General features: G+C 62.4%; 34 protein-coding genes and 2 pseudogenes. 16 read left to right on the top strand and 20 right to left on the bottom strand.

The annotated features are described in order from the left end of the window. Positions 1–595: 595 nt before the first annotated feature. Positions 596–1,546 carry a transglycosylase SLT domain-containing protein gene (locus IVA82_RS44125; protein WP_247385824.1) on the bottom strand — a complete coding sequence of 317 codons (951 nt, stop codon included), beginning with the start codon at positions 1,544–1,546 and terminating at the stop codon, positions 596–598. A 1,173-nt stretch (positions 1,547–2,719) separates the two neighbouring features. On the opposite strand from IVA82_RS44125, the gene IVA82_RS44120 reads away from it, so the two are divergent. From IVA82_RS44120 to IVA82_RS44105, 4 genes and pseudogenes are all read left to right on the top strand, one after another. After that, positions 2,720–2,893 carry a hypothetical protein gene (locus IVA82_RS44120; protein WP_247385823.1) on the top strand — a complete coding sequence of 58 codons (174 nt, stop codon included), beginning with the start codon at positions 2,720–2,722 and terminating at the stop codon, positions 2,891–2,893. An 890-nt stretch (positions 2,894–3,783) separates the two neighbouring features. After that, complete coding sequence (locus IVA82_RS44115) at positions 3,784–5,460, top strand: PAS domain-containing methyl-accepting chemotaxis protein (RefSeq protein WP_247385822.1); 1,677 nt, start codon at positions 3,784–3,786, stop codon at positions 5,458–5,460. Positions 5,461–5,653: 193 nt separating this feature from the next. Then, positions 5,654–6,019, top strand: a pseudogene (locus IVA82_RS44110) (transposase); the annotation flags it as partial. Positions 6,020–6,218: 199 nt separating this feature from the next. Continuing rightward, positions 6,219–6,563 (top strand): hypothetical protein, encoded by a 345-nt coding sequence (locus tag IVA82_RS44105; RefSeq protein WP_247385820.1) that lies wholly within the window; start codon positions 6,219–6,221, stop codon positions 6,561–6,563. A gap of 83 nt (positions 6,564–6,646) precedes the next feature. On the opposite strand, the gene IVA82_RS44100 is transcribed toward IVA82_RS44105, so the two are convergent. Next, positions 6,647–6,925 carry a hypothetical protein gene (locus IVA82_RS44100; RefSeq protein ID WP_247385818.1) on the bottom strand — a complete coding sequence of 93 codons (279 nt, stop codon included), beginning with the start codon at positions 6,923–6,925 and terminating at the stop codon, positions 6,647–6,649. A 275-nt stretch (positions 6,926–7,200) separates the two neighbouring features. On the opposite strand from IVA82_RS44100, the gene IVA82_RS44095 reads away from it, so the two are divergent. After that, entirely contained in the window at positions 7,201–7,605 is a 405-nt protein-coding gene (locus IVA82_RS44095; RefSeq protein WP_247385812.1) for a hypothetical protein, read from the top strand. Between the two features lie 159 nt (positions 7,606–7,764). On the opposite strand, the gene IVA82_RS44090 is transcribed toward IVA82_RS44095, so the two are convergent. Together IVA82_RS44090 and IVA82_RS44085 are read right to left on the bottom strand one after the other, a co-directional pair. Further along, positions 7,765–7,956, bottom strand: coding sequence for a hypothetical protein (locus IVA82_RS44090; protein WP_247385811.1), 192 nt, complete (start codon positions 7,954–7,956; stop codon positions 7,765–7,767). Between the two features lie 360 nt (positions 7,957–8,316). Then, positions 8,317–9,228 (bottom strand): hypothetical protein, encoded by a 912-nt coding sequence (locus tag IVA82_RS44085; protein ID WP_247385809.1) that lies wholly within the window; start codon positions 9,226–9,228, stop codon positions 8,317–8,319. 505 nt (positions 9,229–9,733) lie between these two features. On the opposite strand from IVA82_RS44085, the gene IVA82_RS44080 reads away from it, so the two are divergent. Next, positions 9,734–9,877, top strand: a complete 144-nt coding sequence (locus IVA82_RS44080) for a hypothetical protein (protein ID WP_247385808.1) — start codon at positions 9,734–9,736, stop codon at positions 9,875–9,877. 503 nt (positions 9,878–10,380) lie between these two features. Here IVA82_RS44080 and IVA82_RS44075 read toward each other — a convergent pair. Beyond that, entirely contained in the window at positions 10,381–12,870 is a 2,490-nt protein-coding gene (locus IVA82_RS44075; RefSeq protein WP_247385806.1) for an EAL domain-containing protein, read from the bottom strand. A 378-nt stretch (positions 12,871–13,248) separates the two neighbouring features. Here IVA82_RS44075 and IVA82_RS44070 point away from each other — a divergent pair, with 378 nt between their 5' ends. After that, positions 13,249–14,052: a substrate-binding domain-containing protein gene (locus IVA82_RS44070; protein WP_247385805.1), complete on the top strand. Its 804-nt coding sequence runs from the start codon at positions 13,249–13,251 to the stop codon at positions 14,050–14,052. A 47-nt stretch (positions 14,053–14,099) separates the two neighbouring features. Here IVA82_RS44070 and IVA82_RS44065 read toward each other — a convergent pair whose 3' ends face one another. The 7 genes from IVA82_RS44065 to IVA82_RS44035 form a co-directional block, all read right to left on the bottom strand. Then, positions 14,100–15,110, bottom strand: coding sequence for a 2Fe-2S iron-sulfur cluster-binding protein (locus IVA82_RS44065; protein ID WP_247385803.1), 1,011 nt, complete (start codon positions 15,108–15,110; stop codon positions 14,100–14,102). 147 nt (positions 15,111–15,257) lie between these two features. Beyond that, a complete protein-coding gene (locus tag IVA82_RS44060; protein WP_247385801.1) occupies positions 15,258–17,000 on the bottom strand; it encodes an ethylbenzene dehydrogenase-related protein in 1,743 nt (580 codons plus the stop codon). A 430-nt stretch (positions 17,001–17,430) separates the two neighbouring features. Further along, the gene (locus IVA82_RS44055; RefSeq protein ID WP_247385799.1) at positions 17,431–17,733 is read right to left on the bottom strand and encodes a hypothetical protein; all 303 of its coding nucleotides are present in this window, start codon (positions 17,731–17,733) and stop codon (positions 17,431–17,433) included. A 7-nt stretch (positions 17,734–17,740) separates the two neighbouring features. Further along, the gene (locus IVA82_RS44050; RefSeq protein ID WP_247385791.1) at positions 17,741–18,142 is read right to left on the bottom strand and encodes a hypothetical protein; all 402 of its coding nucleotides are present in this window, start codon (positions 18,140–18,142) and stop codon (positions 17,741–17,743) included. 222 nt (positions 18,143–18,364) lie between these two features. Then, positions 18,365–19,321: an alpha/beta fold hydrolase gene (locus IVA82_RS44045; RefSeq protein ID WP_247493923.1), complete on the bottom strand. Its 957-nt coding sequence runs from the start codon at positions 19,319–19,321 to the stop codon at positions 18,365–18,367. A gap of 266 nt (positions 19,322–19,587) precedes the next feature. Further along, positions 19,588–20,007, bottom strand: coding sequence for a CBS domain-containing protein (locus IVA82_RS44040; RefSeq protein WP_247385788.1), 420 nt, complete (start codon positions 20,005–20,007; stop codon positions 19,588–19,590). A gap of 30 nt (positions 20,008–20,037) precedes the next feature. Further along, positions 20,038–20,508, bottom strand: a complete 471-nt coding sequence (locus tag IVA82_RS44035; protein ID WP_247385787.1) for a YbaK/EbsC family protein — start codon at positions 20,506–20,508, stop codon at positions 20,038–20,040. A 367-nt stretch (positions 20,509–20,875) separates the two neighbouring features. Between IVA82_RS44035 and IVA82_RS44030 the strand changes: the two genes are divergently transcribed. Then, positions 20,876–23,662, top strand: a complete 2,787-nt coding sequence (locus IVA82_RS44030; RefSeq protein ID WP_247385827.1) for a UPF0182 family protein — start codon at positions 20,876–20,878, stop codon at positions 23,660–23,662. Between the two features lie 124 nt (positions 23,663–23,786). Here the strand turns inward: IVA82_RS44030 and IVA82_RS44025 are convergent, their stop codons facing one another. Then, on the bottom strand, positions 23,787–26,081 hold the full coding sequence (locus IVA82_RS44025) for an MHYT domain-containing protein (protein WP_247385826.1): 2,295 nt from the start codon (positions 26,079–26,081) through the stop codon (positions 23,787–23,789). A 205-nt stretch (positions 26,082–26,286) separates the two neighbouring features. Then, positions 26,287–26,850 (bottom strand): TetR/AcrR family transcriptional regulator, encoded by a 564-nt coding sequence (locus tag IVA82_RS44020; RefSeq protein WP_247385785.1) that lies wholly within the window; start codon positions 26,848–26,850, stop codon positions 26,287–26,289. 163 nt (positions 26,851–27,013) lie between these two features. On the opposite strand from IVA82_RS44020, the pseudogene IVA82_RS44015 reads away from it, so the two are divergent. Further along, positions 27,014–27,544: pseudogene (locus IVA82_RS44015) on the top strand (glutathione S-transferase); the annotation flags it as partial. Positions 27,545–27,692: 148 nt separating this feature from the next. Here the strand turns inward: IVA82_RS44015 and IVA82_RS44010 are convergent. Genes IVA82_RS44010 through IVA82_RS44000 form a run of 3 tightly spaced genes read right to left on the bottom strand, consistent with a single transcriptional unit; the run spans position 27,693 to position 28,760 of the window. Beyond that, entirely contained in the window at positions 27,693–28,325 is a 633-nt protein-coding gene (locus tag IVA82_RS44010) for a substrate binding domain-containing protein (protein WP_256469830.1), read from the bottom strand. Between the two features lie 15 nt (positions 28,326–28,340). Beyond that, positions 28,341–28,622, bottom strand: a complete 282-nt coding sequence (locus IVA82_RS44005) for a LysR family transcriptional regulator (RefSeq protein ID WP_247385781.1) — start codon at positions 28,620–28,622, stop codon at positions 28,341–28,343. Then, positions 28,623–28,760: a hypothetical protein gene (locus IVA82_RS44000; RefSeq protein ID WP_247385774.1), complete on the bottom strand. Its 138-nt coding sequence runs from the start codon at positions 28,758–28,760 to the stop codon at positions 28,623–28,625. It lies immediately after the preceding gene. A gap of 205 nt (positions 28,761–28,965) precedes the next feature. Between IVA82_RS44000 and IVA82_RS43995 the strand changes: the two genes are divergently transcribed. Further along, complete coding sequence (locus IVA82_RS43995; RefSeq protein ID WP_346658739.1) at positions 28,966–29,619, top strand: NADPH-dependent F420 reductase; 654 nt, start codon at positions 28,966–28,968, stop codon at positions 29,617–29,619. A gap of 530 nt (positions 29,620–30,149) precedes the next feature. On the opposite strand, the gene IVA82_RS43990 is transcribed toward IVA82_RS43995, so the two are convergent. Continuing rightward, a complete protein-coding gene (locus tag IVA82_RS43990) occupies positions 30,150–32,174 on the bottom strand; it encodes a YgiQ family radical SAM protein (protein ID WP_247385772.1) in 2,025 nt (674 codons plus the stop codon). A gap of 329 nt (positions 32,175–32,503) precedes the next feature. Between IVA82_RS43990 and IVA82_RS43985 the strand changes: the two genes are divergently transcribed. Beyond that, positions 32,504–32,668, top strand: a complete 165-nt coding sequence (locus tag IVA82_RS43985) for a hypothetical protein (protein WP_247385771.1) — start codon at positions 32,504–32,506, stop codon at positions 32,666–32,668. Positions 32,669–32,675: 7 nt separating this feature from the next. Here IVA82_RS43985 and IVA82_RS43980 read toward each other — a convergent pair whose 3' ends face one another. Together IVA82_RS43980 and IVA82_RS43975 are read right to left on the bottom strand one after the other, a co-directional pair. After that, a complete protein-coding gene (locus IVA82_RS43980) occupies positions 32,676–33,356 on the bottom strand; it encodes a GntR family transcriptional regulator (RefSeq protein WP_247385769.1) in 681 nt (226 codons plus the stop codon). Positions 33,357–33,370: 14 nt separating this feature from the next. Next, on the bottom strand, positions 33,371–34,783 hold the full coding sequence (locus tag IVA82_RS43975; protein WP_247385767.1) for an FAD-binding oxidoreductase: 1,413 nt from the start codon (positions 34,781–34,783) through the stop codon (positions 33,371–33,373). Between the two features lie 182 nt (positions 34,784–34,965). Between IVA82_RS43975 and IVA82_RS43970 the strand changes: the two genes are divergently transcribed. From IVA82_RS43970 to IVA82_RS43950, 5 genes are all read left to right on the top strand, one after another. Next, complete coding sequence (locus IVA82_RS43970) at positions 34,966–35,850, top strand: dihydrodipicolinate synthase family protein (protein ID WP_247385765.1); 885 nt, start codon at positions 34,966–34,968, stop codon at positions 35,848–35,850. 211 nt (positions 35,851–36,061) lie between these two features. Beyond that, entirely contained in the window at positions 36,062–38,389 is a 2,328-nt protein-coding gene (locus IVA82_RS43965) for a TonB-dependent siderophore receptor (protein ID WP_247385763.1), read from the top strand. A 63-nt stretch (positions 38,390–38,452) separates the two neighbouring features. Then, positions 38,453–39,637, top strand: coding sequence for a PepSY-associated TM helix domain-containing protein (locus IVA82_RS43960; protein WP_247385762.1), 1,185 nt, complete (start codon positions 38,453–38,455; stop codon positions 39,635–39,637). A gap of 73 nt (positions 39,638–39,710) precedes the next feature. Then, positions 39,711–40,943 carry a rhodanese-like domain-containing protein gene (locus IVA82_RS43955; protein ID WP_247385760.1) on the top strand — a complete coding sequence of 411 codons (1,233 nt, stop codon included), beginning with the start codon at positions 39,711–39,713 and terminating at the stop codon, positions 40,941–40,943. Between the two features lie 325 nt (positions 40,944–41,268). Beyond that, entirely contained in the window at positions 41,269–41,448 is a 180-nt protein-coding gene (locus IVA82_RS43950) for a hypothetical protein (protein WP_247385248.1), read from the top strand. Positions 41,449–41,499 lie beyond the last annotated feature (51 nt).

The raw sequence follows: 41,499 nt of genomic DNA, 5'->3' as shown, positions 1-41,499 counted from the left end.
CAAACAGGATCGACACCTCATGAGCCAGACGCCCTGTAAGCGATGCGACTATCTGCTTCCGATATGCTGGTCCCGCGCCGGCGGCGATCTCGCTCAACCCAATGGCATCCGTCAGCGTGCGGATCGCCCCTCGATCCGATCCAAGCGACCGCCGAAGCTCCTCCCGCACTCGCCCGATCTCGCGTGCGCGCAGATATCCAGCTGGCATCAGGCTAACATCACCCACGTCATCGACATCGGCACCAACATTAAATCCCCATAGCGCTCGCCGCACTATCGGTGCCCAACTTCCCGCGACTTCGTGCCTTGGCGCTTTTTGGACGCCGGTCAGTTGAGCGTGCCGAGCCTCCTTGTTGCCGGCGTCCAAAAACCAACACATCATCCGACGTGATTGCCTGTGAATAATCTAGGAGTCCGGGCCGCGGAGCGGCACTGGTCGAGGTGTTGGGTCAATCCGGCCGCCGGAGCCGAACAACCATCCAGTCTCTAAGCGGAACGCAAACCTACCCGGCGCCGGAAACTAGATTGCCGACACAGCTTCTCGACGAAACGAATGTGGGCTAAGAGGTGCGCGTGTGGACAGTCGCAAGCTGTTCTATCTCAAGCGTTCGGCCGCCGCAGTTAGCACAGGATAGCGGGCATAGAGCGTGTCGACGCGGTCCCGCCACATCGTCACGAACGCACCCGAGGTGAGACTATCGACCGACTTCCATTCGCGTTTGACCGCAGGGAGCGTGTTGCCCCAGATAGCGCGCTTGCACCATCGCTCGCCCTTCGCCGAGCCCTCCTGGGTTGCGCACATCGACTTCCAGGCAATCCGCTGTGGACGGCTGATGTGTTGGGCGGCTCCTTCCCAGCCCTGCTGGTGGATCAGGTAGAGGTCGGAAAAGGTCGGCTTCTTCTGCGTCATTATTTCGAATAGCGCAGCCTCGCTGAGAAACTTGTAGGCGGCACCCATAGCGTTGTCGCGAGGATTGAGGATGTCGCCCGATCCGTATTTGCTGAACTCAAACTTGCTCAGCTGGAACAGGCCGACATAGGAGCCGGTGCGTTGCCTGGGATTGAAATCGGATTCGATTTTGGCGACCGCCTTCATGAAATTGACATCGACACCGAACGCTTCGGCTGCACGTTCGATCTCCTGGACGGGCGTTCCGAGCGGAACGTCGCTCAACGCCGACAACGCGATCTTCGCGGGTTTCTCCGGCGGCGGAATTTCCGAGTAGACGTAGTATTTGAGATACGACGGTTTGCCTTCGCCCGGATTGGGCGAAGCAACGGGCGGACGGTCCTGCTGTAGCGTTGCCGAGTTCTCGGGCGACGCTGCCTCAAGGCTGGCAACCTGCAACATTGGCCCTTGCGAAGTGGTCACATCGGACGGCGGCACCGAATCCGGCGCCGCGGCGCTGAATCCCGCCGCAACGATCGCATTAGCCGATAATCCTGTATCGAATTTCGTCTCGATGGCCGGGGCCGGAAACGCGGCGCCGGCATTTGTCAGGACCGTCGTCACATTCAGCGGGATGCCGCTGAATGCATCAGCCACTCTTGCATTCGGCGTTGCGATGTTTGGGCGCGGTACCGCGATCTGACCAGTCGCGGCAAGCGAAGTCGCTGTCAGCGCGCCGGCAATACAGCTTGCTTGCCAAATCTTCAATGTCGCCAGCCGCGCGGCCGCGGTCCCCCCATTCATGTCCCCGACTTGGCACGCGGATTAAGGAGGCGAGGGGATGACAATGGGGCGCACCTGTGGCGCAGGTGCGGCCAGTCTCGGCCGCGTCGCCAAGATCGCCTAAATTGGAAGTTGCGGTCGTGATGCCCTTCCTGCCGAGGAACAGGACGGGCGCCATATCGCGTAACTATCGCTAAACAAGGCATCTTCATGCGTTAGCGCATCGAGACCGGCGCCCGCGCGCACGCCGCTCCCAAGCATCTCGAGGCCGCGACGTCGCAAGACCCGAGGACGGTTCGCTGGGATGGACAATCGCAATCCGCTTTATGACCGCTAGCCTCGGTCTCAGCGGAGCCGGTCTAGCCAAGCTCAGGTCTGCCGTGACCGTTGTCTCCGCTCGGGCCGGAGCGTTGCAGCTTACCACAGCGCCTGCCGCATTCTTGCACAACAGTAAACTAGTGCGCCAATGTCTCAGTTGGGTCAATCGCGTCGGCTCGCCCCTTGGATCGTCACTTCCGGTCTGCAGCCGAGTGCGGACATGTCGCCGCAACGCACTACCGACGTGATGTGCCTTACAGGCGGAACCCGCGGCTGATCTCGCGCACAAGCCTGAGCGCCGCGTCACTATGTCGGCCGTAGAAGAACGCCTGATCGAACTGGGACAGAATGCTCAATCCAGATAGCGCTATAGCTGCCTCTAATCGTGGTTGTGGACCGGGGTCGAACGATGCAGCGCAAGTTCAAACGGCCCCAACCGCAGGTTGGGAGAAACAGCCGGGGCCGGCATTCCCATTCCATGTGCCGCAATCGGCGGTAATCGGCACGCTCGCAGCTAGCCACATGAAAGCTAACGAACTGTTTCGAAAGACCCGAATTCCGGATCGAAGCGCTTCGATGTCGAACACGCGTGCTTCGTAGCGCAACATAGCCAACGTCGCCCGTAATTGTACGGAGCCCGAACTGAAGCCATTGCCGTTGCGTGTCGGCCATCTTTAGCATCTACTTCAGATTGATTTGATTACGATCCAGTTTTCAGTCGAGGTCCCCATGAGCGTCAAAGCCATGATGGCGACGATCCTCCAGAACCAAGTGACGTTGCGCGGCGTGCATTCACTGACGCCATCTGATTACGAGCAGATTGTCGAGCGGTTGATCGAGCAACTCAGAGAACTGGAGCTTAGCTTGGCCGCGCGAGAACTCGCTGGGAAGCAGGAGCCGTAGCGCCCCGCAAATCATGACGGCCAGCCAAATTCGCAGGCAAATGCTTGTCTGCGCGGCATGGCCTTTAATTCTGCCCACGGTGCCGACTGGCTCCACGAAGTGAAGTACGATGACTATCGCCTCATGTCAGCTTCGGCCAGGTGTTCAAGCCTTCCCGTTTCATCAGGGTTCGCAGCTCGAGCGCGGTCCCGGCCACGGCGGCGACGCGCGATATTCCAAAACGAGAAGATGGGATTCAAGACGTCCGGCCGACTCGTTGGACGACATCGGTTCGGACCCGACGCAATTTCCCGTATTGCGGCAGAATGTCCGATACATGAGCCGGGTCCCGCCCCTCGATAAGGATTGAGAATCCGTCTTCGATCGACTGGCTAGCGCCCTGGCCGAGATGCGGAAGCATCCGTGAGCGGCGTCGTCCAACAAAGCAAGCCGCCCCTTGTGTCCAGGATGCAAGGGGCATGCAATCATACAAGCCCAGCAAAAGCAGGTCTCCACCCCCGTAGTGCTACGCATAAAGGGTCATGTGGCCGCAAAACATCTCTGCAGCAATTCATGCGAACAAGCGTGCCTGTTTCAAACCGTTGAATGAGAAACGCAATTTCATGGCGAGGCATCTCCGCAGCCGCGAGCCTGCAAACCTTCGTGCAACGAAAAGTTGCTCTCGCGCCTGATGATTTCTTGCATTTCCATTAAAACTTTATTCGAACTTGTGCCGTACAGAATGATCTTGCGTACGCGCTTCCGCTGACGTCACCGCGAATTTTGACGGATGTGCATTCGATCGCTCGGACTCGGGATTGTCGTTTGGAATAAGGCGGCTTTGCCGCACAATTACATTCCATTGGTCGCGAACCGTATGTCCCCTTCTTTGTCGAAACGGAGATTCATTGATGTTTGGGCTCAAATCGCGCGGTGATGCGGAAGCGCGGCTCGCCGCCATTGGTCATTCGCAGGCCGTGATCGAATTCGGGATGGACGGCACGATCCTGACCGCCAACCAGAATTTGCTGAACGCCCTCGGCTATTCCCTCGATGAGATCAAGGGAAAGAAGCACGCCATGTTCATGCCGGCCGATCAGCGTGACAGCGCCGATTACAAGGCGTTCTGGGCGGCGCTGAACCGCGGCGAATTCCAGGCCGACGAATTCAAGCGGATCGCAAAAGGCGGTCGCGAGGTCTGGATCGAGGCGTCCTATAATCCGGTGCTCGACGGTAATGGCAAGTCCGTCAAGGTCGTGAAGATTGCGACCGACATCACCGCGAAGAAAATTCACGGCATGGCGGAGGCATCCAAGATCGCCGCAATCGGCCGGGTGCAGGCCGTCATCGAGTTCAAGCTCGACGGCACCATCGTGACGGCGAACGAGAACTTCTGCAAAGCGCTGGGTTATTCGCTCGCCGAGATTCAGGGCAAGCATCATAGCATCTTCGTCGAGCCCTCGGCGCGCGACAGCGCCTCCTATCGCGAATTTTGGGCCGCGCTCAATCGCGGCGAGTACCAGGCCGGCGAATTCAAGCGGATCGGAAAGGGTGGTCGCGAGGTGTGGATCCTCGCCTCCTACAATCCGTTGCTCGACGAAACGGGCAAGGCTTTCGGCGTGGCGAAGTTCGCAACCGACGTCACCACGGAGAAGCTGAAGAATGTCGATCTTGCCGGCCAGATCGCGGCGATCGACAAGGCGCAGGCGGTGATCGAGTTCAACATGGGCGGCACGATCATCTCCGCGAACGCAAACTTCCTCGGCGCGGTCGGCTATTCGCTGGCCGAGATCAAGGGCAAGCATCACAGCATGTTCGTCGAGCCATCAGAACGCGACGGCGCCGCCTATCGCGAGTTCTGGGCGGCGCTCAACCGCGGCCAGTACCAGGCGTCCGAGTACAAGCGTATCGGCAAGGGCGGCAAGGAGATCTATATCCAGGCCTCCTACAACCCGATTTTCGACCTCAACGGCAAGCCGTTCAAGGTCGTGAAATACGCCACCGACACCACCAAGCAAGTGCTGGCTCGCATGGGCAATGAGCGTGTTCGCGGCATGATGGAATCGGTCGCCGCCGGCTCCGAGGAATTGAACGCTTCAGTGCGCGAGATTTCGGAAGCCATGACCAAATCCCGCGAGACCGCGATGAGCGCGGTGGATCAGGTCGCCTCCGCCGACGCCCAGGCCCAGCGCCTCACAGAGGCCGCGCAGTCGATGAGCGGCATCGTCGAGATGATCAACAACATCACCGGCCAGATTAACCTGCTGGCGCTGAACGCCACGATCGAATCCGCCCGCGCCGGCGAAGCCGGTCGCGGCTTTGCGGTGGTCGCTTCCGAAGTGAAGAGCCTCGCCAACCAGGCCAAGCAGGCGACCGACAAGATCGGCCAGGAGATCGGGAATCTCAACGGCATCTCCGGCGACGTCGTCGGCGCGCTCGGCTCGATCAAGCAGGCGATCAACAATGTCAGCGAATATGTGACCTCGACCGCCGCCGCCATCGAGGAGCAGAGCACGGTGACCAACGAGATGTCGACCAGCATGCAACGCGCCGCGGCAGAAGCGGCCGCGATCGCGGCGAGGGCGTAGCAACACGCCACCGCTTCCCGGTTCGATGCCTCGATACCGGAGCAGCTCGGAGTTGATCGGCTGCAGAGGCCGTCGACACCGGCGCAGGCGTGGTGCCCTTTTTAAAACGCCTAACTCTTTGAAATTACAGGCGCGGCGAAAGGTGGCAACCAAGTGGTGCGGGTCTGGCGCAAGTGGTTGTCTGTGGTTCGAGAAACAGTTGTCGATGATCTCCAGCGGCTCGACGCTCGCCGAGGACATCCGCTACGCGCTCAATCATTGGCAGGGGCTGACCCGCTTCCTCGAAGACGGGCGTCTCGAGCTTGACACGAACCCGGTCGAGAACGCCATCCGGCCAGTCTGCCTGACCAGAAAAAATGCGCTCTTCGCCGGTCATGAAGTCGGCGTGGAAAACTGGGCCCTGCTCGCGTCGATCGTCGCCACCTGCAAGCTCAACGACATCAACCCGGCCGCCTACATCGCCGAAACACTCGACACGATCATCGACGGCCATCCCCATAGCCGCATCGAAGACCTCATGCCGCGGCGATTCCGCAAAACGTCAACCCAGCCTCAATAGGGTTGCGGCTAAGCGCTTACCATTCGTCCAAGCCGTATCCAGTTGCAACTGCTCGACAGAAGCGATGGCTTCGTCCAGGTTGCCGATCTAGCTCTTACAGAGGATTGTCATTTCGGCGATCCCTTGCCCCGCGCGGCGGCTGAACTCTGCGCTGTTTCTGCCGCTGCTGCGCGAAACCGAATGCATCGGCGTTCTGGCGTTGGCCGGTAAACAAGCCAATATCTTCGGTGAGAGCGATATTGCGCTGGCCGAATCCTTCCGCGACCAAGCTCTGATCGCCATCGAAAGCACGCGGCTGTTCGATGAGGTACAGGCTAAGACCCGCGATCTGCAGGAAGCGCTCACTTCCCAGACCGGGAGTGCAAACATCCTGAAGGTGATTGCCTCGTCACCAACGGACGTGGTCCCGGTGCCTGCGCCAAGAAATCGACCGCCGATTAGAAAAGTCGGCGTAGGTTTGCAAGAAGCGGTCCTGAGCGCGCAGTCTGACGATGTGTCCTGCATAGAGCGGAAATCCAGGTCACCGGACCGACTTCGAAGATGAGCTAATTCCAGATTCTGACTGATTGATTCGACGACAGGTAGCGCATTGAGTTCCGTCGCGACATAATCTCGGCCTCGTAGTCTTTAGATCGCCGCTAGAACTTGTACGCAGGGGCCGGATGGTTGGCCAGGAGGTGATCGAATGAAGGTGCATGCTTTGTCCTCATCATCGCCCTGCTTTGCCTCCTCTTTCCCTTGCCAGCGCGAACTGCCAAGCTTTACCGCATCGGGTTCTTGAGTCCGGGAGGGTTCGATTCGGGCACCAATCCCGGGAGACTGTCCGAAGAGATTGCGCGGCATCTCGCGCAGAGCGGCTTTACCGGTGCCAATCTCGAGTTTATCAAACGTGGCGCCGAAGGCCATCTCGAACGCCTGCCAGCGCTCGTTGCAGAGATGGTGCTAGCAAAAGTCGATGTCCTCGTCACTTTTAGCTATCCCACGGCCGCGGCGGCGAAGAGCGGCACGAGTACTACTCCTATCGTAATCTTCAACGCCGGCGACCCTGTGAAGACTCATCTCGTCGATAGTCTCAATCGGCCGGGCGGTAACATAACGGGTATTTCCGACGTAGCCGCAGACCTCGCACCGAAACGTCTTGGACTACTGAAGGAGGCAGCCCCAAACTCGAGCGCGTAGCGATGCTGTGGAACGCTCACGATTTGGGAATAACGACGCGCTACGAGGCCTCAGCCGGGGCGGCGGAAACATTAGGTGTAACCGTTCTCCCCTTTGGGGTAGGTGAGCCCAATGACTTCGGAGATGCTTTCGAGGCGATGGAGTGCGACAAGCCCGACGGTCTTTTGATGTTCGCCGACGCTCTCACTTTTCTCAACCGAAAACGTGTCTTCGAGTTCGCTGCGGAGCACCAGTTGCCGGCGATCTATGAGTCGAGTGCCTTCGCGCGCGATGGTGGCCTGATGTCTTATGGGCCAGATGAGAGCGAATGCACTCAGCGGACGTCGATACCGTGTAGCCGACGGCGGCAGCGGGTTGCTCCTGAACTCAATGAAGCAATGAAGCTATGGTCCGAGAATTCTCCGTAGTGCCGGCGTGAGCTCGTCGTTCATCTGCGGGGAGCGGCACCAAGAGAGCGCTTCCAGTTTTTTTGCCCTTCACAAGATTCATAAGGTTCAGGACAGCGGCTTGGGCTGCCAAAACGCGGATTTCCGAGGTGAAGGATGCATGAAGGCCTGCAGGAAGGTTCATTCGGCGGTCTCCTTCACGTCGGTCGCCGTCTCGCCCGGTTCTGCTGCGCTTGTCTCGAAACGATCTTCCGTATGGCGTCGAAATCCGCCCTCGGCGCTGCTCCCATGCTTGCAGACCAGCGTGCCGGGTGCCTTTGTCCACCCCAGCGACGTCATGGCGTCACTGATGCGCCTACCGAGATCTCTCATGCTGTGGGCGCTCACTCCGATCAGCCCCAACTTTGCGCGCACATCGCGGTTGGCTTTCGCTGAATTCCTTCTGTCTGAAGGTATCAAGCTTACAGGTGATCTTCAGCTTGCGGATGGCGGTGAGCGTGTTCGCGTAGCCTCGAACTGGCGTGCCCTGTCTGTTGCAGCCATCTGGCCAGTCGGAAGGAGCAGGCTGCTGACCGGCTGGTGAGGTTGGTCGACAGTACGGAGTACATCCAGAGGGTCTGGTCGTAGTCGACGCCGCCGGTGTGGCGGGCGTTGTGCATGAACCCGCACTTGTCGAACGCCGGTCCTGGGTCGAGCGGGAGTTGGCTATGTCGTACGATGCCCCCGGCGAGATCATGAACCCCGGTCAGCGATGCGAAGGTCCGATCTGGTCTTATCAAAGCTGCTCTCTCGGCCCGGTACGATGGCCGGAGCCAACGGCGGTGAGGGTACGTTCGTCACCGGCTTGATCTGTGATACGCTCTGCAGGACCGAAAGGTGCGTCGCGAAGTCGTACATCTGTCGGAGGTGTAGTATTTCTACGGTGCGGGGCGGGGAGTATTTATGGTTCAGCGTACCCGGTACACGAAGAAGGCGAGCACTGTCGGTCGTAAGGCCGGTGTCGCACTTCACACCCTCCTGGATAAGGAGGGCTTTCAGCCCTTCCGCGTAGCCGCGCCAGTCCTGCGGGGAGAGCGGCTCGTCGCTGATCCAATAAGTGTGGAAGCCGCCCCCGCTGTGCACCACGGCACTGGGCGGGGGCAGTCCGACCTTGACGCTGAAAGCGGAGAGAGCGGCCCAAGCCTCTTTGTTCGAGGTGTAGTGCTTGCCCGTCGTATCGTCGGGCTTGACGTCGCAGTCGATCCAGATCGCTTTAAGCCAAGTGGCGTTACGGGCCTTGCGCACGGCCTTGGCTTTGCCGTTGGTCTTGTTCTGTGTGGCTTCACTCTGCTGCGAGGTGCAGTACCACACGTCGAAGAACTGGGCGGTGCTCTCAACCCAGGAAGCTTGGCGAAGAAAGCTGTCGGCCGCCTTGTGAGGCCAGCCGATCACCCAGTCCTTCCCGTCGTTCTTGGAAGGGTCGGCGTTCTTGAGGTGGCAATGGAGGTTGATCCAGCCGGGATTGTTCACTCCCGGCCAGACCACCACTAGCTCCATGAACTGCCTGTTGTTGGTGGCGGCAGGTCTCTCGTCCGTCGATGACGCACCGTGCCGGGCGCTCGTTACCGTGGCGGTAACCGCGGCGACAGCACTCGCCGCGTTCATTTCAAAGGGGCGTGATGCAGCGGTGGACTTGGTGGCGGCGTCGGGGCTGGTTGTTACCGTGGCGGTAACGTTGGTGGCGGACTGCCTTGGTCTTCCCGCTCGGGCCTAGGAACAACAAACGGAGGGCTGGTCATGGCTCGCCCCGATGCTCATTCACACAGTGATCCCCTGTCCGACTTGCTGCGCGAGATACCAGCCAACGCTCGACGGCAGATTTCCGATAACCGATGCGGCGCGCGCTCAGCTGAACGAATTCCGGGCCGCTCCCGTCAGACCGTTGGCGTTGCAAGGTAGGACGGGACGTGTGTAGCCAAATGTCGCGTCGGCGTACGGCCTCCACACGCTCATGATGGAGGCTTGCTGAATGCTTGCGCAGATTTCGTTCTGTCTCTCTGTAGGACCGAGGTCGAAGCCGGGCCTTTGCCTGGGACAAATAGATTTCGATCAATTCCAGGATGGTACCAGCGTTCCGCTTGGCCTTGCGTTCGACAGAAGGATTCGCACCATGAGTGACGCTGGCGGCCTTGCGTCGCGCTTCCTCGCGGGCATCGTCGAGCCCAACCACAGAGAGATCACCAAGCACCATCCGTCGCGTTCGGCCGTGCTCGTCCCTGTACTGGAAAATCCAGGACCGTCGTCCCGAACTTAGGGCTCGTATGCCGAGGCCACGGCAATCTGTGTCCCAGAAGAACTTTTCGTTTTGCCCTCGCGGGCAGCACATTTTGCGGACAGTCGCCTTTGTGAAGACGTTTCGATCTACTTCGCGGGCCTTCTTTTTTGTCGCTGGTAAGCGGATCACTTCCGCGCTTGGAAGCAATGCGGAAGCAGACCTCAAATGAGAAGCAGACGACTCGTGGCGGCTCATGAATGCTCTTGGTGTAAACTAACTGAAGGTGCCCGTAAGAAAGGTGGTGTAGCGCAAGCGGTTAGCAAGCCTTCTGACGTCTTTTGATCGCAACTGAGTTAACGTGATAGGTCGGGCAAAACTGCTCGGTGCTGACTACGAATCTGAGGGTCGGACGTTCGAATCGTTCCGGGCGCGCCATTTACCCGCCATTCAGTACAAAACCGCGAACTACTGCAGAGCTCCCGTATGGACGGGTGCCTATTTGATCTCGATTGGAATCTAAGGTTGATGTCGTCGCCGACGCCTCAGCGGATCGCAGTCTGCCGCTCCGCTCCGTCTCGCCTGGACACCACTTCGACAGCCGAAGCCAAAAGGGTCGGCTGGAGCAGGACGGCGAACTCTTCGAGCGATAGTGGCGGAGAAAAAATATAACCTTGCGCCATGGTCGCGCCGTTTTCGGCCGCGAACCGGAGGTCTTCGGCCGTTTCGACGCCTTCTACAACCGTTTCGAACCCCAATTCGTCCGCAAGTCCGAGCGCCAGGCGAAGGATCGTCTGCTTTTCGCGGTCTTCCGCAACACCCGCCACGAGCGTGCGATCGAGCTTCACGGCATCGAAGGGGAGCCTCGCCATCGTCGAAAGATTCGAATAGCCGGCTCCGAAATCGTCCATCGCAAAGCGTATGCCCAATTGCCTGAGCAGGCTTATTCTCTCGCGCACGACATCTGGATTGCGCATCGCGACCGACTCTGTGACCTCGATCTCGAGGTGTGCCGGCGGGAAGTCGGCCTCGCGAACGGTCGTGACGACATCCTTGATGAACAGCGGGTCCTCGATTTCCGTCGCCGCAACATTTACGGCGAGCACGAGGTTCGAGCCGGCTCGGATCAGGCCCCCGATTTCGGCGAGCGCGCGCCTGAGCACGAAGCGGTCGAGCTCCATAATGAGGCCGATCTCTTCCGCGATCTTGATGAAGCGCTGAGGAGGAATGTCGCCCTCCTTCGGGTGATGCCAGCGCGCCAGCGCCTCCACCCCTAGGATGCGGCCATCCACGCAGGACACCTTGGGCTGGTAATGGACAACGAGCTCTTCATTGCGGATCGCCAAGGCAAGATCGGTTTCGAGCGCATGGCGGGCTCGCGCGACCTCTGCGAGATCCGGAGTGAAGAATGCGTAGGTATTGCGTCCCGAGCTCTTCGCGGCGTACATCGCAAGGTCGGCGCGGATCAGGAGATCGTCATAGGTTGTGCCGTGGGTGGGACAGATCGCGATGCCGATGCTGACGCCGATGGTCGCATGGTTGCTCTGCAGCTTGAAGGAAACCTGCAGCGTCTCGATCATCTCGCGGGCACGGAGGCTCGCGGCCTCGACCGTCTTCACCCCAGCGATGATGGCGACGAACTCGTCGCCTCCGACCCGGGCGAGCAGACATTTGCCGAGAGCGCCCGTGGACGTCAGCAAATTGCTCAAGCGCTCGGCAACCATCCTGAGCAGTTCGTCGCCAGCTTTGTGGCCGAAAGTGTCGTTGATGGATTTGAAGCCATCGAGGTCGAGGAAGAACAGCGCTCCGCCCTCTTCTGCGTCGATGAGCGCCGGCGCATCGATGCGCATCTTCTCCCGATTGGGAATGCGGCTCACCGTATCGTAGAAAGCGAGCTGACGAATTCTTCGAGTGCTGGCCCGCAAATGCGTCAGCATTCGCTCGAATGCGAGGCCGAGGCTGCGGACCTCGCCGATGCCCGTTGCGCGGAACGGAACGTCGAGATTGCCACCCGCGATTTCCTGGGCAGTCTTGGCGAGCGCTGAAAGTCCTTTCGTGAGGTGCCTCACGGCGGCCAATAGCGCGACGACCAAGGCACCGAGCGCCAGCGCCGCGGATGCCAGGAACTGCCACATCAGCGAACGCGTATGGGATGCACCGATCTGGAACATCTGATCGCGTGTCGTCGTCACGAGCGATGCGCTCGCGAACGTACACACCTTGAGCGTGGCCTCGTAATCGACACAGCGCGCGACGTAGTTGCCGTCAGCCGAGTGCTGCAGCCCGGTCAAACGCGTCCTGGTGCCGCCGAATCTCACCCCTTCAGGCCCCGCGGAAGACACGATCTCGTTGTCGCCCGTGATGATGACGACGCCGGCATTGGCTAGCGAAGTGAAGTTCTCGAGGGTCCGCTCCGTGCGCCCGAGCGGCCGGATGGCGGCAAGCGCGCCGATGAGATCGCCGAACTCGTCGAACACGGGCTCGATCGCGGTGTGCGCTATGGTGTGGCGCTGCGGCAGATCGAGCGCTGACAATTCACCCAATTTGAGCTCATAGGTGCCTTCCTCACCCTGCGGGTGCGAGCGGCTATTGTCCTTGAGGATCGCGCTGAGATTGACAAAGACGGCGGTACCCTCGAGCGTCCGGTTCAGCGCGAGGAGGTCGAGGGGCGTGTTGGCGCCGATCACGCGACCGGTTTCGTCGAAGGCGATCAGCCTTTCGAAGCCGGAGGTCGAAGCAACGATGCTGAGCAGCTCGCGGATAGTCACATCGTTGTTCGAGGCGACCGCCTTGGCGACATCGGCGCGCTGAGCGATCTGACGCAGGCGAGATGCGGTTTCCGCACCCAGGACCTCGATTCGCGCTCGCGCCAACTGCGCCTCACCATCGAGGCGATGAGCGAGTTGGTCTTCTGAGAGTTCACCCAGTGCCACGGCCTGCTGTGTCAGTTGCTGCTGCAGGCGTAGCGCCGTCAAGCCACCGATGAGGCCGAGCCCGAGGACGCCGGTCGCGAGCACGACGGCAACGAGACGCATGGCGATAGACGAGGGGAAACTCGGGACCCGTGACGGAACGAGCCAATGACGCCAACGGGGTGACGCCCTCGATGCCTTTGCCGAATCCGTATCAGTCGCTACCACCGCCAGCACCCTGAACTTGCGGGGGCCGGTCAATGTCGCTCACCAAGACCCCCAAACTGAGCGTGTTCCAGGGCGACCTTAGGCGAGCGAACCATTCAATATCGTCTATTTATCGCCTATTTGTGGCTGGCTAATTAACATACGGTTTTTCGAAACCATCAAATTTTGTGCTTTCTGTCCGCCACAGATGATTCCAAAGGCACGGCGTTGCGACAACAGATGGTTTAGGTTTCTTTGCCAGATTGCGCACCTCGTGGTTCGAAGGGGTTGGCAATGGCATTTGCGAGGATCGCGGCAGCAATTTTGGGCCTCTGCATTGCGGGGGTCAATGCCGCTGGCGCCGAAACACGCCGGCTCGACATCGTCGGGACCGGAGACGGCATCGATGTCCTGCGCGTCATCGCCGCGAGCTTCATGCAGCAGGAAGGATCGGCACGGGTCGAGATCCCGCCGAGCATCGGTTCTGGCGGAGGCATCGCGGCCGTGGGATCCGGCAAAGCGATCTTAGGGCGCGTCGCACGCCGCCTAACCGACGCCGAAGCGGCCTCCGGCATCGTCTACAAGGCGATCGCCCGCCTGCCCTCCGCTTTCATCGTCCATCCCGGCTGCGGAGTGAGTGCCGTCACAAGCGATCAGCTCGTTGCGATCTATTCGGGCCGCCTCGCGAACTGGAAGGAGCTGGGCGGCGCCGATATGCGCATCCGCGTCGTGCGGCGCGAGGACCAGGACAGCACTCTCACCGTGCTGCGGGCCAGCATGCCCGGCTGGCATGATCTCGAGATCACCGAGAAATCGAAGACGGCAACGACCACACAGGAAGCGATCGAGACGGTTCGCGATGTTCAAGGCGCGATCGGCTTCGGTCCGTTCTCGCGGCCGTTGGAACAGGGGCTCACAGTGCTTCGCGTGAACGGTCACTACCCGACCGACGCGGATTATCCCTCGAGCGTGGTGCTGGCGCTGATCTACTTAAACACGTTGCAGGATCCGGACGCCTCGGCCTTTCTGCGCTTTGCCGATACGCAGAAGGCGGCCGACGTCATCACCAGCCTCGGTAGTCTGCCCGTCAAGCCGTGAGCCGCCGGGGTTCGCTGGCCGCCGGCGCTGCTGAGCTCGGCATCGGCTCAAAGACCGGGGCGATAAGGCTGCTCTCGGCTTCGCCATAGATGGGTGATCTTGTCCATCAGCGATGAGGTTTGAGAGCTTCGCAGGAAAGGATCGGCGTAGCATTGCGCATTGGCCGAGCGCGCCTTGTTCTTCACGACCTCGACGAGACCAACGGGGCCGGCGACGTAGACCGTATCCTCCAGCCCGAGCAGGGGCAGGTAGTGCGATGGGCGCCCGGGCCTGATCGGCAGGATAGATCCGATCTCCGTCGTCGCAATGACGTCGCGGACTCCGTCGTCGATCAGCCACTGCAACGAGGGAAGCATATAGAGGTTATCGGCATCCCGGCTGCCGGCGACGACCACCATCTCGCGGTTGCGCTGGGTCGAGCGCGCGGAGCGGGCGAGCGCCCAGATCGGGGCCCAGCCTGCCCCGCCGGCGACCAGCACTAGCGGCCCCTGGCTCTGTCGCAGATAGGCTTGTCCGAAGGGGCCTTGCACATGCGCCGCATGGCCGGGCCTGATGGTCTTGCCGAGCTGCGCCGACACGGTGCCGCCAGGCAGGCGTCGGATGTGGAAGACGAGTTCGACTTGCTTGAAGGAACCATCGAGCCTGAAGGTCGGGCTGAACTCGCGCGCAGGATAGCCGGAAAACTTGACGCGCACATATTGGCCCGGCCGAAACTCGAGCGGCGCTGAGGTCGTCAGCACGACCTCGGCGATCTCTGGCGAGAGCTCGTTGATCTCGGTGACGGCGCACGTCCGCTTCATAGGTAGCGGCAATTCTTCGAATTCGATCTCCGCATCGCCTGCGACCGCGGCCTGGCAGGCGAGCACAGTGCGGCCATGGCCCGAGCCGCCGTCATCGACCGCGCCCGAAACGACCGTCACGCGGCAGCTCTGACATTGTCCCGATCTGCAGTCGTGTGGAATGAGGATCGAGCCGCCGAGCGCCGCGTCGATCAAGCTTTCGCCGGCGCGGGCTTCGACGAGCTTGCCGTTGAGGACGAGCCGACAATGCCTCTTCATCGCGAGGCCCTTGGGCGCTGCGAATTTCTGCGACCAGGCTGCTGCTCGCCGAGCCAGAATGCGATGCGCGGATGAGGGCGAAGCCATGCTTCAGCGCAGCCACGCCGTGGTGCCCTCCGGTCGAGCTCGTGGCCGCCCATGAGATGCCTATTTCTGCGTGACGACAAGCACCGGGCGGTTATGGCTCGCATGCCGCGTCTGTGCATGGTCGAAGACAGCGACCCACATGTAGAGATCGTGGCCTGGCACGAAGGCTTTGTCATATCTGCCATCGCTTTTCATGTTGCGCGTCAGCTCGAGCGTCCAATGTCCGTTGCTCCATCTTGAAACCCCGGTGACATTGGCCCGCTCTCCGTCGTTGTCGCCGGCAATAATCACGCCGGGCAGGATCGTGCCAATGGGAATCCTTGCGTCGGCGTCTGGGGTGTAGGGTTCGCTCTCCCGGTCGAACATGTACCAGCGGCCGTTTTCGTCGTCGCTGCTGTTGGGATTGAGATCGAATTTGCCGAGCGTTGCGACCTGCGCCTTCCAGTCCTTGGGAAGCCGCAGAACCGTGATGGGTCCTTTGTCGCTCCTGTGGATGAACTTGAAGTTATACGAATAAAGAGAGCGACCGGGCTTGTTCCAATAGCCGCCCTGGTAGCGGGCATCGTAATTTTGATCGTCCAAGGTCGGGGCGTAGGGCGGACCGATATATTGGCTGTCGACACGCCCGAGCATGCCCCCGCGCGACGCCTTCCACTGCCACATGTCTATGTAGCTGCCATCCGTCGTGTAGTGGAAGCCCCGGCCGTTGATCGGCATCGGTTTGCCGGGCAGCGGGTTGGCGCCGAGGCCCGTCGCGCCCGCGCCGCCAAGCGATGGATTATCGGAGAAAATGACCGCCAGTTTGTCCTCGTAGAAGTCGACGGCGTCTTGCAGGCCCGCGCGCTCGTCGAGGACGTGCCAGCCGTCCTCTTTCTTGATGATCGGAATGCGGCGCAGGGAGCGCGTGGGATCGTCCCAGCGGAAGGCGAAATAGATCTTCTGCCCATCATGCAGGGCGCGCACTTCCACCAGCGATTCGCCCGATCCGTCGAGATTGGCACCCTGCTGCGTGCGGATGAAGACGGGCCGCGCGCGCGACCAGGCGGGATCGCCCATGGCGCCGTCCAGCTTGGGCGCGTCGCTCACCCGCGCGACGACGAGCGCATCGCGCGTCGCCCAGTCGAGCCCGGCGACGCCGCACGCGACTGCCACCCCGATTGCAGCGGCGACGAGAAGAGGCCTTGGCCGCACGGCCTTCGTGATCGCGAGCGGCGTCGGCCGAAACACGCGGAAAATCTGCAGCCAGCCACCATAGAGATAGTGCGCGGCGACATGCGCGAAGATATAGACGAGCGCGACGAAGGCGGCGGTCGAGTGGAGATAAGCCCACCAGCCGCCGTAGCCGAGATACATTATGACGCCCGTCCCCGTGAGGAATATCACGAGCGCATAGACGAACCAGTGCAGGATGATGTTGACGGCCCCCCACTTGAGGCGCGCCGGAGCGCGCATCGCGAGAATCCGCGTCTTCTTGAAACTGTTGCGCTCGACGAGGCCGCCGCGCGCGAGGTAGGCGACGTAGGCCGACCCGCAGAAGAAGACGGCGAGCCCCGCGAGGAAATGCCAGGAAAAGATCTCGCCCTGAGGCAGGACCGGCGCGAGCCATTTCGAGAAGGGGGCGCGCAGCGCGTCCGCTGCGATGCGTATGCCGGTAACGAGGCTTACGACGAAAGCGAGCGCGGTCGCCCAATGGAGCGTTATCGTCCCGACATCCGTACGTGGCGGGCTTTCTCGAGTCTTTGTTTGAGGGAGGCTTCTCTCGGTCAAGGCGTCGGCATTCGTTCGAGCGATGACATCGTTCATTGCATAAAGCTTATCCACGGTAAACCAGCAGAGCTAGCCTCCGCTTTTCGCTTCTCCCGGAAAACCGGACAGCTGCGAACAAGCTACCTCGCGGCCGGCCAAGGCGCCGCCCATTCGGGCATACGCCAGTCTCGAAAATTTGGCCTCTAACCCGGCTGGCTCTGGTGCTGGGCAACTCCGAGCGCGGCCGTTGCGCGGGTCGCTAAATCACATCCATCATAAACTCGGCGGAAACAGTTTGGGGGATGTGGTCGCCTTCAGTGCTTCGCTTCTCCCAGCAGCTTGAATTTATATAGTAATTTCAATTACATATGAGTTCGTGGTTTTGCTCTGAATGGCGCGCCACTTCGGTACAAAACTGGACAGTCCAAAACCTGCCGATCCTGCGCTTGATGGGTCTCCTGCCCGAGACAATCGCGCGTTAAGACACTCACGAACACCCGCGGTTGTGCTGCTCCAGTTCAGTTTGCGCTTCCGATAGAGCGCGGTGTTCGACCAGCAGGCCTTGTCGCTCATAGCGTTGCCGGCTCCTGCTGAAGCGCACCACCACCGCATGCCGGGCGCTGTTCGCCTTGACCGGACGGGTGAGCTGCGCATTCCCGGCGGGCAAGAATTCGAGGTCGTCAAGACCCGCGCATCGCAGGCATACGGGACCGGGCGCCTCCATGATGAGAAAATCGCCCGTTCCAGCGCAGCGGTGGCATTTCCAGGCGTCGTTCAGCGGTTGGATCACGACAAGCTCAGGCGCACGGCTCGCGCTTCTGCTTTTTCTCCGGAAGGTCGCCCGATATCCAATGAGTGCGGTACAGCTTTTCGATGGCCGGATCACGGCTCTTGCTGAAGCGCAGCATCTGCCGCGCCGGCGTCCGCGCGATGTAGGCCGTCTCGCTTGGCCTCAGCCCTTTCGCGGCCGCCCATGACCGAAACAGCTTCATAGCCTCGGAAATGCGCGGCAGATTGGTTTGCACGACTCCCTCGAGATACCCGACCTGTCCTTGCTGCCAACGCTTAAGTGCACCGGGATCGAGCCATCCGATTCCCACCAGCACATCAACCGGACTCACATACTTCCGGGCTGCAAGGGCCGCCTCGGCCGCTCTCCTCACTCGGTCATCGAGTTTCTCGCGATTGTGCGGATGCATCGGCGTCCTCCCCGCGCCTCGGAATCATGCCAGCGACAGCCCTCCCGGGAACCGCGGGAAACCGTCGAAAGTATCGCCTGACAATAAATCAGAAGCGACAGTCGAACAATTTCGGCAGCCAAGAAGCCGGCGGAGCGGATCGAGCGGAGCGCGAGTCTTGTCCAGCTGACGCCAGGCCGGCGCCGGACCGCCCACGTCCCATGGCTCGGTGCAGGTGCCTTCTTACGCGGCCGTACCGTCGATCGAGCGGCGGATCACCCGCTGCACTTCCGCATTCGATAGAAACAGATCGTGGTTGATGAGGCCCCAGCCTTCCTGGGAAGCATCGACCACGCGCACGCCGAGCTGCTCGATGGCAGCCTTCTCGGCGGCGCCCACCCTGGTCATTCCACCTGCGATTTGCCCCGACAACGCCAGTGCGCGATCATTCGTTGAGGCGATCACGGTGATCTTGCCGGCCAGCGGACCAATGCGGTGAATCGCCGACGAGAACACGTCCATGTCGATATCAGGCGCGGCAAACACGACCGCGCCGATCCTGCTCGTAACAGTGTCGCCGTATCGCGCATAGAGCTGCCGCAGGCTTTCGAGCGCCAGCATGGTACCCATGCTGTGCGCAACGATGTGCACGCGGCCGCCGCCTGAAGCCGACACGAGGGAAGAGAGCACGCGTTCGAAATCGTCGCGGGACCACATCGCGCTGTCGCGGTCATAGGCGTAGTCGAACAGTCCTGCCTTGGAGGGCCAGGCGAACACCATGGTCCGGCCGCGGAACCTGATCCCATCGGAGAGATGGGCGGCATCGAGCGCCGCGGTCTCGAATGTCTGCTTGAAGCCGTGCACATAGATCAGCACGTCTCCTCCCCCGCCGGCCTGCGCCAGGAGATCGCCAATTTCGGCCGACACCAGTTCGACCCTATCAAGGCGCCAATCGCCAAGTCCGACCGAGGCGAGAGAAAGGCGGCTCTCGTCCGGCACCACCAGCTTTGCCTGCGCGACTGTCATTCTGGTCGCGCGCTCCGGCCCGAACCAGGGTTTCGTGCGACCGCCGTTCACGGGCTTGCGCGTGGTAGCGACGAGCAATGTGGGGTCAACGGAAAGGGACGACGCGTCGTAGCGCGCGCCGGTCGCGCCCAGGCCTGCGCATCCTCCGAGCGCGAGCGCACTGCCTGCCGACACAAGCCCGCCCAGGAGCGCGCGGCGCGAAAGAGAGTGACGAGAGTCGTGTTGCGGAAGACGTCGGACGATCACACGGAACCTTTGGGAACTTTGCCCACCATAACGCCGCCCCGCCCAACTCCCTGAATGACAATGGGGGCGAGAAGACGGCGGAGCAGCTTCGTACTTGGCCGCGTGGCTATGGCGTCAGCGCTCGCCGGCTGCGCTCACGGCCGCGCGGGTCTGTGAGCGATCCGACCAAGTTCCGAAATCGAGCCGGCGTTGCTTCAATGATGGGCCGACACGCCCTTAACGCATTCGGACAGCAAATCACTTGATGCGGAATGACTGATGTCGCCCATACTGATCATGCCGACCATCCGCTTGCTCTTGTTGATGACCGGCAGCCTGCGGACCTTCAGTGTCTCCATGTGATGCACCGCCTTTGCGAGGTCATCGTCCTCGCGGCAACAATGGATGCCCTCGGTCATCACATCCCGCGCCATTGTGCGGCGAGCATCGAAGCCGTTACCTGCAAGCCCTTTGCAGACGATATCGCGGTCGGTCACCATCCCGATCAGTCGGTCATCCTCCCCGATCGGAATGCAGCCGATGTCATGCCCCCGCATCAACTTCGCGAGTTCGGCGACGGGGGTGTCGGGGCTGACCCAGTCGACGCCCTTGTGCATCACTTCTTTGACTTTCATGACAGATCTCCATTACTGGATTTGAGGTGGTCAGACGTGTGCGCTGAAGCGCCCATGCGGCGCGTTCGCCGTCAGGTGCGCAAACTGCGCGTGAGTGAGACGAAGCAGGGTCTCATGATCGCCGGCTTCCATGTAGATCTCCGGCTGTGTCTCGATGCTATCGTCGACGATCACATCGAGTCCGTAGCACTTGCCAACGGCAGGAACTGCGCCGTGTGCGCAGTCGCGGAACAGCTGATTGATCTCGGCTTCATTCGCCATATCGACATTGTTGCCGAGCGTTGTCCGCAGATCCGACAGGCGAAGGTGATGCGATGCGGGCACAACGGCGAGAATATATTGGTCGTCGCGCCGCAACACGATGCCCTTGGCGAGACGATCGCCGGAGATATGGCATGCCTGAGCCGTACGAGTGGACGACATGCTGAGTTCGTGCTGGATCTCGTCGTATTGGATGTTTTCAGCCGCCAGATATTTTCGCAGTGTGGGAGCGATGGACATGACAGACCTCCGATGCGGTAGGCAGACCATCCGCCGTAAGGTCTTCCAGCAGAGCCTCGCCTTACGATGGGCGGCTGCGTGATTATAGATCAACATAGGCCTATCACCTCCCGGCCGCAATTCTTCGTCACTGACCGGGAGTGCAATGCAACACCTCCACTTCTGGCGGTGGGTTTCCAGTGCCTGCCTGCAAGCAGAGATCGTCGCGGCGTTCGGATGCGCCGATAGGGCAGAGCTCTTGGCCCAATTCTCAACCGCCCTGGCTGTGCGCGGAAGCTGCGGAAAGCGCCGTCGTCGTCCGCTTTGACACGCAATCCCCAGCATGAATCAAGCGGCAAGCGTCCTTCATTTCCGCTATCATGCGACCATGACGATCGGGATCACTGGACCCGAGCGGAAGGCACCAAGGCAAAACGCCGTGGTGAGGCTCATCGTTGCGGCCTTCGTCGTCGGGATTTGCTTGTTCCTGCTTAAGCTCGCAACCGATTTCCTCGTCGATTGGCTGTGGTTTTCCTCGATCGGTTATCTGCCTGTCTTTTTGACCAGCATCGGCGCCCAAGCCGTGCTGTTGTTGGCCGTTTTGACGGCAACCGCCGCCATGCTTTGGCTGAACGGATTGCTTGCCCTGCGTCTCACCCAGCGGCAGCCGACACAAGCTGTTGCCGACTTCTTGCGGAAACTGGCGGGCAACGCGCCGCCACCTGACTTGTTCGCGTACGTGCGCGATCAATTGCCGTGGCCGAGGGTTATTGCGGCTGGTGCGGGTTTGCTCGCCCTGCTGGTCGCAGCGGCAGAAGCCGGCAACTGGAGCGTCCTGCTGCAGTATTTCTATCAAGTGCCCTATGGCATGGCCGATCCACTCTACGACAGGGACATCGGCTTCTTTCTCTTCTCGCTGCCCGCTTATATCCTCATCAAGAACTGGATGCTGCTCACCCTCGTTCTGAGCGCGGTTTTCGCCGGAACGATCTATTGGGCGCGTGGCGACATCGAATACGACATCAACCACCGATCAATATCGCCGACAGCGATTGCTCATGGTTCAGCGCTGCTCGGCTGTCTCTTCGCGGTGAAGGCCTGGTCCTATGTTCTCGACCGCTATCTGTTGCTCTATGGCGACAACGGCGTAGTTGTCGGCGCAAGTTTCACCGACGTGCATGTTGGGCTGCCCGGCTTGTGGCTGATGATCGGACTTTCGATCATTGCGGCGCTTGCTGCGTGGGCGAACCTCCGGGTTCGCACCTATCGGCTTCCCGCCGTGGCGATCGTGCTCGTCGGCGTCGGCACGTTCGTGCTGTCCGGTGCTGTCCCTGTGCTGTTCCGGCAGTTCTTCGTCAAACCGAGCGAGTTGGAGCTGGAGAGGCCCTACATCGAACGCAATATCGCGCTCACGCGGCAGGCATACAATCTCGATCAGATCGCAGCCAAGCCATTTGCGGCCGAACAGAAGCTCACCCCCGAGGTACTCGAATCCAACAAGGCGACAATCGAAAACATAAGGCTGTGGGACTGGCTGCCCCTGTCGGATACCTACGCGCAGCTGCAGGAAATCCGCACCTACTACAAATTCCATGATCTTGACGTTGATCGATACTGGCTCGATGGCTCCTACCAGAGCGTAATGCTCTCGGCCCGCGAACTGCGGCCTTCGTTGCTGCCATCGAACGCCCAGACATGGGTTAACCGCCATGTGCTGTTCACGCACGGCAATGGCGCGGTGATGAGCCCGGTCACGCGCAAGAGCACTGAAGGACTGCCGCTGCTCTATTTGCGGGATATTCCTCCTGTCGCAGACGGCGGTCCCAAAATCCGCGAGCCGCGCATCTATTTCGGCGAACAGAGCGACGACTACGTCATCGTCAAGGGCAGCACGCCGGAGTTTGATTATCCGAAAGGGAAAGACAACGCCTATGCGGCCTACGACGGCGCCGGCGGCGTTCCGATCGGGACAATGGGCAGAAGAATCCTGTTCTCCTATTATTTCAATGACCCAAATCTTGTGCTCACGAACTATATCACGATCGACAGCCGGATCATGATCCGGCGCAGTATCCAGGAACGGGTGAGCACGATCGCTCCGTTCCTCAGGCTCGATCATGATCCCTATCTAGTCATCAGCGGCGGGCGGATGTTCTGGATTCAGGACGCCTACACGACGAGTTCCTATTTCCCCTCCGCGCAGCCTGTGCGGGATCTCGATCTCAACTATATTCGCAACTCGGTGAAGGTTGTCGTCGATGCGTATAACGGGATCGTCGAGTTCTATCTGATCGATTCAGGCGACCCGATTGCGGCGACGTACCAGCGCATCTTTCCGAGCTTGTTCAAGCCGTTCACGGCGATGCCACCGGATTTGCAGAAGCACGTACGATATCCCGAAGACCTGTTCCTGATTCAGGCGCGACTGTATCAAGTCTACCACATGGAAGCAGCCGACGTTTTCTACAATCGCGAGGATCTATGGCAGTTCCCACGCCAGCCGGGCGGCGACGGCGTCTCGACGATGACCCCTTACTATATCATCATGCGGTTACCCGGCGAGGCGCAGGCGGAGTTCTTCCTCATGCTTCCCATGGTTCCTAGTCGGCGCGACAACATGATCGCGTGGCTCGCCGCGCGCTGCGACGCGCCTGACTACGGCAAATTGATCGTCTACGAGTTCCCCAAGGAGAAGCTTGTCTACGGGCCGTTCCAGATCGAGGCGCGGATCAATCAGAATACGGAGATCTCGCAACAACTCACGCTGTGGAACCAGATGGGCTCGCGGGTGATACGCGGTGCAAACCTGCTTGTGATTCCGATCGAGAACTCGATCCTCTATGTATCGCCGCTCTATTTGCGAGCACAGCAAGGGCACCTGCCGGAGCTGAAACGTGTGATCGCAGCTTATGGCGAACACGTCGTGATGAAAGAGACGCTGGCTGAGGCCTTGTCAGCGCTGTTCTTGGAATCCGGCGCCGCGCCAACAGTCTCAAGCACGACCGAAGAGATGCCCTCGACCAGCCCGGCGCCAAATCAGGCACGAGAGGCGCTCGATCGCTACAATCAAGCAGTGGAGCGATTGAAGGCCGGAGATTGGAAAGGCTTCGGCACGCAGTTCAATGCGATGCGCGACCTCCTGGAGGAAATGAACCGACGCCCCGGCGGCCACTGATGCTCCCGGGGATTCCTCCCATCCACAGTATCGGCTGCGGGTTCGCACACGGCGTCATAGCGCCACGGCGAAGCAATAGTGCCCATCTTCATGGGCCGCGGCGCGCCATTCATCACCGCACCATTCATGCGCTCTTCGGCCGAAAGGCGACGATGGAGCCGGTTGCCTCTTGTTCGCCCATTGCCGCCTCGATAGCCCTTGCAAGCGCGGCCTGGTCGAATGGCTTTGACAGGCGCGGCAGGCTGGATCGCGCATCGCTGGGAATGTCGGCGTATCCCGTGCTCATAAGGATGACGGTCTCGGGGCGCTCCGCGGCGACAGCGCTGGCGAGCTGCAGTCCGGTCATGCCGGGCATGGCGTAGTCGGTCACGATCAGGTCGACGGTGCGCGTGCGGCGGAGCAATGCCAGTGCCTCATCGCCCGAGCGCGCCTCGACCACGATGTGCCCAAGATCCTCCAGCATCGCTGCGGTGTTCTCGAGCACCAAGAGGTCGTCGTCGACGACGAGCACGGAAAGCTGGCGGCTGGCCCGGGCTATCGGTGCCGGCGCCTCCGTGCGCGGCTCCGGCACCGCGGTCTCCTCGGCGATCGGCAGCCAGATGTCGGCGGTGGTGCCCTCGCCGGGACGGCTCTTCAAGACCAGCCTGCCGCCGGACTGCTCGGCAAGTCCGTGGACCATCGACAGGCCGAGCCCGGTGCCTTTGCCGACGCCCTTGGTCGTAAAGAACGGCTCCTGGGCGTGCCTGAGGGTCTGATCGTCCATGCCGCAGCCGGTGTCGCTCACCGAGAGCGCGACATAGCCGCTGGTCGAAAGGCCGCTCCCGTCCTGCTCCTCGCGCGCGGCGATGGTGATCAGGCCGCCGTCCGGCATCGCATCGCGCGCGTTGACTGCAAGGTTGAGCACTGCCAGTTCGAGCTGGTTGGCGTCGACCGTCACTTTCGGCAGGTGCATCGGAAACAGCGTCTCGACACGAATTCCGGGCTCGAATTTCAACAACGATGCCATGCCGCGCACCAAGTCGCGGACATCGACCACCGCCGGCCTGAGGTCCTGTTTGCGCGCGAAAGCGAGCATGCGCTGGGTCAGGGATGCGCCCCGCACCGCGCCCTGCATCGCGTTCTCGACCAGGCGCTGGATCTTCGGATCGCCCGGCGGCAGGCGCTTCTTCAGAAGCTCGAGGCTGCCGAGAACGGCGGCGAGCAAATTGTTGAAGTCGTGGGCGACGCCGCCGGTGAGCTGGCCGATGGTTTCCATCTTCTGCGACATCATCAGGGCTTCGCGCGCCCGATCCAGCGCTTCCTGCGCGCGCCGCCTCTCGCTGACGTCGCGCACGATCTTGGCAAAACCCGCGATGGCGCCGCTTTCGTTGCGGACCGCGACGATCGTCGCCTCCGCCCAGAAGCGACTGCCGTCCTTGCGCACGCGCCAGCCTTCGATGGCGGACTTTCCATCCCGCTCGGCGTCGACGAGAGCGCACCCAGGCGCCCCGGACGCGCAATCTTCCTCGGTATGAAAAATGCTGTAGCTCGTCCCTACGATGTCGTCGCCATAGCCCATCAGCCGGCGCGCGCCGAGATTCCAGTTTCCCACCCGCCCGTCCGGGTCGAGCATGAAGATCGCGTGGTCGGCGATACCTTCCACAAGGAGGCGAAAGCGTTCTTCGCTGCGCCTCAGTGTGTCGGCCTCGTATTGGGCGCGCTCCGCGGACGCCCTGTCATAGACGGCCGCCGCGATCCCGATGCTCAGGATCAGGATGGTGATGCCGGCGAGCAGGAACGCGAGCGGCGCCTGGCCGACGGCGAGATGTCCGGCCTCCCGGACCATGGCGATCGTCGGCAGGAACATGGCGCCTTGCATCGCGGCGTAGTGCATGCCGGAGATCGCAAGACCCATGACCAGGCCCGCGAACAGCCGCTGGACCGCGTTGGTGTTGCGAAAGGCCAGCCAGAGCGCCACGACCGAGGCGCTGATCGCGATCAGGATCGAGAGCACAACCCAGCGGGACTCGTACTCTGTGATGGCCGCCATTCGCATCGCGGCCATGCCGGTGTAGTGCATGCCGGAGATGCCAAGTCCCATCGCGAAGCCGGATACGAGCAGCGCCTGTGGGCGTCGTCCGACAACGGCAAAGGCCGCAGCGGCGACGACAATCGGAATGGCCAGCGAGAGCAGGGTCAGGAATGGATCGTACGAGATCTCGAGGCCGGGCTGGCTGAAGGCCAGCATGCCGACAAAATGCATGGACCAGATGCCGCCGCCCATGGCGATCGCAGCGGCCACCAGCCAGGACCGCCGGGCCCTCCCCGAAGCCGCTCGCATGCGGGTCGCCAGATCCAGTGCCGTATAGGAGGCAAGGGCCGCGATCAGGATCGACAACGCGACCAGAACGGGATCGTGGAAAGCCGTATGATGATGCATTTCGGCCAACGCTAGCCGAACTTGCATTCGGGTTCACGCATGATGTCCTCCCTCGACACCCGAAATCGTGCTCGGCGCCAAGATGGACGCCGCGACCGCAGGCGTCCACGAAGTTCGAATCGGCTGCCATGGTGCACGCAATCCTGCCGCGCCGCCACTCCAGGATGACGACGCACGTCGCCTAGACAACCGGCGCACCCATCCGTCATGCCGGCAGCAGGCCGGCCGCGCGGTAGCTGGCGATCAAGGCGTCGTAGAGCGCAAGATCCGAGCGGCTCCTCGCAAGCAGCTGGGCGCCGGCGATGGCGGCGAAGATCGCGCGTGCGTGCCCTTCGCTCTGCTCGGCATCGGCCAGCCCCGCAGCGGACAGGACCTTGCTCAGCCAGGCGACATTGACGTCGGCAAAGGTCTGCACCTCCTGCTTCACCGTGTCCGGCAAATCGTCATGCTCGGCCGCCATGAAGCTGTGCAGGCACATGCGGTTGCCGCTCTCGAGCGCCTTGCGGAATATGTCAGGATAACGCTGCAGGCAGCGCAGGGGATCGGGAGTTTCGGCCAGCATCGATTCGAGCGCCGCCGCGGTGTCCTCCCAATAGCGCCGGGCGACCGCTGCGCCGAGATCGGCCTTGCTCGGGAAGTGATAGTGGATGCTGGCAGCCTTGATGCCGACTTCAGCAGCAAGATCGCGGAAGTTCAGGCCGCCATAGCCGTGCGCCTGTGCGGTCCGCCTGGCGGCCGCCAGGATGGCTTCCCGCGCGCTGGAACTCATATCGCCGCCTCACCGCCTCGTTATCTACCAAGTGACAGATAGGCTTTGACCGCCAGGTTTTGAAGGCTATAGTCATCTACCATGTGGCAGGTAGATAAAGCGTAGCCGTCCAATGATGAAGATTTACGACTGGCCGACCGGTCCTTAACCCGCGCGCGTCCGCATCGCTCTGGCCGAGAAGAAGCTGCGGCCGCGCGTTGCGTTCGTGACGGTCGACCTCTGGAAGGGCGAGCACAAGAAGCCGGAGTTTCTGACCAAGAACTATTCGGGCACGCTGCCGGTGCTCGAGCTCGAGGACGGCACCTTCATCGGCGAATGCACCGCCATCACCGAATATCTCGACGCGCTCGACGGCGCCCCCGTGCTGACCGGCACGACGCCGCGCGAAAAGGGCGTGATCCACATGATGAGCAAGCGCGCCGAGCTGGAGCTGCTCGACGCGATGAGCGTCTATTTTCACCACGCCACACCGGGGCTTGGTCCCGACGTCGAGATCTATCAGAACGCCGAGTGGGGCCTCGGCCAGCGCGACAAGGCCCTGCGTGGTATGCACTATTTCGACGGCATCCTGAAAAAGCAGCCCTTCGTCGCCGGCGAGGCCTTCTCGATGGCCGACATCACGGTCATCGGCGGATTGATTTTTGCGGAGCTCCTGAAGCTTCCGGTGCCTGCGGAGTGCGAGAGCCTTCAAGCCACGCCGCGCGTGCTGCGTTTCCATCCGATTGCACATTCGGACCGGACGTGCAGCACCCTGTCCGCGGCCGCTCTATCGCTCCATCGGTTGGTTTCCCCTTGGAAGTTGGAGCGGCTGCCGGGCGAAGGGGACGACGAATACGAACGAGTTAGGCGAGGGCTCGAACGCGCTTCGCCGCCAACGGCATGCTGAGGTGCGGCTCGTTGGCGAGAAGTTCGGCCACGAAATCAATGAAAGCGGTGACCTTGCTGCTCGGTCGACGGCCTACGGGGCGGATCGCGTGGATTGGAAAAGTCGCCAAGGAATGCTCGGCGAGGATCTGTACGACGTCTCCCGACCGCAATTCGTCTTCGAACAGCCAACTCGGTCCGAAGCAAATGCCGAGGCCCGCCTTCACGGCGACTCGTATGCTAGCGGCATCGTTCGTGCGGACCCTGGCGCTGGGCGCGAGGAGGAGACGGCCTTCCGGGGTGTCGAAGGGCCAGGAGAACTGCTGACCGTTCGAGATGAGTCCGACGACCGCGTGTTCCTTCAATTCGTGCGGTGAAGTTGGTTCGCCATAGCGCTGCAGATAGCGGGGGCTTGCGACAGCGACCGCCCGTATCACGCCGATCTGCCGAGCGATCAGGGTCGCATCGGTCAAGTCGCCTCCGCGGATCGCGACGTCATATCCGTCCTCGCTCAGGCTCACTAGGCGCTCCGATACGTCGAGGTCGATCGACACCTCGGGATAGGTCGCGAGAAACTCCGGCAAGCGCGGTACGATGAACCCGGCTGGCAAGGTCCGCGAAGGCCGTCACCCGCAGACGGCTGCGGAACTGCCCTTGGCCAATGCGTATTCGCGCCGCCTCGAGGTCGGCGAGCATCCGACGGCGAATTTGTAGAAATCCAGGCCACTTTCCGTGACGCTCATGCCTCTCGATGTCCGGCGCAAGAGCTGTACGCCGAACACCGCCTCCAGTGCGGAGACCTGTTTGCTCACCGTTGATTGCACCACGCCCTCCGCCTTCGCGGCCTTGGAAAAACTTGCGGTCTCCACCACGCGTATGAATAGGCGCATCTGATCGAGCCGGTCCATCTACGCTTCCTTCGGCACAGGCCAGCCGGCCGGCATCCCGTCGATCATCCGACACAGATCCTTGTGTGTCGCACCGGACTGCGCGCGAATCGCGAGGTCGATCGCCGCGTCGAGATCGAACTCTCTGGGTCGTCCCATGACTCCGCTCCTCGTTTTCTACAGTAAGGATTCTACTACTAGAGCAAACCAGGCGAGCCTGTAAGGCCCGCTAAGAGTGGGGGTGGCGCCATAGCGGGTGGTGATCACGAAAGTCGGTCGGCCATTCCAACCCGGACTGGAAAGAATGCCGCTTTCGGCTCTTCTGGAACATCCGGAGCGGCCCATTTGATGGCGCACAGGTTCCGTGAAGGCTGAGGCCCGGGGAATCAATATCAACACGAATCGGAGAAGCGTTATGAGCTATGCGATTGTAGGATTCGGTGCGGTAGGCCAGGCTCTCGCCCGCGCCTTCGCCCGTAACAACATCGACGTGACCGTCGCGAGCCGCCGACCGCCCGAGGCGTTGGCGCCGCAGGCTCGGGCGATTGGACCCAGGGTCGTCGCCAAGTCGCTGCGGGATGCACTCGAGGCCGACACGATCATCTTGGCGGTCCCATTCGGGGAGCATCGCGAGGTTGCGAAGGCCCTGCCGAGCTGGGAAGGCAAGACGGTCATCGACGCGACGAACGCGTTTGGAGTTCCTCTTGAAGAGCCGGGCAGTCTCCCGTCCTCCGCCGTCATCGCGAAGGCGTTCACCGGCGCCAAGCTCGTGAAAGGTTTCAATCACCTGGTTGCGGCCACCCTGGCTGCCGATCCGATCGTCGAGGGCGGGCACCGGGTCGTCTTTCTGTCGAGCGACGACGAGGACGGGACCGCTCCCGTGGCGGCCTTGGCCAAACAACTCGGGTTCGCACCCGTCAAGCTGGGAAAGCTCAACGAGGGTGGCGCGCTGGTGCACGCACGCGGCCGCACTTGGGGCCAGCTCATCTTCCAGGATTTGTTCAAGAAGGAGCGGTAATCGATCTACGACCGTGTGATTTGGCCCGAGAAGTACGATCCCAAACGTCGGCCATCCATGCGCTCAATGACATCGACGGGAATCCTTGAAACATTGCGGAAGATAGCGAAGCGCGGACGGCACGAGACCGCCACCCGCGCTCGCAGCACTATTGGTGCCGTATTTCGCTTTGCCATTGCAACGAGCCGCGCCGAACGGGATTCAACCGCAGACCTGCGGGGCGCGCTGATCACCCCACCGTTACTCACCGGGCAACAATTGTGGGACCCCAAGGTGTCGGCGCGTGCGCGCGGGACGCGGCGTGAAGCTTGAGGATATCGATACGGAGTAGCGGTTGGGGCTGCCCACCCATACGCCCGACGATGCCATCCTGCTCCTGTTTTGCCCGACGGGTCAAACGGCCCGGCAAGGCGCCTCGTGTAAGCCATTGATCCGGCTCATGCCGGCTACTGTGCATGGGGTTGTTTTTCGACTTTTTGTTTTAGAGGCTCGCAAGCGTCGGGCTGAACCGGACCTGATCCAGCTCTTGCCTACTTCATCACCCGAAGACCTTTGGTCGTAAACCGCTGGGCCTTGTCGCCCGGCCGCACCGGCCGCCTTGTGCCGGCGGCCTTGCCGGTGCCGGGGGGCTGGTGCGCGGGGACGAGCTGGTCGGGGCGGGAGCCGATCAGATCGGCACGGCCCATCGCTTTGAGCGCGTCGCGCAGCACCGGCCAATTGTCGGGGTCGTGGTAGCGCAGGAACGCCTTGTGCAGGCGGCGCTGGCGGAGGCCCTTGATCGCCTCGACCTTGTCGCTGCCGCCGCGGCGCACGCCGCGCAGCGGATTGACGCCGGTGTGGTACATCGCCGTTGCGGTCGCCATCGGCGAGGGCAGGAAGGTCTGCACCTGATCGGCGCGGTAGCGGTTCTTCTTGAGCCAGAGCGCGAGGTTCATCATGTCCTCGTCGGTCGTGCCCGGATGCGCCGCGATGAAATACGGGATCAGGTAATATTTCTTGCCGGCCTGTTCGGCCGCTTCATCGAACATCCGCTTGAACTTGTTGTAGGCGCCGATGCCGGGCTTCATCATCTTGTCGAGCGGGCCGCGTTCGGTATGCTCCGGCGCGATCTTCAGATAACCGCCGACGTGATGGGTGACGAGCTCCTTGATGTATTCGGGGCTCTCCACGGCGAGGTCGTAGCGTACGCCGGATGCGACCATCACCTTCTTGATGCCCTTGGTCTCGCGCACCTTGCGATAGAGCCGGATCAGATCGTCATGCGAGGTGTTGAGGTTCGGGCAGATCTCGGGGAAGACGCAGGACGGCCGCCGGCACGCGGCCTCGACCTTCGGATCCTTGCACGCCATCCGGTACATGTTGGCGGTGGGGCCGCCGATGTCGGAGATCACGCCGGTGAAGCCCGGCGTCTTGTCGCGGATCAGCTCGATCTCGCGCAGGATCGAGCCCTCGGAGCGGTTCTGGATGATGCGGCCTTCATGCTCGGTGATCGAGCAGAAGGTGCAGCCGCCAAAGCAGCCGCGCATGATCGTCACCGAGAATCGGATCATGTCCCAGGCCGGAATCTTGACATCGCCATAGAACGGATGCGGCGCGCGGGCGTAGGGCAGGTCGTAGACCGCGTCCATCTCCTCGGTGGTCAGCGGGATCGGCGGCGGGTTGAGCCAGAGATCACGGTCGCCGTGCCGCTGCACCAGCGGCCGCGCATTGCCGGGATTGCTCTCCCGGTGCAGCACGCGCGACGCGCGCGCATAGGCCTCGCGGTCCTGCTCGACCTGCTCGAGCGCCGGCAGCCGGATCACGGTGGCGCCGGCCTGGCGCGCGGCGCCTTCGTCGGCGGAATCGAGATCGTCGGCGTGCAGTTCGGCGTAATCTTCGGGCACGCGCCGGAACAGCGCGACGCCGCGGATGTCATCGAGCTCGCGCGGCGCTTCGCCGGCGGCAAGCCGGTTCGCCACCACGACCACTGCGCGCTCGGCATTGCCGTAGAGCAGCAGGTCGGCCTTGGCATCGGCGAGCAGCGAGCGGCGCACCTTGTCGGACCAATAGTCGTAATGCGCGATCCGGCGCAGCGATGCCTCGATGCCGCCGAGCACGACCGGCACGTCCTTGAACGCCTCGCGGCAGCGCTGGGCATAGACGATGGTGCAGCGGTCCGGCCGCTTGCCGCCTTCGCCGCCGGCGGTATAGGCGTCGTCATGGCGCAAGCGGCGATCCGCCGTATAGCGGTTCACCATCGAATCCATGTTGCCGCCGGTGACGCCGAAGAACACTTTTGGCTTGCCGAGCGCCTTGAACGGCTCGGCCGAATGCCAGTCGGGCTGCGCGATGATGCCAACGCGGAAACCCTGGGCTTCCAGCAGCCGGCCGATGATGGCCATGCCGAAGCTTGGATGGTCGACATAGGCGTCCCCGGTCACCAGCACGATGTCGCAGGCGTCCCAGCCCAGCGCATCCATCTCGGCGCGACTCATGGGCAGGAACGGCGCGGGTTTGCGCGCACGGTCAGGGGACCGCGACAGCAGGGGCTTTTCGGCGATGGCTGGGGTGTTCATGGTGCCTACGCATAGGCCTGCGGGCCCGCAAAGACAACCTGTGCTGCGCGAGCGGATCGCGGTTCCCGGTGGTGCGGATGAAGCTCTGCATGCTGTGCGCGCTCGCGGCGGTGTTCTCGATCGCCGCCGCCTGCACGCATGTTGCACCGATGCAACTCGCCGGCGCCATCGCGACGCGTTAGGCGCAGCACGCGGAACCAAAGGGCTCCGCGAACATTCAGGTCGAGGGATCGACGCGCCGGTCCGGTTCGCGCGCGACCGCAATCACGGCGCTCGCGCCCACCACGGCGATGTTTGCGTCGAATGCCGCCTCGGCCGATGGGGGAGCTGTGAGTACAGTCATAGAGAATTTGCTGTCGCGGAAGCAGCAGCTCGTGGAGCAGCTCGAAAAGGCGCAGTCGATCGAGGAACGCGACAGGATCGAGCAGCAGCTCGAACAGATCAACACCGCGCTGGATTTTCTGGACAGGCCGGAACCGAACGGCGCGCAGTAGCGACCGCTCAATCCGTCTTCAGCGCCTCCACCTTCAAGGCCTTGGCATAGGTCAGGCCGGAATTGGTGATGTGGGTCGTCATCAGCTCCGCGAACGCCGCAAATTCGCCGCGGACAAACAGATCGAGCAGCTTGCGATGCTCGTCGAACGACGTACGGGTGCGAACGTCGATCGGCGAGGTCAGGTTGGTGCGTAGCGCGGCGACGCGGCCCGAGACGAGCTGGTAGGATTCGACGAGATAGCGGTTGCCGCAATGCGCGAACAGCGCTTCGTGAAAGGCGGCGTCGGCGCGGCCATAGGCGATGTTGTCTCGTGCCGCGACCGCCGGCTCCATCGCCGCGATCGCGGCGCTCATCGTCGCGACCGCACCGTCACGGTCGTGACGGAACGCGAGCTCGGCGCCCTTGGGTTCGAGCGCGATCCTGAAGGTGCAGAGCGCGCTGATGTCCTCGGCGCTTGGGGTGAACACGAAGCTGCCGACCTGCGGCCTGATCACCACGAGCCCTTGCGCCTGCAACTGTCCCATCGCCTCGCGCACCGGCGTGCGGCTGACGCCAAAGGAAGTGGCCACCATCTCCTCAGAAATATCAGCCCCGAGCGCGAACTCGCCGTCGATGATGGCCTGGCGCAGCCGCTGCATCACCCGCTGCGACAGCGATTTCGGCGTATCGAGCTTGAGCGATCTCATCGGCTATCCCAGGGTCAGATCACCTTGCCGGGATTGAGCAGATGATCGGGATCGAGCGCGGCCTTCAGCGTCCGCATCAGCGCGATCTCGGCTTCGCTGCGGGCATGCCCCAGCCATTTCTTCTTCAGCGTGCCGATGCCGTGCTCGGCGGAGACGCTGCCGCCCATCTCGCGCACGAGGCCATAGATGATCGTGTCCATCTCTTCCTTGGGCTGTTGTTCGACGGAAAGGCCCGTGACCCAGGAGACGAGGTGGAGGTTGCCGTCGCCGATATGGCCGTAGTAGACGCTCTCGCATCCCTTGATGCCATTGGCGAGCGCCGCCTTGCAGCGCGTGACAAACACGTCCATCCCTGCCACCGCAAGGCCGATGTCGTAGGAGATGTGGGGCCCCAGCACCTGGCCGAATTCGGCGCAGATGTCGCGCACCCGCCAGAATCCTTGCGTCTGCGCCAGCGATTGCGCCACGGCGGCGTCGACGAGCAGACCGCGCTCCATCAGCTCCTCGAGCCAGCTCTGGAAGCGCGGTGCATCAAGGCTCTCGTCGGTGCCCTGCGCCTCCACCAGCACGTAGAGACCGTGGCCGGCGCCGACCGGCGGCTTGACCCCGGCGCGCACCGTGATCACGTCCCAATAGTCCGGCCACATCACCTCGAACGCCGACAGCAGCGGACCGAGGCCGCTGCGTGCGGCATCGAGCAATGCGATCACCGCGGCATAGTCCTTCAGCGCGCATAGCGCGGCCATGGTCGAACGCGGTTTTGGAAACAGTCGCAGTACCACGCGAGTGATGATGCCGAGCGTGCCTTCCGAGCCGATGAAGAGATGCTTCAAATCGTAGCCGGCATTGTTCTTCATCAGCTTGTTCAGGCTGGTGATGATGGTGCCGTCCGGCAGCACCACCTCCAAGCCGAGCACCAGTTCGCGCGTCATGCCGTAGCGGATCACACGGTTGCCGCCGGCATTGGTCGAGAGGTTGCCGCCGATCGCGCAGGAGCCGCGCGAGCCGAGATCGAGCGGAAAGAAGAAACCGGCTTCATCGGCCGCCTTCTGGATCGTCTCCAGCGGCGTGCCCGATTTCACCGTCATCGTCGCCGAGGTGCGATCGATCTCCTCGATGCCGCTCATGCGTTCGAGCGAGATTGCGACCCAGCCTGCTTCAGGCGAGGCGCCGCGGCAGAGTCCGGTCAATCCGCCCTGCGGCACGAACGGCAGCCGCGCCTCTCGGCATGTCAGAATCGCGTCGGCGACGCCTAGAGCGTCGAGCGGACGGATCACCGCGAGCGGCATCTGCGGCTGGCTGGCGCTCCAGTCGTTGCAATTGCGTGCGGGCACGTCGCTGCCCGTCAGCACGGCGGCGGCTCCGAGCTTATCGCGCAGAGTACCGAGCAATCGGCCGGAATGTTCGATGGGGGTCACCATGTCCATGAGAGACCTCATCAAGATCGGGAAGCGCCCAATGGCGCCGTTGCAGCGAGGGAATTGCGCCTGCCTTGTATGTAAGGTACAAGGCGAGAAGTAAAGCAAAAACAAGGTTCCGGGTAAGCTCTGAAGATCGTTACGGATCAGAGGCTTAGTCCGAAGCCGCAGCAGCAATGGGTGGTGGTGTCATGACGGAGGCAATTCGCGGGTTCTGGGTGGCGTCGGCAACGCCGCTGACGTCCGACGGCAACGTGGACTCCCCAAGGCTCGCCGGTCATGCCAAGCAGCTCTTCAGCAAAGGCGTCGACGGCGTCGTGCTGTTCGGCACCACCGGCGAGGGCACCTCGTTCAATGTCGCCGAGCGCGTCGCAACCATCGAGGCCGTGCTCAAGGCCGGGGTCCCGGCGGAGCGCATCGGGATCGGCGGCGGCTTTCCCGCCATCAGCGACAGCATCGCTCTGACGCGCGCCGTGCTCGGTCTCGGCCTGCGCCACGTGCTGTACCTGCCGCCGTACTTCGACCGCAGCGTCACACCTGAGGGCATCGAGGATGCCTTTGCCGCGATCATCGACGGCGCTGGCGACGAACGGCTGCGCGCTTCGCTCTATCACATCCCGCAGGTCTCGGACGTTGCGATCCCGATCAGCGTCGCCGCGAACTTGCGCAAGCGCTATGGCAAGCTGGTCGCAGGATTGAAGGACTCCAGCGGCGACTTCAAGCAGTTCCAGGCGTTCCGCGCCGCCGCTCCCGAGCTCGCCATCACCGTTGGCAATGAAACCGACATCGCCCGCGCTATTGCCGCCGGCGGGGCCGGCACCATCTGCGGCATGGCCAATATCGCTCCGGAGCTGGTCAAAGCGATGATCGACGGCAAGGATGTCGAGGCACGCATGCAGGCCGCGGTCGACATCGTGGTGAAGACGCCATCCTTCCTCGCGACGCTGAAGGCCATCCTCGCGGCGCAGACCGGCGATGCAAGCTGGCTGCGCGTGCGTCCGCCGCTGCGTGCCCTGTCTGACGGCACCGCGCTCAAGCGCAAGCTCGACGAGTTGGTGACTCTCGCCAACGTGTGAGATCGTACAACGCCGCGCCGGGCGGCCGCGAATTCGCGCGGAGCGTGTCGCAGTTCCCCGCGACATCAATCGGTGATTTCGCTTTTGTGCACATCTACGCTTGGAAGGAATAACACTAGAGCGATTCAAATCCGTCTACGGTTCTCTTGATCCACTGCGACTGCTACAGGCGCACACTTCAACACTGCGTCTGACTTGAAGTGGATCGAAAGTGCGTGCCAATGCTGATGGTCAGCGCGTAAGCGGCCATCGAAACCGCGCCGGCAAGAGCCGTGCGCGTCTTCTCATCGGAGCAGCCGTGCTGCTCGCCGAATTGCCCTCCAACACGACGACTGCGCAGGCCCAATCGGCGTTGCCGCCGGTGACCGTGGATGCGCCGACGCAGCGGCCGAAGCCCGCGCGTGCATCGGAATCGCCGCAACGCCGAACGCAAGCAGCCGCACGCCAGCGCAGCCGCAATGCCGCCACCCCGGCCGCACCGACGCTGTCGGAACGCGCCGCGGCTGAAGCCGCCGCGCAGGCTGCGGCCAAGCTCGGCTACCGCGCGATGCCGAGCGCGACCACGCTGCGCAGCGGCGCCTCCCCGCTCGATACCTCGCAAGTTGTCAACATCGTGCCGGCGCAAGTGTTGAAAGACCAGCTGCCGCGCAACATCGACGACGCGCTGGTCAACATCAGCGGCGTCACGCAGACCAACACGCTCGCCGGCACCCAGGACGCTGTGATCCGCCGCGGCTTTGGCGACAATCGCGACGGCTCCATCATGCGCAACGGCATGCCGCTGGTGCAGGGTCGCAGCCTGAACGCCGCGGTCGAGAGCGTCGAAGTGCTGAAAGGTCCGGCATCGCTGCTCTATGGCATCATGGATCCCGGCGGGATCGTCAACACCATCAGCAAGCGTCCTGAGCCCTACCAGCACGGCTCGGTCACCTTGCTCGGCTCGACCTTCGCGAACAACCGCAGCGGCGCCGACGGCACGCTGGACATCACCGGTCCGATCGGCGACGGCGGTCTCGCCTATCGCTTCATCGGCTACGGCGTCAGCGAAGATTATTGGCGCAATTTCGGCCGCCACAGGGAAATGCTGGTGAACCCGTCGCTTGCCTGGTACGGCGACACCACGACGGTTCAGCTCACCTATGAACACCGTGAGTTCATCTACCCGTTCGACCGCGGCACTGCCTTCGTCAAGGGCGCACCGCTGGCGATCCCCGCTACGCGTCGGCTCGACGAGCCCTTCAACAACATGTGGGGCACGTCCGACCTGATGCAGGCCTCGGTCGAGCAGAAGCTCAGCGACAATTGGAAGGTCACGGCGGCCTACAGCTACAACACCGAGACCTATAGCGCCAATCAGCTGCGCATCACCGGCGTCAACGCTGCGACTGGAGTTGAGACGCGCAGCAATGACGGCACCCATAACTCGCTGAGCAACGCCAGTTACGGCACCTCCTACCTGCAGGGTGACGTCTCGGTGGGCGGTTTCCGCAACGAGATCCTGTTCGGAGGCGAGGCGTTGTATCGCACGATCGATCGCCGCGACCTGATTCGCCAGGCGACCCCGAGCTTCAATTTCTACAACCCGGTCTACGGACTGGTCTCGCCGGGTACGGCTGTTTCGCCAGTCGACAGCGAACAGACCGACAAGCTCGGCACCCGCGGCTTCTTCGCCCAGGACACGTTCCATCTGACCAACTGGCTGTCCGTGGTCGGGGGCGTGCGCTGGATGGAATACGAGCAGCTCGCGGGAAAAGGCCGGCCTGTCTTCATCACGAACACCAATCTATCAGGCGACAAGGTGCTGCCGCTCGGCGGCGTCATCTTCAAGCTGAACGATCAGCTCTCGTATTACGTGAGCTATACGCAGTCCCTGAAGCCGACCTCGACCATCGCGGCGTTCACCAGCGGTTTTGTCGTCGACTCCACCATTGCACCCGAGGAGGGAACGCAATGGGAGACCGGGCTCAAGTTCGACGTCAACAAGCGGCTGTCGGGCACTTTGGCGCTCTACGATATCGATAAGAAGAACGTGCTGGTGCTAGACGACCTCGGCAACGGCAAGTCGACAGGGCGCACGTCCGGCGCGGCCCGGTCGCGCGGCGTCGAATTGGACGTGACCGGCAAGCTGACCGATCAATGGAGCATGATCGGAAGTTATGGCTATACGGACGCACGCTTGATCAACGATCCCGTTGTCGGCAACGCCAAGCTCCTCAACGCCGCAATGAACACGGCCTCGCTTTATCTCGTCTACGATTTCGGCGATGCGCTTCCCGGACGTTTGCGGCTCGGCGGCGGTGCGCACTATGTCGGCGACCGGCCAGGCGACTCCGCCAACACCTTCTTTCTGCCGGCGTATACCGTCGCAGACGTCTTTGCGACCTACGACACCAGAGTCGGCAACCTGCCGATGACCTATCAGTTCAACGTCAAGAACCTGTTCGACAAGCTCTACTATACATCCACCCCCGGGAACGCGTTAAACGTTGCGATCGGCGATGCCCGACGCTTCTCGTTGTCGGCGACGGTGAAGTTCTAGCGATGCAGACACCGCGCAAAAACACGGGTTTTCTGATCGTGCCGATCAGGAGGATCGGCGCCGATGCGTGAGCCCGGGCGCGCGATCAAGGCCGTTCTGTTCCAGCTCCATTCCATCGCGGGTCTCGTGCTCGCGCTGCTGCTTGCCGTGATCGCGCTGACGGGGGTGGTCATGAGCTTCGAGGATGAGATCGTCGACCATCTGAATGCAGACATCATGCGAGTGGCGCCACGTCCGGCGCCGATGCCGATGCCAGATGAGGTGGTTGCACGCCTGAAGGCGGCAGGCCAGGTTTCCGCCGTCACGCTATCGAGCGACCCGTCCGCCGCGGTGCGCCTCCGCTTCGCCCGCGACGAGCAGGGCGCGCGTCCGTCCTCGCTCTATGTCGATCCCTACGACGCCCGCGTGCTCGGCACGCCGCGCGGCGAGGAGTTTTTCGCGACGGTCCGAAAGCTGCATCGCTGGCTGCTGATTCCCGGCGATGCCAAGGGCTGGGGGCGCCAGATCACCGGCGTCGCCGCGCTCGGCCTGATCGTCATGCTCGTCTCCGGCCTCGTGCTGCGCTGGCCGCGCCGCGCCAGCAGCGCGAAGATGTGGCTGAAGCCGAATCTCGGGCTCAGCGGCCGCGGTCTGCACCGGTCGCTGCACGCCGTCATCGGGACCTGGGTCCTGCCGGTCTATCTGGTGATGACGCTGACCGGGCTCTGGTACTCGTTCGACTGGTACAAGGACGGCGTCGTCTGGCTGCTGTCGCGTCCGCAAGTTGCGCCAGCGAAGATGGAGCCCAAGACGCCTGCAAATGCGCCGCGCGCGGCTGGCCGTGCCGAGCCCGCTCAGCCGATCGGCTTCGATCGCGCATGGTCGACCTTCCTGCACGATGAGGGTGGCCGCTTCTCCAGGGCGCTGCTGACGTTGCCCGCCGGTGCCGGCACCGTGATACGGATCCGGTCGTGGGGGAAGCACTCCACGCTCGATACCACCCGCGACGAATTCCGTGTCGATGCCGTCACGGGTCAGCTGGTTTCCGCAGAACGCTATGCCGACAAGACGCTCGGCGAGAAGATCATCGCAAACCTGCTCGACATCCACCGCGGCGCGTTTCTGGGCGGGCCCGGCAAGCTCGCCTTCATGATCGCGGCCGCGCTGATGCCGCTGTTCGCGATCACCGGCATCCTGCTTTATCTGTCGCGCCGCAAGCTGCGACGTCCCGCGCAGCCGCCGCTTGGGCGGCTGGTGCCGGGAGAGTGAACTGCTCGAAGGCTAGCCAAGGCCGCGGTAATCGTCCAAAAGCCCATGGCCTATCTTCGCCAAGGTTCATGCCGTGAAGCTCCTCACCGTCACCCCCGCCGACATCCGCCGCGCCCTGCTGTTGCGCGAGGAGATCGCGCTGCTGGATCTCAGATACGAGGCCGCGTTCGCGACGGGACATCCCCTGTTCGCCGCCAACATGGCCGCCGACCGGATCGCGATCGAAGCTGAGGTCAGGCTGCCGCGCAAGGACGTGCCGGTCGTGCTCTATGATGACGGGGAGGGGTTTGTCGCTGCAGGTGCCGAACGCCTCGCGACCCTCGGCTACACCAACATCCGCGCGCTCGACGGTGGGCTCAAGGCGTGGCGTGCGGCGGGCTATGAGGTGTTCGAGGACGTCAATTCCTACTCCAAGGCCTTCGGCGAGCTGGTCGAGGCACGCCGCCACACGCCCTCGCTCAGCGCCGACGAGGTCGCCAAGCTCATTGCGGACAAGGCCAACATCGCCATCCTCGACGTTCGCCGCTTCGACGAATATTCGACGATGAACATCCCCGGCTCGGTCAATGTGTCCGGGGCGGAGCTGGTGCTGCGCGCCGGGCGCGCGGCGCCTGATCCCGACACCACCATCATCGTCAATTGCGCCGGCCGCACGCGCTCGATCATCGGCACGCAATCGCTGATCAATGCCGGCGTGCCGAACAAGGTGCGGGCACTGCGCAACGGCACCATCGGCTGGACGCTGGCACGGCGCGAACTCGATCACGGTGCCGACCGGCGCGGCGCCATCGGGCCGTTCGAGGGCGGTCCAGCCAATGCGCGAGACGTCGCCTATCGTGCCGGCGTCCGCCATATCGGGGCGGGTGAGATGTCGGTGCTGCTCGCGCAAAGTGATCGCACGCTCTATCGCTTCGACGTGCGCGACGCGGAGGAATATGCCGCCGGCCATCTCCCGGGCTTCCGCCATTATCCGGGCGGCCAACTGGTCCAAGAAACCGACATGGCCGCACCGGTCCGCGGCGCGCGCATCCTCCTCGCCGACGACAAAGGCGTCCGCGCCGACATGACGGCATCCTGGCTCGCGCAGATGAGCTGGGAGGTCTATGTGCTGGATGGGGGCTACGACGGCGCGCTAGAGGTCGGCCCGCCGCTTGTGCTGCCGAAGCCCGACCCGGGGCATCGCTATCGCCGTCCCTATGAGGGTACCGACGTCGCCGAAGGGGCGATGCAGGCCTATCTCGATTGGGAATATGGCCTCGTCGAGCAGCTCCGCCGCGATGCGACGCACGGGTTCTATGTGATCTGACGCCTGGGCGGCAGGACTTGCTTCGCGCTGTAAGCAATCCGTCTCTCACCGTCACCCTGAGGTGGCCGCTTCTTCAGCGGCCCTCGAAGGGCGACGGCCCGGCTGCCATCGGGGCCGTTCATCCTTCGAGGCTCCCCACGCGACGCTTCGCGTCGCATGGCTCGCGCCTCAGATCCTATGGGTGGCGGGTGGTCAGGAGAGGTAGGATTAGATTGCAAACCATCCAGCCTCGGAGGACCAAGATGATCAAGCTCGATCGCACTGAGACACCCGCCGCAGCGGAGCATGCCACGGTTTATCTGGCTTTTGAACTGAGCCAAGCGAAATGGAACTCGGCGTGTTGCTGCCGGGATCGCAGAAGCTGAGCCGCTATACGATCGGTGGCGGCGACCTGGCCGCCTTGACGGCCCGGCTTGCCGACATGCGCAAGAAGGCGGCCGCAGATGGCCGGCCGGTACGTGCTACGAGGCGGGTCTCGACGGCCACTGGCTGCATCGATGGCTGATGGGACAAAGTGTCATCAACCATGAAATCGATCCCTCCAGCATCGAGGTGA

The organism is Bradyrhizobium sp. 142, assembly GCF_023074015.1.
In the GTDB taxonomy this organism is placed as follows: Bacteria; Pseudomonadota; Alphaproteobacteria; order Rhizobiales; family Xanthobacteraceae; genus Bradyrhizobium.
The sequence above is the reverse complement of the archived record's forward strand: the minus strand, read 5'-3'. Positions and strand labels throughout refer to the sequence as shown.

Excerpts from the sequence above, each read along its gene's own strand:
- IVA82_RS44120 (WP_247385823.1), top strand. The coding sequence starts at position 2,720 with ATGAGCGTCAAAGCCATGATGGCGACGATCCTCCAGAACCAAGTGACG.
- IVA82_RS44115 (WP_247385822.1), top strand. The coding sequence starts at position 3,784 with ATGTTTGGGCTCAAATCGCGCGGTGATGCGGAAGCGCGGCTCGCCGCC.
- IVA82_RS44100 (WP_247385818.1), bottom strand. The coding sequence starts at position 6,925 with ATGGCCTTCGGCGCCACGTTTGATAAACTCGAGATTGGCACCGGTAAA.
- IVA82_RS44095 (WP_247385812.1), top strand. The coding sequence starts at position 7,201 with ATGCTGTGGAACGCTCACGATTTGGGAATAACGACGCGCTACGAGGCC.
- IVA82_RS44090 (WP_247385811.1), bottom strand. The coding sequence starts at position 7,956 with ATGAGAGATCTCGGTAGGCGCATCAGTGACGCCATGACGTCGCTGGGG.
- IVA82_RS44085 (WP_247385809.1), bottom strand. The coding sequence starts at position 9,228 with ATGAACGCGGCGAGTGCTGTCGCCGCGGTTACCGCCACGGTAACGAGC.
- IVA82_RS44080 (WP_247385808.1), top strand. The coding sequence starts at position 9,734 with ATGAGTGACGCTGGCGGCCTTGCGTCGCGCTTCCTCGCGGGCATCGTC.
- IVA82_RS44075 (WP_247385806.1), bottom strand. The coding sequence starts at position 12,870 with ATGCGTCTCGTTGCCGTCGTGCTCGCGACCGGCGTCCTCGGGCTCGGC.
- IVA82_RS44070 (WP_247385805.1), top strand. The coding sequence starts at position 13,249 with ATGGCATTTGCGAGGATCGCGGCAGCAATTTTGGGCCTCTGCATTGCG.
- IVA82_RS44065 (WP_247385803.1), bottom strand. The coding sequence starts at position 15,110 with ATGAAGAGGCATTGTCGGCTCGTCCTCAACGGCAAGCTCGTCGAAGCC.
- IVA82_RS44060 (WP_247385801.1), bottom strand. The coding sequence starts at position 17,000 with ATGAACGATGTCATCGCTCGAACGAATGCCGACGCCTTGACCGAGAGA.
- IVA82_RS44050 (WP_247385791.1), bottom strand. The coding sequence starts at position 18,142 with ATGCATCCGCACAATCGCGAGAAACTCGATGACCGAGTGAGGAGAGCG.
- IVA82_RS44040 (WP_247385788.1), bottom strand. The coding sequence starts at position 20,007 with ATGAAAGTCAAAGAAGTGATGCACAAGGGCGTCGACTGGGTCAGCCCC.
- IVA82_RS44035 (WP_247385787.1), bottom strand. The coding sequence starts at position 20,508 with ATGTCCATCGCTCCCACACTGCGAAAATATCTGGCGGCTGAAAACATC.
- IVA82_RS44030 (WP_247385827.1), top strand. The coding sequence starts at position 20,876 with ATGACGATCGGGATCACTGGACCCGAGCGGAAGGCACCAAGGCAAAAC.
- IVA82_RS44025 (WP_247385826.1), bottom strand. The coding sequence starts at position 26,081 with ATGCATCATCATACGGCTTTCCACGATCCCGTTCTGGTCGCGTTGTCG.
- IVA82_RS44020 (WP_247385785.1), bottom strand. The coding sequence starts at position 26,850 with ATGAGTTCCAGCGCGCGGGAAGCCATCCTGGCGGCCGCCAGGCGGACC.
- IVA82_RS44005 (WP_247385781.1), bottom strand. The coding sequence starts at position 28,622 with ATGGACCGGCTCGATCAGATGCGCCTATTCATACGCGTGGTGGAGACC.
- IVA82_RS44000 (WP_247385774.1), bottom strand. The coding sequence starts at position 28,760 with ATGGGACGACCCAGAGAGTTCGATCTCGACGCGGCGATCGACCTCGCG.
- IVA82_RS43990 (WP_247385772.1), bottom strand. The coding sequence starts at position 32,174 with ATGAACACCCCAGCCATCGCCGAAAAGCCCCTGCTGTCGCGGTCCCCT.
- IVA82_RS43980 (WP_247385769.1), bottom strand. The coding sequence starts at position 33,356 with ATGAGATCGCTCAAGCTCGATACGCCGAAATCGCTGTCGCAGCGGGTG.
- IVA82_RS43975 (WP_247385767.1), bottom strand. The coding sequence starts at position 34,783 with ATGGACATGGTGACCCCCATCGAACATTCCGGCCGATTGCTCGGTACT.
- IVA82_RS43970 (WP_247385765.1), top strand. The coding sequence starts at position 34,966 with ATGACGGAGGCAATTCGCGGGTTCTGGGTGGCGTCGGCAACGCCGCTG.
- IVA82_RS43960 (WP_247385762.1), top strand. The coding sequence starts at position 38,453 with ATGCGTGAGCCCGGGCGCGCGATCAAGGCCGTTCTGTTCCAGCTCCAT.
- IVA82_RS43950 (WP_247385248.1), top strand. The coding sequence starts at position 41,269 with ATGGAACTCGGCGTGTTGCTGCCGGGATCGCAGAAGCTGAGCCGCTAT.